52 protein-coding genes and 1 tRNA gene (2 of these 53 cut by a window edge) are annotated in these 57,671 nt (G+C 71.1%); 12 read left to right on the plus strand and 41 right to left on the minus strand.

Features of this window, described 5'->3' with window-relative positions:
• The 15 genes from pyrF to ACFO6V_RS01165 form a co-directional block, all read right to left on the minus strand.
• Positions 1 to 243: the 5' portion of an orotidine-5'-phosphate decarboxylase gene (pyrF, locus tag ACFO6V_RS01095; RefSeq protein ID WP_377131270.1), read on the minus strand. 666 nt of this gene lie to the left of the window's left edge; 243 of the gene's 909 nt are visible here — the first part of the coding sequence; the start codon lies at positions 241 to 243; its stop codon lies beyond the left edge, outside the window.
• Complete coding sequence (carB, locus tag ACFO6V_RS01100; protein ID WP_377131272.1) at positions 240 to 3,617, minus strand: carbamoyl-phosphate synthase large subunit; 3,378 nt, start codon at positions 3,615 to 3,617, stop codon at positions 240 to 242. The genes pyrF and carB overlap by 4 nt, the downstream gene beginning before the upstream one ends.
• Positions 3,617 to 4,900, minus strand: coding sequence for a glutamine-hydrolyzing carbamoyl-phosphate synthase small subunit (gene carA, locus ACFO6V_RS01105; protein WP_377132126.1), 1,284 nt, complete (start codon positions 4,898 to 4,900; stop codon positions 3,617 to 3,619). The genes carB and carA overlap by 1 nt, the downstream gene beginning before the upstream one ends.
• Positions 4,901 to 4,908: 8 nt before the next feature.
• Positions 4,909 to 5,526 (minus strand): PH-like domain-containing protein, encoded by a 618-nt coding sequence (locus tag ACFO6V_RS01110; protein WP_377131274.1) that lies wholly within the window; start codon positions 5,524 to 5,526, stop codon positions 4,909 to 4,911.
• Complete coding sequence (locus ACFO6V_RS01115; RefSeq protein ID WP_377131276.1) at positions 5,523 to 6,890, minus strand: dihydroorotase; 1,368 nt, start codon at positions 6,888 to 6,890, stop codon at positions 5,523 to 5,525. Before ACFO6V_RS01115 ends, ACFO6V_RS01110 begins: the two co-directional genes overlap by 4 nt.
• Positions 6,887 to 7,927, minus strand: coding sequence for an aspartate carbamoyltransferase catalytic subunit (locus ACFO6V_RS01120; protein WP_377131278.1), 1,041 nt, complete (start codon positions 7,925 to 7,927; stop codon positions 6,887 to 6,889). The genes ACFO6V_RS01115 and ACFO6V_RS01120 overlap by 4 nt, the downstream gene beginning before the upstream one ends.
• Positions 7,924 to 8,565, minus strand: a complete 642-nt coding sequence (gene pyrR, locus ACFO6V_RS01125) for a bifunctional pyr operon transcriptional regulator/uracil phosphoribosyltransferase PyrR (RefSeq protein ID WP_377131280.1) — start codon at positions 8,563 to 8,565, stop codon at positions 7,924 to 7,926. Before pyrR ends, ACFO6V_RS01120 begins: the two co-directional genes overlap by 4 nt.
• A 142-nt stretch (positions 8,566 to 8,707) precedes the next feature.
• Positions 8,708 to 9,946, minus strand: coding sequence for an MFS transporter (locus tag ACFO6V_RS01130; RefSeq protein ID WP_377131282.1), 1,239 nt, complete (start codon positions 9,944 to 9,946; stop codon positions 8,708 to 8,710).
• Positions 9,947 to 9,983: 37 nt separating this feature from the next.
• Positions 9,984 to 10,400 (minus strand): transcription antitermination factor NusB, encoded by a 417-nt coding sequence (gene nusB / locus ACFO6V_RS01135; RefSeq protein ID WP_377131284.1) that lies wholly within the window; start codon positions 10,398 to 10,400, stop codon positions 9,984 to 9,986.
• A gap of 91 nt (positions 10,401 to 10,491) precedes the next feature.
• Complete coding sequence (efp, locus tag ACFO6V_RS01140) at positions 10,492 to 11,055, minus strand: elongation factor P (RefSeq protein WP_377131286.1); 564 nt, start codon at positions 11,053 to 11,055, stop codon at positions 10,492 to 10,494.
• Positions 11,056 to 11,195: 140 nt separating this feature from the next.
• Positions 11,196 to 11,735, minus strand: a complete 540-nt coding sequence (locus ACFO6V_RS01145; protein WP_377131288.1) for a Pycsar system effector family protein — start codon at positions 11,733 to 11,735, stop codon at positions 11,196 to 11,198.
• A gap of 50 nt (positions 11,736 to 11,785) precedes the next feature.
• A complete protein-coding gene (locus ACFO6V_RS01150; protein WP_377131290.1) occupies positions 11,786 to 12,346 on the minus strand; it encodes a hypothetical protein in 561 nt (186 codons plus the stop codon).
• 3 nt (positions 12,347 to 12,349) lie between these two features.
• Positions 12,350 to 13,345 carry an SPFH domain-containing protein gene (locus ACFO6V_RS01155; protein WP_377131292.1) on the minus strand — a complete coding sequence of 332 codons (996 nt, stop codon included), beginning with the start codon at positions 13,343 to 13,345 and terminating at the stop codon, positions 12,350 to 12,352.
• 70 nt (positions 13,346 to 13,415) lie between these two features.
• Complete coding sequence (locus ACFO6V_RS01160) at positions 13,416 to 15,623, minus strand: hypothetical protein (RefSeq protein WP_377131294.1); 2,208 nt, start codon at positions 15,621 to 15,623, stop codon at positions 13,416 to 13,418.
• Positions 15,620 to 16,381 (minus strand): hypothetical protein, encoded by a 762-nt coding sequence (locus ACFO6V_RS01165; protein ID WP_377131296.1) that lies wholly within the window; start codon positions 16,379 to 16,381, stop codon positions 15,620 to 15,622. The genes ACFO6V_RS01160 and ACFO6V_RS01165 overlap by 4 nt, the downstream gene beginning before the upstream one ends.
• Before the next feature lie 339 nt (positions 16,382 to 16,720).
• On the opposite strand from ACFO6V_RS01165, the gene ACFO6V_RS01170 reads away from it, so the two are divergent.
• Entirely contained in the window at positions 16,721 to 17,320 is a 600-nt protein-coding gene (locus tag ACFO6V_RS01170) for a SatD family protein (RefSeq protein WP_377131298.1), read from the plus strand.
• Between the two features lie 7 nt (positions 17,321 to 17,327).
• A complete protein-coding gene (locus tag ACFO6V_RS01175) occupies positions 17,328 to 18,149 on the plus strand; it encodes a hypothetical protein (RefSeq protein WP_377131300.1) in 822 nt (273 codons plus the stop codon).
• A 41-nt stretch (positions 18,150 to 18,190) separates the two neighbouring features.
• Here ACFO6V_RS01175 and ACFO6V_RS01180 read toward each other — a convergent pair whose 3' ends face one another.
• The 3 genes from ACFO6V_RS01180 to soxR all read right to left on the minus strand — a co-directional run bounded on the left by ACFO6V_RS01180 (position 18,191) and on the right by soxR (position 19,863).
• Entirely contained in the window at positions 18,191 to 18,643 is a 453-nt protein-coding gene (locus tag ACFO6V_RS01180) for a type II 3-dehydroquinate dehydratase (protein WP_377131302.1), read from the minus strand.
• 36 nt (positions 18,644 to 18,679) lie between these two features.
• On the minus strand, positions 18,680 to 19,276 hold the full coding sequence (locus ACFO6V_RS01185) for an immunoglobulin domain-containing family protein (RefSeq protein WP_377131304.1): 597 nt from the start codon (positions 19,274 to 19,276) through the stop codon (positions 18,680 to 18,682).
• 98 nt (positions 19,277 to 19,374) lie between these two features.
• Positions 19,375 to 19,863, minus strand: coding sequence for a redox-sensitive transcriptional activator SoxR (gene soxR / locus ACFO6V_RS01190; RefSeq protein WP_377131306.1), 489 nt, complete (start codon positions 19,861 to 19,863; stop codon positions 19,375 to 19,377).
• Positions 19,864 to 19,988: 125 nt separating this feature from the next.
• Here soxR and ACFO6V_RS01195 point away from each other — a divergent pair, with 125 nt between their 5' ends.
• Together ACFO6V_RS01195 and ACFO6V_RS01200 are read left to right on the plus strand one after the other, a co-directional pair.
• Complete coding sequence (locus tag ACFO6V_RS01195; RefSeq protein WP_377131308.1) at positions 19,989 to 21,038, plus strand: alcohol dehydrogenase catalytic domain-containing protein; 1,050 nt, start codon at positions 19,989 to 19,991, stop codon at positions 21,036 to 21,038.
• Positions 21,035 to 22,546, plus strand: a complete 1,512-nt coding sequence (locus tag ACFO6V_RS01200) for an MFS transporter (protein WP_377131310.1) — start codon at positions 21,035 to 21,037, stop codon at positions 22,544 to 22,546. The genes ACFO6V_RS01195 and ACFO6V_RS01200 overlap by 4 nt, the downstream gene beginning before the upstream one ends.
• A 245-nt stretch (positions 22,547 to 22,791) precedes the next feature.
• Here ACFO6V_RS01200 and ACFO6V_RS01205 read toward each other — a convergent pair whose 3' ends face one another.
• Positions 22,792 to 24,645 (minus strand): HNH endonuclease signature motif containing protein, encoded by a 1,854-nt coding sequence (locus tag ACFO6V_RS01205; RefSeq protein ID WP_377131312.1) that lies wholly within the window; start codon positions 24,643 to 24,645, stop codon positions 22,792 to 22,794.
• A 219-nt stretch (positions 24,646 to 24,864) separates the two neighbouring features.
• On the opposite strand from ACFO6V_RS01205, the gene ACFO6V_RS01210 reads away from it, so the two are divergent.
• Positions 24,865 to 25,230, plus strand: coding sequence for an iron chaperone (locus tag ACFO6V_RS01210; RefSeq protein WP_377131314.1), 366 nt, complete (start codon positions 24,865 to 24,867; stop codon positions 25,228 to 25,230).
• Positions 25,231 to 25,313: 83 nt separating this feature from the next.
• Here the strand turns inward: ACFO6V_RS01210 and ACFO6V_RS01215 are convergent, their stop codons facing one another.
• A complete protein-coding gene (locus ACFO6V_RS01215; protein ID WP_377131316.1) occupies positions 25,314 to 25,676 on the minus strand; it encodes a YrdB family protein in 363 nt (120 codons plus the stop codon).
• Between the two features lie 164 nt (positions 25,677 to 25,840).
• Between ACFO6V_RS01215 and ACFO6V_RS01220 the strand changes: the two genes are divergently transcribed.
• Positions 25,841 to 26,962 carry a sigma-70 family RNA polymerase sigma factor gene (locus tag ACFO6V_RS01220; protein WP_377131318.1) on the plus strand — a complete coding sequence of 374 codons (1,122 nt, stop codon included), beginning with the start codon at positions 25,841 to 25,843 and terminating at the stop codon, positions 26,960 to 26,962.
• Between the two features lie 57 nt (positions 26,963 to 27,019).
• Here ACFO6V_RS01220 and ACFO6V_RS01225 read toward each other — a convergent pair whose 3' ends face one another.
• Together ACFO6V_RS01225 and ACFO6V_RS01230 are read right to left on the minus strand one after the other, a co-directional pair.
• Entirely contained in the window at positions 27,020 to 28,462 is a 1,443-nt protein-coding gene (locus tag ACFO6V_RS01225; RefSeq protein ID WP_377131320.1) for an MFS transporter, read from the minus strand.
• A gap of 82 nt (positions 28,463 to 28,544) precedes the next feature.
• Complete coding sequence (locus ACFO6V_RS01230) at positions 28,545 to 29,930, minus strand: alpha-hydroxy-acid oxidizing protein (protein ID WP_377131322.1); 1,386 nt, start codon at positions 29,928 to 29,930, stop codon at positions 28,545 to 28,547.
• Positions 29,931 to 30,060: 130 nt separating this feature from the next.
• Here ACFO6V_RS01230 and ACFO6V_RS01235 point away from each other — a divergent pair, with 130 nt between their 5' ends.
• A complete protein-coding gene (locus ACFO6V_RS01235; protein WP_377131324.1) occupies positions 30,061 to 31,071 on the plus strand; it encodes an alpha/beta hydrolase in 1,011 nt (336 codons plus the stop codon).
• Between the two features lie 118 nt (positions 31,072 to 31,189).
• Positions 31,190 to 31,963, plus strand: a complete 774-nt coding sequence (locus ACFO6V_RS01240; RefSeq protein WP_377131326.1) for a glycerophosphodiester phosphodiesterase — start codon at positions 31,190 to 31,192, stop codon at positions 31,961 to 31,963.
• A gap of 62 nt (positions 31,964 to 32,025) precedes the next feature.
• Here ACFO6V_RS01240 and ACFO6V_RS01245 read toward each other — a convergent pair whose 3' ends face one another.
• Positions 32,026 to 32,790 (minus strand): excalibur calcium-binding domain-containing protein, encoded by a 765-nt coding sequence (locus ACFO6V_RS01245; RefSeq protein WP_377131328.1) that lies wholly within the window; start codon positions 32,788 to 32,790, stop codon positions 32,026 to 32,028.
• 182 nt (positions 32,791 to 32,972) lie between these two features.
• Here ACFO6V_RS01245 and ACFO6V_RS01250 point away from each other — a divergent pair, with 182 nt between their 5' ends.
• Positions 32,973 to 33,683, plus strand: coding sequence for a hypothetical protein (locus ACFO6V_RS01250; RefSeq protein WP_377131331.1), 711 nt, complete (start codon positions 32,973 to 32,975; stop codon positions 33,681 to 33,683).
• A 159-nt stretch (positions 33,684 to 33,842) separates the two neighbouring features.
• Here ACFO6V_RS01250 and aroB read toward each other — a convergent pair whose 3' ends face one another.
• From aroB to ACFO6V_RS01325, 15 genes are all read right to left on the minus strand, one after another.
• A complete protein-coding gene (gene aroB / locus ACFO6V_RS01255) occupies positions 33,843 to 35,000 on the minus strand; it encodes a 3-dehydroquinate synthase (protein WP_377131333.1) in 1,158 nt (385 codons plus the stop codon).
• A complete protein-coding gene (locus ACFO6V_RS01260) occupies positions 34,997 to 35,551 on the minus strand; it encodes a shikimate kinase (protein ID WP_377132128.1) in 555 nt (184 codons plus the stop codon). Before ACFO6V_RS01260 ends, aroB begins: the two co-directional genes overlap by 4 nt.
• Before the next feature lie 17 nt (positions 35,552 to 35,568).
• Positions 35,569 to 36,810 (minus strand): chorismate synthase, encoded by a 1,242-nt coding sequence (aroC, locus tag ACFO6V_RS01265; protein ID WP_377131335.1) that lies wholly within the window; start codon positions 36,808 to 36,810, stop codon positions 35,569 to 35,571.
• A 53-nt stretch (positions 36,811 to 36,863) separates the two neighbouring features.
• Positions 36,864 to 37,745: a shikimate dehydrogenase gene (locus tag ACFO6V_RS01270; protein WP_377131337.1), complete on the minus strand. Its 882-nt coding sequence runs from the start codon at positions 37,743 to 37,745 to the stop codon at positions 36,864 to 36,866.
• A 2-nt stretch (positions 37,746 to 37,747) separates the two neighbouring features.
• A complete protein-coding gene (locus ACFO6V_RS01275; protein WP_377131339.1) occupies positions 37,748 to 38,857 on the minus strand; it encodes an endolytic transglycosylase MltG in 1,110 nt (369 codons plus the stop codon).
• Between the two features lie 278 nt (positions 38,858 to 39,135).
• The gene (gene mltG, locus ACFO6V_RS01280) at positions 39,136 to 40,152 is read right to left on the minus strand and encodes an endolytic transglycosylase MltG (RefSeq protein WP_377131341.1); all 1,017 of its coding nucleotides are present in this window, start codon (positions 40,150 to 40,152) and stop codon (positions 39,136 to 39,138) included.
• A 170-nt stretch (positions 40,153 to 40,322) separates the two neighbouring features.
• The gene (gene ruvX / locus ACFO6V_RS01285; protein ID WP_377132130.1) at positions 40,323 to 40,832 is read right to left on the minus strand and encodes a Holliday junction resolvase RuvX; all 510 of its coding nucleotides are present in this window, start codon (positions 40,830 to 40,832) and stop codon (positions 40,323 to 40,325) included.
• A 104-nt stretch (positions 40,833 to 40,936) separates the two neighbouring features.
• Complete coding sequence (alaS, locus tag ACFO6V_RS01290) at positions 40,937 to 43,633, minus strand: alanine--tRNA ligase (protein ID WP_377131343.1); 2,697 nt, start codon at positions 43,631 to 43,633, stop codon at positions 40,937 to 40,939.
• 189 nt (positions 43,634 to 43,822) lie between these two features.
• The gene (locus ACFO6V_RS01295; protein ID WP_377131345.1) at positions 43,823 to 44,077 is read right to left on the minus strand and encodes a hypothetical protein; all 255 of its coding nucleotides are present in this window, start codon (positions 44,075 to 44,077) and stop codon (positions 43,823 to 43,825) included.
• A complete protein-coding gene (locus ACFO6V_RS01300; RefSeq protein WP_116675090.1) occupies positions 44,074 to 44,463 on the minus strand; it encodes a DUF948 domain-containing protein in 390 nt (129 codons plus the stop codon). Before ACFO6V_RS01300 ends, ACFO6V_RS01295 begins: the two co-directional genes overlap by 4 nt.
• Before the next feature lie 292 nt (positions 44,464 to 44,755).
• The gene (gene rpsD / locus ACFO6V_RS01305) at positions 44,756 to 45,382 is read right to left on the minus strand and encodes a 30S ribosomal protein S4 (protein ID WP_377131348.1); all 627 of its coding nucleotides are present in this window, start codon (positions 45,380 to 45,382) and stop codon (positions 44,756 to 44,758) included.
• 238 nt (positions 45,383 to 45,620) lie between these two features.
• A complete protein-coding gene (locus ACFO6V_RS01310; RefSeq protein WP_377131351.1) occupies positions 45,621 to 47,003 on the minus strand; it encodes a replication-associated recombination protein A in 1,383 nt (460 codons plus the stop codon).
• A gap of 79 nt (positions 47,004 to 47,082) precedes the next feature.
• Positions 47,083 to 48,249: an AI-2E family transporter gene (locus ACFO6V_RS01315; RefSeq protein ID WP_377131353.1), complete on the minus strand. Its 1,167-nt coding sequence runs from the start codon at positions 48,247 to 48,249 to the stop codon at positions 47,083 to 47,085.
• 4 nt (positions 48,250 to 48,253) lie between these two features.
• Positions 48,254 to 49,456, minus strand: a complete 1,203-nt coding sequence (locus ACFO6V_RS01320; RefSeq protein ID WP_377131355.1) for an AI-2E family transporter — start codon at positions 49,454 to 49,456, stop codon at positions 48,254 to 48,256.
• Positions 49,457 to 49,594: 138 nt separating this feature from the next.
• Positions 49,595 to 50,176 (minus strand): GNAT family N-acetyltransferase, encoded by a 582-nt coding sequence (locus tag ACFO6V_RS01325; protein WP_377131358.1) that lies wholly within the window; start codon positions 50,174 to 50,176, stop codon positions 49,595 to 49,597.
• Between the two features lie 155 nt (positions 50,177 to 50,331).
• Between ACFO6V_RS01325 and ACFO6V_RS01330 the strand changes: the two genes are divergently transcribed.
• Positions 50,332 to 50,416, plus strand: a tRNA-Leu gene (locus ACFO6V_RS01330).
• An 80-nt stretch (positions 50,417 to 50,496) separates the two neighbouring features.
• Here ACFO6V_RS01330 and ACFO6V_RS01335 read toward each other — a convergent pair.
• From ACFO6V_RS01335 to ACFO6V_RS01345, 3 genes are all read right to left on the minus strand, one after another.
• The gene (locus ACFO6V_RS01335) at positions 50,497 to 50,991 is read right to left on the minus strand and encodes a hypothetical protein (protein ID WP_377131360.1); all 495 of its coding nucleotides are present in this window, start codon (positions 50,989 to 50,991) and stop codon (positions 50,497 to 50,499) included.
• A gap of 509 nt (positions 50,992 to 51,500) precedes the next feature.
• Positions 51,501 to 53,204, minus strand: coding sequence for a glycoside hydrolase family 27 protein (locus ACFO6V_RS01340; protein ID WP_377131362.1), 1,704 nt, complete (start codon positions 53,202 to 53,204; stop codon positions 51,501 to 51,503).
• A gap of 43 nt (positions 53,205 to 53,247) precedes the next feature.
• Positions 53,248 to 55,308, minus strand: coding sequence for a family 43 glycosylhydrolase (locus tag ACFO6V_RS01345; RefSeq protein ID WP_377131364.1), 2,061 nt, complete (start codon positions 55,306 to 55,308; stop codon positions 53,248 to 53,250).
• A gap of 192 nt (positions 55,309 to 55,500) precedes the next feature.
• Between ACFO6V_RS01345 and ACFO6V_RS01350 the strand changes: the two genes are divergently transcribed.
• On the plus strand, positions 55,501 to 56,667 hold the full coding sequence (locus ACFO6V_RS01350; protein WP_377131366.1) for an aminotransferase class I/II-fold pyridoxal phosphate-dependent enzyme: 1,167 nt from the start codon (positions 55,501 to 55,503) through the stop codon (positions 56,665 to 56,667).
• A 115-nt stretch (positions 56,668 to 56,782) separates the two neighbouring features.
• Positions 56,783 to 57,671: the 5' portion of an NlpC/P60 family protein gene (locus ACFO6V_RS01355; RefSeq protein ID WP_377131368.1), read on the plus strand. It continues 89 nt past the right edge of the window; only the first 889 of its 978 coding nucleotides appear in the window; its start codon is at positions 56,783 to 56,785; its stop codon lies beyond the right edge, outside the window.

A 57,671-nucleotide genomic window follows, 5' to 3' on the forward strand; every position in this document is an offset into this window, starting at 1 on the left:
CTCCAGCACCGCCAGGCCACGCGAGCCGTGCCGTTCGAAGAAGGCCGCCTGCGGCTTGAACGCCGCGACCCTGCCGCCGAGCGCGTCCACCACCCGCAGCGAGAACTCGCGCAGCCCGTCGACGTCGTCCCGGAGGCCCCAGGCCTGCAGGAGCGAGGCGTGCGGGTCGATGCCGACGCACAGCGGACCGTGCTCGTCCATCGCCGCGGCGAGCCGGGCGCCGAAGGGCACGACGCCGCTCACGCGCTCGCCCCCGCCAGCTTCGCCGCCGCCAGGCGGGCCGCCGTCGCGGCCTGGTGCTCCTGGAGGCTCGCCACCTCGAACGGGCCCGCGAGCACCGCCTCGATGCCCTGCACCGCGGCCGCGAGCTGGTCCACGGTGGTCGCGATCGGCTTGTCGGCGGCCGTCGTGGCCGCGCGGATCTCGTAGCCGTCCGCGCGGGCACCCTGGCCAGAGGGTGAGTTCACCACGAGGTCGATCTGCCCCTCGGTGATGAGCCCCACGACCGTGAGCTCGCCGTCCGGCCCGCGGCCCTCGGTGTGCTTGCGCACCACCGTCGCCTCGATGCCGTTGCGGCGCAGCACCGTGGCGGTGCCCTCGGTCGCCAGGACCTTGAAGCCGAGCTCCACGAGCCGCTTCACGGGGAAGACCACGTGCCGCTTGTCGCTGTCGGCCACGGAGACGAACACCGTGCCCGACGTCGGCAGCCCGCCGAACGCCGCCGCCTGCGACTTCGCGAACGCGTGCGGGAAGTCCTTGTCGAAGCCCATGACCTCGCCGGTCGAGCGCATCTCCGGGCCGAGCACCGAGTCCACGACCAGGCCCTCGCGGGTACGGAACCGCTTGAACGGCAGCACCGCCTCCTTGACGGCCAGCGGGGCGCCCAGGTCGAGCGTCGCGCCGTCGTGCTCCGGGAGCAGACCCTCGGCCCGCAGGTCGGCGATCGAGTCGCCGACCATGACGCGAGCCGCAGCCTTCGCGAGCGGCGTGCCCGTCGCCTTGGAGACGAACGGCACGGTGCGCGACGCGCGGGGGTTGGCCTCCAGGACGTACAGGACGTCGCTCACGAGCGCGTACTGGACGTTCAGCAGGCCCCGCACCCCGACGCCCCGGGCGATGGCCTCGGTGGAGCGGCGGATGCGCGCGATCTCGGTCTCGCTCAGCGACACCGGGGGCAGCACGCAGGCCGAGTCGCCCGAGTGGATGCCCGCCTCCTCGATGTGCTCCATGACGCCGCCGAGGAACATCTCCTCGCCGTCGAACAGGGCGTCGACGTCGATCTCCATCGCGTCGTCGAGGAAGCGGTCGATCAGCAGGGGCGCGGCGAGCGTGCCGTGTGCGCCGGAGTCGGCGTGGGAGACGGCGGCCGCCTCGAGCGCACGCTCCACGTACCCGGTGAGCTGGTCCTCGCTGTAGACGATCTCCATGCCGCGGCCGCCCAGCACGTACGACGGGCGCACGAGCACGGGGTAGCCGATCCGGTCGGCGATCTCGCGGGCCTGCGGGAGCGACCGGGCGGTGCCGAAGGCCGGGGCGGGCAGACCGGCGTCGAGCAGGACCTGCCCGAAGATGCCGCGGTCCTCCGCGGCGTCGATCGCCTCGGGGCTGGTGCCGAGGATCGGCAGGCCGGCCTCGGCGAGGCGCCGCGCGAGGCTCAGCGGCGTCTGCCCGCCGAGCTGCACGATGATGCCCTTGACCGGTCCGGCCGCGAGCTCGGCCTGGTAGACCTCGAGGACGTCCTCGAAGGTCAGGGGCTCGAAGTACAGGCGGTCGGCCGTGTCGTAGTCCGTCGAGACGGTCTCCGGGTTGCAGTTGACCATGACGGTCTCGTACTTGTCCTTGAGCGCCAGGGTGGCGTGCACGCACGAGTAGTCGAACTCGATGCCCTGCCCGATGCGGTTGGGCCCGGAGCCGAGGATGATCACGGCCTCGCGCTCGCGGGGCGCCACCTCGGTCTCGGAGTCGTAGCTCGAGTAGTGGTACGGGGTCTTGGCCGCGAACTCGGCGGCGCAGGTGTCCACGGTCTTGTAGACCGGGCGGACGCCGAGCGCGTGCCGGATCTCGCGGACCGTCACCTCGCCCGAGGAGCCCATGCCGCGCAGCCGCGCGACCTGGGCGTCGGACAGCCCGTGCCGCTTGGCGTGCCGCAGCACGTCCTCCGTGATGGTGGGCGACGCCGCGACCTCGGCGGCCACCTCGTTGACGAGCTGGATCTGGTCCAGGAACCAGGGGTCGATCTTGGTGGCGTCGAAGACCTGCTCGAGCGTTGTCTCGCCGGTGGCGACCGCCCGCAGCGCCTGCTGGACGGCGACCATGCGACCCTCGGTGGGCCGCTCGATCTCCTTGAGCAGCGTGGCCAGCTCCTCGCCCGACGGGGCTGCGCCGTCCCAGTGGAACTGGACGCCGCCCTTGTCGATGGACCGCAGGGCCTTGCCGAGCGCCTCGGTGAAGTTGCGGCCGAGGGCCATGGCCTCGCCCACCGACTTCATGGTGGTGGTCAGCGTGTCGTCGGCGGCGGGGAACTTCTCGAACGCGAACCGCGGGACCTTGACCACGACGTAGTCGAGCGTGGGCTCGAAGCTCGCGGGAGTCACCTTGGTGATGTCGTTCGGGATCTCGTCCAGCGTGTAGCCGACGGCGAGCTTGGCGGCGATCTTCGCGATCGGGAAGCCGGTCGCCTTGGAGGCCAGGGCCGAGGAGCGGGACACGCGCGGGTTCATCTCGATGACGATGATCCGCCCGTTGGCCGGGTCGATGGCGAACTGGATGTTGCAGCCACCGGTGTCGACGCCGACCTCGCGGATCACGGCGATGCCGATGTCGCGCAGCTTCTGGTACTCGCGGTCCGTCAGCGTCATCGCGGGGGCGACCGTGACGGAGTCGCCGGTGTGCACACCCACGGGGTCGACGTTCTCGATGGAGCAGACGACCACCACGTTGTCGTTGCGGTCGCGCATGAGTTCCAGCTCGTACTCCTTCCACCCCAGGATGGACTCCTCCAGGAGCACCTCCGTGGTGGGCGAGTAGTGCAGGCCCTGCCCGACGATGCGGTGCAGGTCCGCCTCGTCGTAGGCCAGGCCGGAGCCCAGGCCGCCCATGGTGAAGGACGGGCGCACGACCATCGGGTAGCCGAGGATCTCGGCCGCCTTCAGGGCCTCGTCGATGGAGTGCACGATCTCGGAGCGGGCCGACTCGCCGCCGCACTTGGCGACGACGTCCTTGAACTGCTGGCGGTCCTCGCCCTTCTGGATGGCGGGGATGTTGGCGCCGATCAGCTCGACGCCGTACTTCTCGAGCACCCCTGCCTCGTCCAGCGCGATAGCGGCGTTGAGCGCCGTCTGGCCGCCGAGGGTGGGCAGCAGCGCGTCGGGGCGCTCCTTGGCGATGATCGTGGTGAGGACCTCGGTCGTGATGGGCTCCACGTACGTGGCGTCCGCGAACTCGGGGTCGGTCATGATCGTGGCCGGGTTCGAGTTCACGAGGATGACCCGCAGGCCCTCCTCGCGGAGCACCCGGCAGGCCTGGGTGCCGGAGTAGTCGAACTCGCAGGCCTGGCCGATGACGATCGGGCCGGACCCGATGACGAGGACCGAGGAGATGTCGGAACGGCGAGGCATCAGTGGTTCTCCTCGGTGTTGATCTGGGCAGCTGACTGCGGGGACTTGAGTGCGGGCGGCCAGGCCGCCGGGTTCGTCAGCAGGCCGACGAACCGGTCGAACAGGTAGGCGGCGTCGTGCGGGCCCGCCGCCGCCTCCGGGTGGTACTGCACCGAGAAGGCGGGCAGGTCCAGGCAGGTCAGGCCCTCGACCACCTGGTCGTTGAGCCCGATGTGGGAGACGACGACGCGGCCGTAGCGGCCGCCGTCGTGCGGGGCCGTCGAGCCCTGCTCGTCGAGCGGGGCGTCGACCGCGAAGCCGTGGTTGTGCGCGGTGACCTCCACCTTGGCGGTGGTGCGGTCGAGCACCGGCTGGTTGATGCCGCGGTGCCCGTAGTCGAGCTTGTAGGTGCCGTAGCCGAGCGCGCGGCCCAGGAGCTGGTTGCCGAAGCAGATGCCGAAGAACGGGATCCTGCGGTCCAGGACGGCGCGCAGCAGCTCGACCTCGTGGCTCGACGCGGCCGGGTCACCGGGACCGTTGGAGAAGAAGACGCCGCGCGGGGCGTCGTCGGGCAGCGCGGCGAACACGCCCTCGATGTCGGCGACGGTGGAGGCCTGCGGCACGACGACGACGCGGACGCCGCGCTCGGCGAGGCGGACCGGCGTCATGGTCTTGATGCCGAGGTCGACGGCGACCACCGTGGCGACGGGGGCCTTGCCCGGGTTGTTCTCCAGCCACTCGCCCTGCGGCTCCACGGTGTAGGCCTCCTTGGTGGAGACCTCGCGGGCCAGGTCGGCGCCGGCCATCTGCGGGGAGGCCTGCACCTGGGCCACGAGCTCCTCGACGGAGCGCGGGTAGCCGTCGCGGACCAGGTCCGCGCCCGAGAAGATGCCGGCGCGCATCACGCCCTCCTCGCGCAGCCGGCGGGTCAGCGCGCGCGTGTCGACGTCGGAGATGCCGACGATGCCCTGCTCGGCGAGCTCCTCGCCGAGCGAGTGCTGCGCGCGCCAGCTCGACACACGGCGCGCGGGGTCGCGGACCACGTAGCCGGAGACCCAGATCTGGCCGGACTCGGGGTCCTCGTCGTTCACGCCGGTGTTGCCGATGTGCGGCGCCGTCATGACGACGATCTGCCGGTGGTAGGACGGGTCCGTCAGCGTCTCCTGGTAGCCGGTCATGCCGGTGGAGAAGACGATCTCGCCGAACGTGGTGCCGGTGGCGCCGTACGCGCGGCCACGGTAGGTCGTGCCGTCCTCGAGGACGAGCGCTGCGGACTCCGCGGCGGTCTGTGCTGCGGGTGTCATCGGGATGGTCACCGGGCCTCCTGCTGGTGCGGGTCTTGCTGGTGCGGGTACTGCTGAACGTTTTGCTGAAGCTGCTGGGTGTGCTGGGGCTGCCGGCTGGCCAGCAGGTGCCGGACGGCATCGACGAGCGCGCCGCGGTCCTCGGCGCGCCGGGTACGCAGGCCGGTGTCGACCAGGGCGGCGGCGACGTCGTCGGCCTCCGGGACCGCCCAGGTCAGGACGACGAGCCCGTCGGCGCCGACGTACTTGCCGGCCATGCCCGGCGCGAGGCTCGTGCTGCGGATGGCGTGCACGGGCACCCAGAGGTCGTCGGCGCCCTCGCGCTCGATCAGGACGCCGCCGTCATGCACGGAGACGAGCGAGTTGGACCGGTCGCCGAGCCCATGTGCGCCGACGCGGGCGAGCCAGTCGCCGTGCAGCGTGGTGGAGACGTAGACGGCCTCCAGCGGGCCGAACCGTTCGGGGCCCATCTCGTCCGTGCCCGTCTGGTCCGCGCCGGGAACCTCTGGCGGCCGCGGCACGAGGGTGGTGGTGCGCTGCGCGAGCCGACGTCGGCCGATGAGCGTCACGTACAGCACCAGGAAGATCGCCAGGAGAACCAGCAGGGCGATGGCCAGGATCTTCATCGGACGGCTCCTTCGAAGGGCTTGCTCTCGACGGCTCGGTCAACAACTGTGCCGTCGAGCACCGTCGCGCGGCCGCGCAGGAACGTCGCGACCACGCGGCCCGGCAGCTCCATGCCCGTGAACGGCGTGTTGTCGCTGGCGGTGACCTGGGTGCGGCCGTCGATCGCCCGAGTCGCGGACGGGTCGACGAGGGTCAGGTTGGCGGGCTCGCCGACGGCGACCGGACGGCCCTGGCCCCGTCCGTGCTCACCGTCGATCCGGCCGATGCGGGCGGGGTTCTCCGAGAGCACGCGGGCGACGTCGGCCCAGGTCATGCGACCCGTGTCGACCATGGTCTGCTGCACGACCGACAGGGCCGTCTCCAGACCGGTCATGCCGAACGCGGCCGACGCCCACTCGCAGTCCTTGTCCTCGACCGGGTGCGGGGCGTGGTCGGTGGCGACGATGTCTATGGTGCCGTCGGCCAGGCCCTCGCGGACCGCCTCGACGTCCTTCGCGGTGCGCAGCGGCGGGTTGACCTTGAACACCGGGTCGTAGTCGCGGGCGAGCTCGTCGGTCAGCACCAGGTGGTGCGGCGTCACCTCGGCGGTGACGTCGATCCCCCGGCCCTTGGCCCAGCGGATGATCTCCACCGACCCGGCCGTCGACAGGTGGCACACGTGCAGCCGCGAGCCGACGTGCTCGGCGAGCAGCACGTCGCGCGCAATGATCGACTCCTCGGCCACGGCGGGCCAGCCCGTCAGGCCGATCTGCGCGGACACGATGCCCTCGTTCATCTGGGCGCCCTCGGTCAGGCGCGGCTCCTGCGCGTGCTGGGCCACGACGCCGTCGAACGCCTTGACGTACTCCAGCGCGCGGCGCATCAGGACCGGGTCGTGCACGCACTTGCCGTCGTCCGAGAAGACCCGGACGCGGGCCGCGGAATCGGCCATGGCGCCCAGCTCGGCGAGCTTCTCGCCGTCCAGGCCCACGGTCACCGCGCCGACGGGGTGCACGTCGACCCAGCCGGCCTCCTGGCCCAGTCGGTACACCTGCTCGACGACGCCCGCGGTGTCCTGCGTCGGCGTCGTGTTGGCCATGGCGTGCACGGCGGTGAACCCGCCCGCGGCGGCGGCCCGGGTGCCGGAGAACACCGTCTCGGCGTCCTCCCGGCCGGGCTCGCGCAGGTGGGTGTGCAGGTCGACGAGCCCGGGCAGGAGCACATGCCCCTCGCCACGGACCTCGTGGGCGCCCTCGGGCACCTCGACCGTGCCGGGGGCTCCGATCGCGGCGATCACTCCGTCCGCCAGGACGACGTCGACCGCGTCCGTGCCGTAGGGAAGCACCCCACGCAGCACGTAGGTCGTGGTTGAAGGGGCGCTCACAGAGTGTTCCTCTCGTCGGTGCTGGTCTTCTCGGTGCTGGTCTTCTCGGTGCTGGTGCCGGTGTCGCCGGACAGCAGCAGGTACAGCGCAGCCATCCGGACGGCGACACCGTTGGCCACCTGCTCCACGATCACGGAGCGGGGGTGGTCGGCGGCGGCCGCGGAGATCTCCAGGCCGCGGTTCATCGGTCCGGGGTGCATCACTATCGAATGGTCGGGCAGCACCGCGAGGCGGCGGGCGTCGAACCCGAACTTGCGGCTGTACTCCATGGGGCTCGGGAAGAACGACCCCGAGCCGCCCGACATCCGCTCGCGCTGCACCCGCAGCATCATGACCGCATCGGGCTGCCACTGCTCGAGCGTCTCGTCCAGGTGGTACGAGACTCGGCACGGCCACGTCTCCACGCCCACCGGGACGAGCGTGGGCGGCGCGACCAGAGTCACCTCGGCGCCGAGGGTGTGCAGCAGGTACACGTTCGAGCGGGCCACGCGGGAGTGCAGCACGTCGCCGACGATCGCGATGCGCAGCCCGGCCAGGTCCGCTCCCACGGACGTGTCCGTGCCTCGACCGTCCTCGCCGACGTTGCCCACCAGGTGCCGGCGGATCGTGAACGCGTCCAGCAGCGCCTGCGTCGGGTGCTGGTGCATGCCGTCGCCCGCGTTGAGCACACCGGCGTCGAGCCAGCCCGCGTGGGCCAGCTGGTGCGCGGCGCCCGAGGCCGAGTGGCGCACCACCACGGCGTCGGCGCCCATGGCGTGCAGGGTCAGCGCCGTGTCCTTCAGGGACTCGCCCTTGGACACGCTCGAACCCTTGGCGGAGAAGTTGATGACGTCCGCGGACAGGCGCTTGGCCGCCGTCTCGAACGAGATCCGGGTGCGCGTGGAGTCCTCGTAGAACAGGTTCACGACGGTGCGCCCGCGCAGCGTCGGCAGCTTCTTGTTCTCGCGGGACTGCGTGGCCGCCATCTGCGCGGAGGTGTCCAGCAGCAGGATCGCGTCGTCCTTGGACATGCCCTGGGTGGTCAGGAGGTGCTTCACCGTGCGCCTCCGTCCGGTGTGACCCCGCTGATGACGACGGAGTCGGCTCCCCCGTCGACGTCGGACAGCCGGACCTTCACGCGCTCGCTGCGCGACGTGGGCAGGTTCTTGCCCACGTAGTCGGCACGGATCGGGAGCTCGCGGTGGCCGCGGTCGACCAGGGCGGCGAGCTGCACCACGCGGGGGCGGCCCAGGTCGTTCAGGGCGTCGAGCGCGGCGCGGATCGTGCGGCCGGAGAACAGGACGTCGTCGACCAGGACGACCACCTTGTCGTCGATGGTGCCGTCCAGGCTGCCCGGCAGGACCGTCTGCCCGACGGCGCGGGTGGGCTGACGACGCAGGTCGTCGCGGTACATGGTGACGTCGAGGGTGCCGTACTCGCCGTTGAACGAGGGCTCGATCTGCGTCAGGCGCTCGGCGAGACGGTGCGCGAGCTGCACGCCACGCGTCGGGATGCCGAGCAGGAGGAGGTCGGCGGCGCCCTTGTTCCGCTCCACGATCTCGTGGGCGATGCGGGTCAAGGCCCGAGCGATGTCGGCCTCGCCGAGCACCGTCCGTGCGGCGGTGCCGGGGTCCGAGCCGGGCTCTGGGCCGGACTCGGCGCTCTGGGCGCTGGGGGTGGCGCTGGATTCGGGCATGCGGCTGCCAGGATTCATCTGGCGACCTCCTTCTCCGCCTCACGGGACGGGATTAAAGGGAGTCTGACAGCCACCACCCTAACCCGCCGCCCCTGCGCCGAGAGCCGAGGCCGTCGCCCGCCGGAGCGGTGTTGCTCACACCTCAGTCCCGCAGCACCGCGGCCGCCAGGCTCGCGGCGACGGCCACCAGCACGAGCACCATCCCGACGGTCCCGGGCCATCCGGCCAGCGCGAACCCGACGCCGCCGAGCCAGCCGAACACGCTCGACCCCGCGTAGTACGCCAGGTTGTAGACCGCCGCGGCCTGGGTGCGGGCCTGTGGCGCGGCGACCGGCGTCCACCCGCTGGCCACCGCGTGCGCTCCGAAGAATCCGGCGGTCAGCACGACCAGGCCCGCCAGGACGATCGGCAGCCGGCCCGACAGCGTGGCCGCCACGCCGACCGCCATCACCCCGGTGGAGGCGATCAGCACCCGGCGGCGCCCGTGCCGCATCACCAGGCGGCCCGTCCGCGCCGACGACCACGTGCCCGCCAGGTACGCGAGGAACACGAGGCTCACCACGCCGGACGACAGCCCGAACGGTTCGTCGGCCAGGCGGAAGCCGAGGTAGTTGTAGACGGCCACGAACCCGCCCATGAGCAGCAGGCCCTGCGCGTCGAGGGCGAGGAGGCGCGGGCTGAGCAGCACCCTGAGGCGGCCGGCCCGACCGCCGTCCGGCGCCTGGTCCCCTGGTGGCGCCTGGCCGTCTGTCGACAGCGCCCCCGGCCCGCCGTCGCCCCTCGTGACCCTCCGGTCCCGCGGCGCCAGCCAGACGAACACACCCGTCGCGACCAGGCACGCGACCGCGACGGCGCCCACGCCCGCACGCCAGCCGAAGAGCTCGGCGACGCCGCCCGCCACGAGCCGGCCCAGGAGCCCGCCCATCGAGGTGCCCGCCACGTACGTCCCAGCGGCGCGTGGCACCGCGGAGGCCGCCCCCGCGTCGATGAGCGTCTCGGTCAGGTACGCCATCGCGACGGCGGGAACCCCGGCGACGAGCAGCCCCTCCACCGCCCGGCCCGCGACCATCAGGCCGAACGTCGGCGCGAACGGGACCGCGAGCCCGACCGCCGTCGCGCCGAGCATCGCGAACGTCATCGCCCGTACCCGGCCGACGCGGTCGGCCACCCAGGCCCAGGGCAGCACGCCGACGGCCAGGCCGAGCGTGGCCGCGGAGACGAGCAGCGCCGTCGCGGAGGCCGACGTCGCGAGCTCGCGGGCGGCGTCGGGCAGGACGGACTGCGGCGCGTAGAGCTGCGCGAACGCAGCGGTCCCGGCGCCGAACAGGGCGACGAGCAGACGTCGCTCGTCGAACCGTTCAGCGCCGGGACCGGTGCTCACGCGTGCTGCGGACCTGTGCCCGTTCTCGCGCGGGCGCTCACGCCAGCAGGGTCGGCTTCAGGTCCTTGACCCGGCCGAGGAGACCGTTGACGAAGGCCGGCGAGTCGTCCGTCGACAGGTCGCCGGCGAGGTCGACCGCCTCGTCGACCGCTACGGCGTCGGGCACCTCGTCGTTGAACAGGACCTCCCAGGAACCGATCCGCAGCAGTGCGCGGTCGACAGCCGGCATGCGCTGGAGCGTCCAGCCCTGCGAGTACGTCTCGAGCACCTCGTCGATGCGGTCGCGGTGCTCGACCACACCCTCGACGATGTCGACCGTGTACTGCGGCACGGCCGCCTCGGTGTGCGGCACCGCCACGCGGTCGGCGAGGAGCTTCAGCGGGTCGATGCCCCGCTGCTCCGCCTCGAAGAGGATGTCGGCGGCGCGCTTACGCGCCTTGGTGCGTGCGCCCATGGTCTCTTATCTCTACTGAAGTTCGCTACTGGAGCTCTGCCACGAAACCTGCTGGTGGGCTGCCGTGCGCCGGATGCCCGTCAGCCGCACGTCACTCCGTGACGCGACCGAGGTAGTCACCGGTGCGCGTGTCGACCTTCACCTTGACGCCCTGCTCGAGGAACAGCGGGACCTGGATCTCGGCGCCCGTCTCGAGCGTCGCCGGCTTGGTGCCACCGGTGGACCGGTCGCCCTGCAGGCCCGGCTCGGTGTAGGTGATCTCGAGGACCACCGACGTCGGCAGCTCGATGTACAGCGGCGTGCCGTCGTTCGAGGCGAGCATGACGCTCATGCCCTCGAGCATGTAGTCCTTGGCGTCACCGACCGTCACCGCGGGCACGTTCACCTGGTCGTACGTGTCGTTGTCCATGAAGACGTAGTCGTCGCCGTCCATGTACAGGTACTGGAAGTCGCGACGGTCGACGTTGGCCGTCTCGACCTTGATGCCGGCGTTGAACGTCTTGTCGACGACCTTGCCGGACAGCACGTTCTTCATCTTCGTACGGACGAACGCTCCACCCTTGCCCGGCTTGACATGCTGGAACTCGATGACGGACCAGAGGTTGCCGTCGATGCGGAGCACAGTGCCGTTCTTGATGTCGTTGGAGGTAGCCACGTTCGTCTTCCTGTGTCGGTGAAGGTTTGCACCCGGGGCGCGCCGACAGGAGGCCGGCGGCTGGGGTGATCGAGCTGGGTGATCAAGCAGGTGTCAAGCAGCAGCGGTCAAGTCTAACGGACGACGACACAGACAGCGGCCTATCCACCACCGCTCCGCACGACGATGCCGATCCCCGCGGCGACGACCATCAGGACCACCGAGACCGGGTAGTACATGAGCGCACGCCGGATGTGCGCATGCTTCTGCGCGGAGATGTCGGCCAGGTTCTTGGCCTGGAGCCAGGCCTCCCGCCGGTCGTCCTCCGGTCTGGTCGCGACGAGCTCCTCGACCGAGGCGTTCGTGATGTCCGGCAAGGAGTACCGGGAGAAACCGCTCTGCTTCATGCGGGGCCGGAGCGACAGGACCAGGTGCACTCCCGCGATACCGCACAGCACCATCGCTGCGATGCCGATCACGGCGCCGGCCACTGCCGGCCCGGCGCCGGACTCCAGTGCGAGTGAGAACGGGAGCGCCGGAGTACCTACCCCGAAGGTCAGGGCGATGGCTCCTACGAGGACGCTCGTCTTGATGTCGGCGTTGGTGATCGTCAGGTGGAGCATGGACTGGACGAACTGCGCGTCAGCCGCGTTCTCGCTCGAGCGATCGGGCTGCTCTGCCGGGCCGCGTGGCCTGAACACGCCGAACAGACCACGGGAGGCCCGTTGCACACGGGCGGATCCCCACCAGCTCATTCCTCACGCTCCCCGGATTTCTTGCCGTCAGAGGGCCTCTGGGCATCGGACGAGTCTTCGACCCAGGCGCCGACCTGGTTCCACCAGCTCGTCATCGGGACGCCGCCTTCTCCCCCGGAGCCGCCGTCAGCGACCCCCGGCACGTTGATCAGGAGGATCGCCAGAGCGACGACCGCGACGGCCACGCCCACGCCGGTCTTGGCGGCGCGCGCAAGCACCCCGGACAGCAGTCTCAGTGCCCCGCCGAGCAGATCCACGGCGTCCTCGACGAACGCGCCGTAACGCCGCAGGATCACCGGGAACGGTCGGTGGAGCCGAAGGAGCACGCTCGACCACAGCAGGTCCACGTACAGGAGAACGCTGCAGATGACGTCCGTCAGAACTGGTCCCACCCCGCCCAGCACCCGGCCGACGAGCGGAACGAGCCAGCGCAGAGAGAGACGCACGGCGATCACCGCGGCGACCGCCGACACCGGAACGCGAGCCGGGTAAGGGAGCCAGGGGAACAGGCCGACCCAGAACGCGACGACCGCACTCAACACACCGATCGGTTCCACGCATCAGTCCTGCGCGTCGGGTGCGTCGCCGCCCGGGCTCGCATGGGCTTCACCTGGTTCTCCATCCGCATCCACGTCCCGATCTTCGGTGATCGCGCGAGTCCTGGAACTCGCTATCGCCTGCGGCTCCGATTCACGGGCACGGCTCCCGGCTTCGATCAACAACGCGTCCATGGCGTCCAGGAGCGGCTCGACCTCCCACTCCTCGGTGTCTGGCGACTGCACCTTGGCTCGCAGCAGGGCGAATCGCGCCTGCAGCAGTGCGCTCTCCCGGTCATGGCCCCAGACGCGGTCCTCGTCCTGCCGCTGGCGGCGATCGTCCGCGAGCTTGGTCGCGTACGACGGATCCCGCGCGATCGCCTCTTTGGTCACCCCGTCCTTGTCGTTGAGCACGTCGCCGGCAGCCTCGCGGTCAGCCTTCGCGGTCCGGTGAACCTGCTCCTTGAGCTTCCGCGTCCGGTGCTCGCCTTCCCACGCCGGGTCGAAGTCGACCTTGACGTCGACGGATCGCACCTCGACGAACTCCAGGTCGGCGGACGCGAGCGCCCCGAGATCCGACTGCAGGAACGCCTGCTCGAGCTCTGGCGCATCCTCCATCTGATACCGCCGGCTCGTCCTGCGTAGTGTCTGGAGCACGGCTCGCTCCACGAGCTGCAGGACATCGGTCTGGGCATGTTCCACCGCACCGAGCGGGTCGTTGACGCGCCACTTCGCACTGACCTCGCAGGCGAAGGCGAGACCCTTGTCCGAGCTGGCCAGCGGCGCCTCGACGAGCAGCGGATGGCTGCTCATGTCGACGATCCGGTAGGTCCCGTGGCCTTGTCGCGAGAACCAGCTCATCCCAGAGGTGGGTAGCTCCCCCGGTTGCAGCACGCTTGAGATCCCGCCGCGGTGGAAGACGACCCGTTCGTGGCTTCCCGGCCTCGCGTCCCCGTCGACGTGCCTCGGACGTTTCGGCTCGAAGGGTCCACGGACCACAACAACCCTCTCTGTACCCATCAGCTCGCTCCATTCTTGGCAGTGCTCCTGGCAGTGCTCCTGGCAGCGCTCCTTGCAGTGCGGGCAGTGCTCATGGCCGTGCGCGGGTCGGCGCCCGTTCGTCGAGCCGTTCGAGGGCGACCTGAGCAGTCGGGGACGAGGCAGTCGGGGACGGGTCGCGCGGCTTGCTCAGGAGCCCTTTCAGCGCGTGCCGCAACCGCAAGCGGTCTCGCTCGTCCACCACGACGTGAACGATCAGCTCCAGCACCGGATCTCGATACGGCGTCTCGCGATCGGCCTGTCGAACCCAGTCCAGCAGCAGGGGAAGCGCGACCGGCTGGCTCTCCGGCGCCCTGAGCGCCGCGCGCCACAGGCGGAGCACCGCCTCTCGCGCAGACCCGCCGTCGGACCCATCAGCCGGCCGGGGAGCGGGACGGGTCAGACCGGTCTCGAGCATCTCCAGCACCGCGGGCAGCGCGGAAGCTCGTCGCCCGACTCCGGAGAGCGGGCAGCTCTGCAGGAAGGCGGCGAGAATCTCCCGACGGTAGGACGCGTCCGCCGTCGACCACCACTGGTCCAGGGTTCGGACGACCAGCTCTGGATGTCCCTCGAACACATTGGACAGGCCGTCGCGCACCGCCCGAGCGACCACGCCGCCGTCGCGGTCCGACAGCAGCCGGCCCAACCCGTCGAGTGCCGGGTACGGCCAGAGCGGACTGACGGCGAGGCCCCACGACAGAGCGGCGGTGGTTCTCTGCTGACGACTGCCCGCAGTCGTCCAGGACTCCACGAGCCCGAGGGCGTGGCCGGCGACTGCCTCGTTCTGCATGGCGACGCTCAGCGCCATCGCGGCGGCGAGGCGCCTGCGCGAGCTGGTCGAGTAGGACCAGGACTGCAGCAGGTTCTCGGCCACGTCCCCGAATCCCAGCCAGGAGAGCCGGCCGACCGAGGTCGCCGCCCGCAGCCGGACGGCCACGTCTCGGTGCACGGCCAAGCCACCCAGCCAGGTCAGGAGGATCTCGGACCCGCCGAAGTCGCGCCAGGTCTGCTCTATCACCGCATCGAACATCTGTGGACGCCGGAACTCCACCACCTCCGCGGGGCTGGCCCCGTACTCGGTAGTCACGGTCCGTTGGGTGATCTCCGCGCCGATCTCGTCGAGGCGCGAGCGCCGCTCCCGGAGGAACCTGCTTCGCCTCGGGCCGTCGTCCCCCGTCACGGCGTGGACCAGTTCCGCCAGTCCTGTCTCCATCCGGTAGACGGTCGAGTACGGGAGGCCGCCGAAGAACGCGATTGCGATGGCCAGCTCGCGGGGCTTCTCCGGGGACCCGAGGATTTCTCTTACCGTTTCTCGCTGCCGCGCACCGGCGCCCTCGACACACTCCGCGGGCGGGTCACCCTTGGCGAGCCGTGCCCCTATCCTCGCCACCTCCGTGAGCGACGGAGCGTCCTGGTCCAGCCACGTGGTGATCAGGGGATCATCGAGCAGCTCCAGGCCCTCGGTGCGGCCCTCGCGCGCCGAGTGGTGGCGCAGATGGCTGCGCAGGACAGCGGCCCGGGAGAGCGAGTCGGTGATCCGGACGACCCAGGTCGTCACCTCGTCCGTGGCCAGGACGTCGTCGTCGACCACCAGCACGAGGGCGGCCTTGCGGCGCGTGAGCAGGCTGGCGAGCCGTGCGAGGACGTACTCGGCGAGCGACCGGTCCCGGGCGATCTCGGGAGATTCCAGAACGTAGCTGCAGTCTGCCTCGAAGTCCTCTGCCGCAAGGTCACGGGGATCCGTACCCGGTTCGATGAGGCGGCAGTGGCCACCCTCGCCGACAAGATCTGCCGCCGCCGTCCTCGCGATGAAGCCTCGCCCGCTTCCGCGTGGTCCCTGCAGGATGCACAGCTTGTTGGTCTGCAGCGCGGCGCGCGCGGCGCCCGCGGAAGGATGGTCGGCGTCGAGCTGCCGCATCTCGACGAGGTACTCAACGGCGATCGGCGTCGACAACGTCCGCCTGCGCTGCTCACCACCCAGGTGGATGTGCTGGCTACCGCCGATCGTCGTCGCACCACGGATGTCGACCGGCGCGTCGAACCTGATGGAGTCAGGACCCAGGAAGCGGGTCAGGTCGCGATCAAGGTCAGCAAGGTTCAGGCTCGAGTCGGTCTCCGGCTCGCCGTCCGGGTCGGCCTCACGGTCATTCTCGTCAGTGCGGCCGTCCTGGTCGGCAGGCTCATCACCGCCTGCCCTCCGACGAGGCCTGTCGGCATCGTTCTGCGGCGTCCCGCCAGCGGGCTTCTCGTCGGCCGTCACGGGTTCGGCCTGTCGCTTGTCCTGTCACTCTGGCCATCACTCTGCCCACCGATGTGCTGGACGCCCCCGATCGAGGTGGTTCCCTCGAACGTCACGGGCGCGTAGAAACCGATGCGCGGCGGTTCGGCTGACCCGTGCGCGCTGCCGGACGGTGCGTCATGGCTCGTCGGCCGGCTCGTGGCAGCCGAGTCAGGCCGGGCGGCGCTCGTACTCCGGGGAGTGACCCAGACCAGCAGCTCACCGCGCGACTTCACGTGCACGCTGCTCGCCTCGAACGCTCCGGGGTCGAGATCCCCGTGCAGAGGAAGGACCACCCCTTGCCAGATCGGTTTCGTCACTGCCAGCACCCAGTCGCCGCGCTTGCGTAGAGCTTGACGAAGCTCGGGCGAGTCCAGGATCCCGGACAGCTCTTGCACGGCGCGGCCGTTGTGATCGCCATCGGCCTCGTGCGGCACGACGTAGCCCTCATGAACGACGAACCGCAGCGCCATCCGCAGAGCCTGCGCCACCCGCCTGTTGTGCCGACGCAGCTCCGACGGCACCTGCTCCGTCACGGCCCGGATCACACGTACCGGCGAGACGTCGTGGAAGTCGAAGCGGCCTCCGTCGCCACGGTTCTGCCAGGAGTACGCGTCCGACCCGATGCCCTGGCTCTTCAAGGCCCGACGGACCAGCCTCTGCAGGTTCTCGACCAGTTCCGAGGACAGGCTCTCCTCGCGGGCCGGACCGGATGAGTCCTGCAGGTCGACGCCGAGCATCAGTCGGTGTCGGGCGTGGTTCTCTGAATATGCCAAGGCATCCCCAAGCGTCGCCACTGATACCACCAAGCACTACCGAAAAGTAGATCGCAACGCTGCTTGCCTGACCTTGCCCGGCCATACGCCTGGCCGACCAACCTAGCCGGCCAACAAGGGGAGTCCGTTCTCAGCCAGTCTGAACCAGTCTGAACCAGATGAGGCATCTTAGAGGAGAAGCCCCTAGCACGCTATGCCCGTGCTTGATGCGCATGGCCCTGTCGATGCCATCCAGGCTAAAGACTGATCAAGCACGAAAGCCAGGTACTTATTTGAACGAGAGTTCAGGTATATGCTTAATTGGTGTTCACCCTCATCGGAGACATCGTCGGCTCTCGCAAGATCGCCGACCGGGCAGCCGCACAACAAGCCATCAGTGCAGCCCTGAACCGGGTCAACGAAGCGATCGACACCGCTCAGCCCCTCGAGCCCACGCTCGGCGACGAGGTGCAGGGCGGGTTCACCACCGTGGCCGATGCGACCCTCGCAGCGCTCCTGATCAATCTTGAGCTGTCACCCGACATCGAAATGCGTTTCGGCCTCGGCAAGGGTGACGTCACCGTCCACGACAGCAGCCGCCACCCCCTCCTCCAGGACGGGCCGGGATGGTGGACGGCGCGCGAGGCGATCAGCACTCTCGAGGGCCGTCGCGGCACCTGGTACGTGGGCCCGTCCGAGGAGAACCCGCCCCCCGCCCTCGTGAACGCGTTCCTGCTTGCTCGCGACGCCCTCGTCGCTAGACTCAGCGACCGCCAGCAGCGAATGCTCCTTCTGTCCTTCCAGGGACGATCGCAGCGGGAGATCGCTGCGACTGAGAAGATCTCGCAGTCAGCAGTCAGCCAGGCGTTCGCCAAGGGCGTGCGAGCCGCGCACGACGCACAGCTCACCTTCGGAAAGGCGTGATTCACGGATGGCAGTCCTCGGAGCGTTCCTGGCAGCACTGGGGGTGGCGGACGCGTTCCGTGACACTCATCCGCACGGCATCTCGCCCGCACGGCGGTACACCGCCCTCGGCGCCGGCCTGGTCACTCTCATCGCGCTCCTGGCCGCCGGCGGAGTCGCACCGGCCACTGGACTCCGCCTCGGCGTACCGCTCGCGCTGCTTCTCGCCGTCTGGGTGCTGCTCGACCTGATCACTCGTGCCATCGGCGCGACGGCCGCGCGCAGCGCAGCGTTCCTGGCAGTCGGCTCGGGCATCATCGTTGCGCTCGTCTTCGCAGATGACGGCTCCGGGGCGTGGCCGTCCTGGGCACCAGGTCCGCTGTCCGCGCTCTCGCCCTCGGAGGTGGTGTTCGTGACCGGAATCGCACTTGCGCAGGTCACGACCGCGAACGTGCTCGTACGACTCATCCTCGACGCCGTCAAGGTTCCCACCAAGGCAGGGGCCGACCGGCTCCGGAGCGGGCGCGTGCTCGGCCCGATGGAGCGGCTCTTCATCGTCGGGCTGGGCCTGGCGGGCAACCTGACCGCCGCAGCCGTCGTCGTCGGGGCCAAGGGCCTGCTTCGCTTCCCCGAGCTGGCCGCCAGCGAGTCGAGCACCCGGGCAGCGGCGTCGCCCATCATCGTCCAGTCGTCCGGAGGCAGCGAACCGGCCAAGGGCGTCGACATCTCCCCCACCGTCCCGGCGCATCAGGGCCCGAACCCTGTCACCGAGTACTTCCTCATCGGCAGCTTCGCCAGCTGGCTCATCGCCCTCGCAGGCCTCGGACTCGCGAGCCTCGTCCTGGGTTAAGCCATTGGCTCAACTTCCGCCATGTGAAGCCGCACGCTTCATCAGAGGCGGGTCGCGATGGCCGACAGCGCCAGCCGGTAGGAGTCGAACCCGAACCCCGCGATGGTGCCCGTCGCGATCCCGGCAACCACCGAGTAGTGCCGGAACGACTCCCGCGTGGCCGGGTTGGAGAGGTGCACCTCGACGAGCAGCAGGTCCGCGGTGGTGACCTGGGCGGCGGCGTCGCGCAGCGCGTACGAGTAGTGCGTGAACGCGGCAGGGTTGAGCACGACGTGGGCGCCGGCGTCGACCGCCTCGTGGAGCCAGCCGACGATCTCCGACTCACCGTCGGTCTGCCGCACCTCGACCTCCAGCCCCAGCTCCTCGCCCCACTTCGCGGCGGCGATCTTGAGGTCCGCCATGGAGGCATGGCCGTAGATCTCGGGCTCGCGGACGCCGAGCCGGCCGAGGTTGGGACCGTTGAGCACCAGGACACGGGGCAGCGCAGAAGCCATGGCCGTGAGCCTAACGGGCACGGCGGCGAAGCGCCGTCAGATCTTGCCGCTCCCGCTGGCGACCCGGTGCCCGCCCGTCGCGTCGGCGACCCAGCGCAGCACCTCGGGACGAAGCTCGTCCCAGCTCCAGAAGACGAAGGCCAGGCAGCTGAGTGCCGCGCCACCGGCCCGCCACTCGACGACCGGCGTGGCGACGCCGCACGCCCGGCACTCCAGGTCCGCCTCGCTCCCGGCGTCCCCCTCGCTCCAGGCCTCCGCAGCGGCGTAGAACTGCCCCATGCCCTCCTCGTCCGAGCAGGTCGGACCGAACTCCTCCGGCGGCCCGAAGAACTCTCTCGTGGCCGAGCAGCGCGGGCACGTCACCGAGCCGACGTCGAACTGCCCGCCGTCCTGCACCGCACGGCCGACCCGGACCTGGACACCCCACGGCGACTCGCCCGACGCCGACGCCTCGACGGTGTCGGCCCACGCAGGCCCCGCCGGATGGCCGTCACCGCCGAGCGCCGCGTCCGGGGACAGCTCCGGAAGGATCACGCCGCGCGCGACCAGCGCCTCCACCACCCGCCGCCCGACCTCGGGCGCGTCGTGCTCGGTCACGTCCAGGTCGGCGACCCACTCGTAGTACGTACCCACAACTCTCCCTCGGTCGGCACCGTGCGACTTTCTACCAGAGCCGCCGTCGGGCCCGCCCGCAAAGTCGCCCACCACCACCTCGCCGTCACGCCCCGCCGTCACGTCTCGTCCGGCTCCAGCCCCTCCACCAGGAGCGTTCGCGGCCCTGGGCCGGCCTCGGCGAGCTCGTCGTGCGGGTTGGTCAGCGTGCAGCGACGCAGCGAGAGGCAGCCGCAGCCTATGCAGTCGGTGAGATGGTCGCGGAGCCGGGAGAGCTGCTCGATCCGCGCGTCGAGATCGTCGTGCCAGGCCTGCGAGATGCGCCGCCAGTCCTTCGCGGTCGGTGTGCGGTCTCCGGGGAGCGTGCCGAGCGCGGCGCCGATGTCGGCGAGCGGTATCCCCACGCGCTGCGACACCCTGATGAACGCCACGCGCCGCAGCGTCTCGCGCCGGTAGCGGCGCTGGTTGCCCGACGTGCGGCGGCTCGCGATCAGCCCTTTGCGCTCGTAGAAGTGCAATGCTGACACCGACACGCCGCTCCGCGCGGCGAGATCACCGACCGTGAGCTCGTCACGGTCCCACGGGACGGCAGGGTTGGGCGCTTCCACAGGTGGCCTCCTCAGGCTCTTCAACACTCCGGCGGCGACGCTCGGGCGACGCCGGCGGACGCCGCAGGGCGGCCCGTGCGGGCCGCGATTGACCTCAACTTTGGTTCAGGTTAGAGGATGACCGCATGGACGCCATCAGACACCACTCCTTCGGCCCGCCCGAGGTGCTCACGCTCGAGCAGATCCCGGACCCCGTACCCGGCCCCGGCGAGGTGCTCGTCGACGCGGTAGCGCACGGGGTACACCTCGTCGACGCGAGCATCCGCCGCGGCGAGGAAGGCCCTCCGCTCCCCCTGCCGAGCCTCCCGACCGTCCCGGGCCGGGAGATCGCGGGCACCGTTTCCGGCGTCGGCCCCGGGGTCGATCCCGCATGGACCGGACGGCGCGTCGCGGCGCACCTCGGCCGCGTGCCCGACGGCGGCGGGTACGCCCGGCGCGTCGTCGTCGGAGCCGACAAGCTGCACGTGATCCCCGACGGCCCGGACGGCACTCCCCTGGACCCCGCCGACGCGATAGCCATGATCGGCACGGGCCGGATGGCCGTCTACACCCTCGACATCGCGGCAGTGACTGCCGCCGACGTCGTTGTCGTCACCGGTGCCGCAGGCGGGCTTGGCACACTATTCGTGCAGGAGGCGCTCGGCGCCGGCGCACGCGTCGTCGCCCTGGCGAGCAGCGGGCCCCGGCTGAAGGTCCTGGAGGACCTGCTGGCGGGAACGGGCTCCGGTTCGCGGCTCGAGCTCGTCGACTACTCCGTCCCGGGCTGGACGGACGTCGCACGGGCAGCGCTGGGCGGCTCCCCCGCGACGCTCGTGCTCGACGGCGTCGGCGGCGACCTCGGCACAGATGCCACGGCTCTGCTCGGCGACGGAGGAGAGGCCGCCACGTCCGCACCCGCGCGGCTCGTGGCCTACGGCTGGGCCTCCGGCGAGCCCAACCGGTACACGTCCTGGGCGGAGGCCGACCAGATCGACTCCCAGATCGAGGTGCGCTACGCCGTCGGGCCCGACGCTCCCCCGATGCCCGACCAGCGCCCCTACCAGGAGCGCGCGCTGGCCCGGGCGGCGTCCGGCCAGTGGCGGATCGCGACGCATCGCGTGCCGTTCGCCGAGGCCGCGCGGGCCCACCGCGAGCTCGAGGAGCGTCGCACCACCGGCAAGGTGGTGCTGGTGTGACCGGGACCGTTCCCCCGTCGCCGTCGGGCTCTCCCTCGGCGACTCCGCCGGGCACTGACTCAGCCGCGCCGTCGGATCTGGCACCGCCTGCGCCGTCGGGCACGCTGAGCCGGGCGGCGCAGCGCCTCGTCCTCGCCGGGATGGTCGCGCTCTGCTCGCTCGGGGCGTTCGAGGCGCTCGCCGTGTCCACGGCGATGCCGACGGTCGCCGTCGAGCTGGACGGGCTGCGGTACTACACGCTCGCGTTCGCGGTGACCTTCGCGACCAGCGTGGTCGGGATGCTCGCGGCCGGGCGCTGGTGCGACCGCAGCGGCCCGACGCCCGCGATGTGGACCGGCGTCGCACTCTTCGTGGTCGGGCTCGTCGTCGCGGGAACTGCGACCGACATCGGCACCCTCGTCGCGGGGCGCGCGGTGCAGGGCGTCGGCAACGGGTTGTACGGGGTCGCGCTGTACGTCCTGGTCGCTCGCGTGTTCGCCGCCGAACGGCACCCCGCCGTGTTCTCGGCGTTCGCCGCGGCGTGGGTCGTACCCGCGATCGTCGGGCCGGGACTCGCCGGGCTCCTCGTGGACCACGTGGGCTGGCGCTGGGTGTTCCTGGGCGCCGCGGCGCTCACGGTGCCGGCGGCGCTCCTGATGCGGCCCGGCCTCACGGCCGCCCGAGGCGATCGGCCGGATCCCGCGGGCGGCTCGGTGTCGGATGGTGCGGTGTCGAACGGTGCGGTGTCGAACGGTGCGGCCGCGAACAGCGTCGTCATCTCCGATGACACTGCCTCGAACGGTGCGGCCTCGGAGGACTTGGCTCCAGTCGGCCCGACCCCGAAGGGGTCCAGCACGAACGGCGACCGGGGCGGCGCGGCCGCCGTCGATCAACCGGGTGCTCCCCCGCTGCACGCGCTGCGCCTCATCCTGGCCGTGCTGCGGGCCGGACGCGGGCTGCCGGCCGTCGTGTCGGTGCGGGCCCTGGTGTCGGCGGCGTTCGTCGGCGCGGAGGTGCTGCTGCCCCTGCTCCTGGTGCACGAGCGCCACCTGAGCCCTGGCGGTGCCGGCCTCATCCTGACGGTGGGAGCGCTCGGCTGGTCCGGGGCGTCCTGGGTGCGTGGCCGCAACCTGCTGCACCTCAGCCACGCCGGCTACGTGCGGCTGGGCGGCGGCCTGCTCGCCCTCGGGATGGTCGGCGCGGCCGTCCTCGTGCTCCCCGCCGTGCCGGCCGGGGTCGGGATGGCGTTCTGGGTGCTGTCCGGCAGTGGGATGGGCCTGGTCTACCCCACGCTGTCGGTCCTGACGCTCGAGCTGGCGGCGCCGCATGAGCAGGGCTCGGCCTCGTCGGCTCTCCAGGTGGCTGACGCCGTCGCCGCCGCCGTCGCGTCCACCGCGACCGGAGCGCTCCTGTGGACCCTGCATGACATCGTGGGGCTGCCCGCCTACGCAGCGGTGCTCGGGCTCACCGGCCTGCTCGCGATGATGACCGTGCTCCTGGCAGGCCGGACACGACTCGTCAGGCAATGACAGGCAATGAACGGAGCAAGGCGGCCTGACGAGTTGGAGGTCAGGCTGCCTGAGCCACGCCGACGGCGGCGGATCCGGTGAGTGGATGCCGCTCGTTGCCGAGGGGTTTTCGGTGGGGTCGATGGGGTCGCTGGTTCGGTGAGCTTGGTGGGGTTCGGCGGTCTCGCTAGGGCGCGCCAGGCCTGCTGGCGCGCTGGCCTGACCGGTCCGGCGGCTTCGGCGGGTTGCCGGGTCCGACCGGCCGCTCAGGCGACTTCGGTGGTGGGCGGGGGTGTGGCTTCGATGGCTTCAGGGAGGCGGATGCGGTGCCCACGGGCGTCCGTGAACGCCCACCCGGTCTCGAGGAGGGCACCGGCCGTGGTGTCGGCGGGCTTGCCGGTCCAGTGCATGGTGATGCCCTTGGCATCCACCAGCTGGTGATGGAACCAGCACAACAACGCACTGTTCGTCACCGAGGTGTCTCCGCCGTCGGCCCAGTGGGTCAGGGCGTGATGGACCTCGCACCGTGACGGCGGTTGATCACACCCCGGATAGACACAGTGCTGGTCTCTCGCGATGACGGCGCGGCGCATCTGCCCCGACACCGTGCGCTGCGCACGTCCGACGTCCAGGACGGCGCCGTCGGGTCCGAACACGATCCGGGTGACCGCGCTGTGGCACGCCAGGCGGCGCACCAGCGCGCGTGGGGCACGACCGCCGGTCTCGGTGAACACCGGACCACCGGAGGACAAGAACCCGGACAGTGCCGTATCCGTTGCACTCCAGGTACCCGGACCTGCGGTCGGACTTCCGTTCGGGCTTCCGGTCGGGCTTTCGGCCGTTGGGCCGGTGTGCAACGCGCCTGCACCTGCACCTGCACCTGCACCGACATCCGCATCCGCATCCGCGTCCGCACCCGCACCCGTGCTGGTGGTGCTGGTGCTGGTGCTGGTGCCAGCGCCAGCGCCACAGCCGGTGCCAGTGGTGCTGGTGGTGGTGCTGGGGATGCTCGGCCCCACGCCGAAGCGGGTGCCGCGCCCTGGTGTGGTCTGCCCGCAGGTCAGGCAGAGGCCGTCCCGGGTCCTCGTGACCTGGGTGACGAACTCGTCCCAGGACACCGTGACGTTCAGGTGCGGCGCGATCGCAGCGCCCGGGGAGGCCTGGTTGGTGTCCAGCACCACCCGCGCCACATCCGCCAGACCCTGCGCCCGACGCTGGGTCGTCGTGCGGGTGTCCTCCGCCGCCGGGGCGCCCAGGACCGCGTTGATCGCGGTCGTCAGCTGCAGGCCGTGCTCGTCGGTGAGGAACCCGGCCACGTGATACCCGCCGAACGTCTTGGCCAGATCGAAGAACTCACCCTGCGCGGCCTTGTCATCGTCCACATCGTCGGTATCGGGATCGGTCACAGTCGCGAACCGGCGCGCCACCTTCCGGAACTGATCCGCGTTCAACACACCAGCCTCACGCAGCACCAGGGCTTCACCGGTGACCAGGGTCCCCTCCGTGATCGCACCCTCCAGGACCTGCGTGACCAGCTCACGGGTCCGGGTCCCGTCGGGGTCGTCCACCGGGTCGGGGAAGTCGACCGGCACCGACTGGACGAACTGTTCCGGCGTGGTGGTGTGCCCGGTGCGGGCGTCGATCAGCCAGGCCAGTGCGTCGGTACGGGTCTCGCTGGTGGGCGCGACCTCCGTCATCACCCTCGCGTGGTCGACACCCAGGGTTCCCGCGACCAGCCGCTCCCGCGTCACGGGCAGCGCGGTCGCCAGACGGCGGGCGATGGTCATGTCCTTACCCGCCGTCGAGGCGGAGATGCCTTCGCGTAGGCGCAGCCAGGTCGTGAACGCCCGGGCCGTTCCACCGGAGCGCCAGGACCCCTCGTTCTCGATCCGGGGCAGCAGGGTGTACCGCACCCCGTCCAGGCGACCGGTCACCCGGCGGATCCGGGTGTGCGCATCAGCCAGGCGAGTGACCGTCGGCGCATCCCAACCGGTCAACGTCTCGGGGTCGGTCAGAGCAGTCAGCTCCGCGGTCGCCGCCTCGATCCGGGCCAGCACATCCTCGATCGACGCCGCAGCAGGCAGACCAGCAGCGGAACCACCGTTCGTCGTCCGATCCACCCTGCCCACCCCCGCCTACCTCGATTGCTCGCCTCTAGTTCTCACTCCCTTGCTGTATCTATTCTCTCGAACACGCGTGCGATCTGCTTGCCGGATTCGAAATCTGTGGATAACTCTTTGAAAGGCCACCGCGCACCCCGACCGCCCTACCGGAGGCCCCGCAGACACCCACTCAAAAGTGCCCGCGCGCCCCGCTGTCCTTCGGGCGAGGCTGTGCTCATGGACGAGTTCACCGACTACATCGCGAGCCTCGACGGCTCTGTCCGGGATGCCGTCGAGCGTGTGCGGGCGAGGGCGCTGGAGCTCGTGCCCGACGCCGAGGAAGGCGTGAGCTACGGCATGGCCGCGCTGCGCTATCGGGGCAGCCCGCTCGTGTCGGCCCGGGCCACGGCGAAGCACATCGGGCTGTACCCGTTCAGCCCTCCCGCGATCGAGGCGCTCGAGGCGCTCGAGACTGACCTCACCGGCTTCTCGACGTCGAAGGGGACCATCCGCTTCACGTCCGACCGCCCGTTGCCGGACGACGTCCTGGACCGGCTGATCCTGTTCCGCCGCGACGAGATAGACGCGATGCACAGGCGCTGACGATCGATCCTGCCGCGTGACCGACGGAGCGCCTCGCACCCCGCCAGTCACCATGCCAGTCACCCAGCCAGTCACCCAGCCGATCAGCGCGGCGTCCCGCCCGTCTCCAGGATGCTCGGCGTGCCCGCGGTCAGCGCCAGCACCACGCGGTGGAGCACCCATACGACCGCGAGCGCCGTCCCGATCGTCGGTACCCCTGCCTGCCAGAGCAGGTAGCCGATGCCGCCGAAGAGGAGTGCTTCGAGGGTGATGCGGGCCGACGGCGGGATGGTGACGCGGGCCTTGGGCGAGAGGAATGTCCCCCAGATCGCGATGACGGTGGCCGGGGCGAGGATGACGAAGAGGATCCGCCATCCGCCGTCGGACAGGGTCCAGCCCGCGTAGGCGGCGCCGGCGAAGAGGGCGAGCTCGAGGAGAAGGCGGACGAGGAGCGCGGTTGTTCTCACGGCCGCAGAGTAGGGGGCTCGGTGAGTGCGGGCCTAGCGCATACTGCGCGGCGCGCGATCAGTCCGTGAGGCCCGGTCAGGCCCCGAGAGACACCGTGCGCCGGCGCTGTCACATCTGGCACCCGTCCCTCGTCAGAGGGGGTATGACGCGAGAGCATGTGCTCATGACGGACCCGGAGACCTCCCAGGACGGCCACACACAGGACAGCCAGGACAGCCACACACAGGACGCGCCCCAGCCGCCCGGTACGCGGCTCGACGGCGCCGCCCTGGACCGGTTGCGCCCCCTGGCGTTCAGCGTGGCGTACCGGATGCTCGGCAGCGTGGCCGAGGCGGAGGACGTCGTCCAGGAGGCGTTGCTGCGCCTGTCGCAGACCGAAGGGGTGCGTAACCCGGACGCGTTCGTGACCACGGTGACGACGCGGATCGCCATCGACGTGCTCCGTTCGGCCCGGGTGCGGCGCGAGTCCTATGTGGGCGAGTGGCTGCCGGAACCTCTGGTGGGGCCTGTGCAGGCGAACCTGCCGGTCGCCATGGCGTCCGCGCCGCCGGACGCCGCAGCGCACGCCGAGCTGGCCGACGACCTCTCGACGGCGTTCCTGGTGCTGCTGGAGCGGCTTACCCCTACGGAGCGCGCGGCCTTCCTGCTGCACGACGTGCTGGGCTACTCCCACACGGAGGCGGCGGGCGTCATCGGCACGAGCGAGGTGTCCGCGCGTCAGCTGGCGTCTCGCGCCCGACGGCGGATCGCGCGGGAGCGCGACGACGCCGCGCGTTCAGCACCCGCCCGCTCAGGACCCGCCCGCTCAGCACCCACCCGCTCAGGACCAGGTCGAGCCGACCGGGTACGCGCGGAGGAGCTCGTCACGCGGTTCCTGGCCGCGTGCGAGGAGGGTGCGGTGGACCCGTTCCTGGCGCTGCTCGCCGAGGACGTCGTGTTCACCGGCGACGGCGGCGGGAAGGTGCCGCCGGGCTTCTCGATCGCCCGGCCGGTCTCGGGGCGGGACACGGTGGCGCGTCTGCTGGCGGTCTTCATGCGCCGTGGTGCGCCCATCCACTTCGAGCGTGCTCTGGTGGGTGGGGAGCCTGGTCTGCTCATCATGGCGGACGACGTCATCGGCGGTGGCCTGATCGGTACCTGGTCGTTCGAGGTGGTCGACGGGCAGGTCGCGGGTATCCGGGGTGTGATCAACCCGGAGAAGCTCCGGCACCTGGGGCCGCAGGCGGACCTGGAGCGGCTCCGGGAATGGCTGACGATCGACCGGCAGCGCCGGGGCGCTCGCTAGGCCTCCCGGGTACGTCTCACAGGTGCGTGCGCGTCACTCGCGCACGCACCCGCACCGTCACGCGCCGGTGTGCGTCTCGGGTACCGCTTCGGACCGGCTCTCGGCGGCCGGCGCACCCGGCACGAACCACATGAGCACGAGGCCGACGAGCACGACGGCGACGATCCCGAGGGTCCCCCAGATGGTCGCGCCGGTGACGGCGATGGTGATCGTCCACAGGGCGCTGGACATCCAGGACGCGGCGCGGCCGGTGGTGGCGTAGAGCCCGAAGATCTCCGACTCCCTGCCCACCGGAGTCACCCGGGCGAGGTAGGACCGTGACGCGGCCTGTGCCGGGCCGACGCAGGCCGACAGGACGAGCCCGCCCGCCCAGTAGACGCTGGGGCCGAGGTCGCGCAGGAGCACGACGGAGACGCCGGCCACCACGATGATGCTGAGCGTGGTGAGGATGACGGAGCGTGGGCCGAAGCGGTCGTCAGCGAAGCCGACGAGCACGGTGCTGATCCCGGCCACGAGGTTGGCCGCGATCCCGAAGATGATCACCTCCTGGGAGGAGAACCCGAAGCTGACGCTGCCGATGATCGCGCCGAACGCGAAGACGCCGCTCAGTCCGTCCCGGAACACCGCGCTGGCCAGCAGGAACCAGAACGTGCGGCGCGAGGTGCGCCACAGGCCCTGCACGTCGCGCACCAGGACGGCGTAGCCGACGAAGAAGCCGACCTTCGGACGGCCCTTGGTGGCCGGCTGCTCCGGCACGAAGGCCAGGATCGGCCAGGCGAAGGCGATCGTCCAGAGGGCGCAGCCGACGGCGATCACGCGGAAGGCGAGACCGTTGTCGGTGGGCATGCCCCACCAGTTCGCGGCGTCGGCGATGACCACGAACAGGAGCGCGAGGATGCCGCCGACGTAGCCGAGGCCCCAGCCGAGACCGGACACCTTGCCGACGGTCCGCGGCGTGGCGACGGAGACCATCATGGCGTTGTAGTTCACACCCGCGATCTCGTTGAGCACGCTGCCCAGGCCGATCAGGGCGGCACCGAGCACGAAGTACATCGGGTCGGCCTCGACGAACCACAGCGCGAGCATGCACAGGACCATGCCCGCGGTGCCGCCGGCCAGCCAGACCTTGCGCCGGCCGGTGGCGTCGGCACGCTGCCCCACCACGGGGGCGAACACGAGGATGAGCAGACCGGCGAGGGTGTTCCACAGGCCCACGCCGCTGGTCAGCTCCGCGAGGCCACGCTGGTAGGCGGGGTCGCTCTCGCCCAGCGCGACGACGGCGGGGTCCAGGAAGGCCTCGGAGGTCAGGTACACCGCCGTGAACACGAACGTCAGGATCACGGTGTTGAACGGCTGGGTACCCCAGTCCCACAGCGCCCACGACACCACCTGGCGACGCGGGACCCGCACACCCTCCTGCAGCTCCAGACCCGTTCTCGGGGGCGGAGGGGTAGCAGAGGTGGGATCCGGTGTCTCGGGTCCGCGAGCGGCGTCGGTCATGGCGGCAGTCTGCCCGGATCCGGTGAACGGCGGGTGCCGAAGGCGGTCACGATCTGATACCGACGCCCGCCGGAGCCGCAGGTCACAGCGCCAGGTTGTGCCGCCCGACCTGTTCCGTGGCGGACACACCCGCGAGCGCCATGGTGAGGTCGAGCTCGGCCAGGACGTGCTCGGTGACGGCGCGGACGCCGTCGGCTCCGGCGAGGGCCAGGCCGTAGACCCAGGGCCGGCCCAGGAGGACGGCGTCGGCGCCGAGGGCGAGTGCGGTGAAGACGTCGGCGCCGGTACGGATCCCGGAGTCGAACAGGACGGGGACCCCTGCCGTGCCGGCATCCGGGCCTGTGCCCGTACCCCCGTGGGCGCGCACGGCGTCGGCCACCGGCGCCAGGGCGTCGAGCGAGGCGATGGCGTTGTCGATCTGCCGGCCGCCGTGGTTGGACACGATGATGCCGTTCGCGCCGTGGTCGAGGGCCGCGCGGGCGTCGTCGGGGTGCTGGATGCCCTTGACGAGGATCGGGAGCGTGGTGCGTTCGCGGAGCCAGGCGAGGTCGGTCCAGGTCAGGGTGGAGCGGGAGAACACGTCGAGGAAGGTCTCGACGGCGGCGCGCGCGTACGGCTGGGTGAGGTTGCGCCAGGTGGGTCCGGGGTGGTGGCGGGCCATGGACAGCAGGGAGCGGACGGCGGCCACGGTGGGCCGGGACGACGTCGTCTCCGAGCCTGCCGTGCCCGAGCCACCGGTACCCGAGCCGGCAGAGCCCGCAGCGCGGACGCGGGCCTCGACCAGCTGCTGGAACACGGGGTCGCTCAGGTACTGGGCGATGCCCTCGGCCCGGGCGAACGGGAGGTAGCCGAGGTCGAGGTCGCGCGTGCGCCAGCCCAGCACGTGGGTGTCGAGCGTGACGACGATCGCCTCGCAGCCGCTGGCCTCGGCGCGGCTGACGAACGACTCGACCAGGGCGTCGTCGGACGACCAGTAGAGCTGGAACCAGCGCGGGCTGTCGCCGAGCGCCGCGGCGGTGTCCTCCATGGGCGTCGACGCCTGCGTGGAGATGACCACGGGCAGGCCGAGGTCGCGGGCGGCCCGGGCGAGCGCGGGCTCGGCGTTGCGGGGTGCGGCCTGCCTGCCTCCCCGGCCGAGCTGGTGCTGCACGGCGAGCTCCAGGGCACCCACGGGCGCGAACAGCACGGGTGCGGGCAGGTCGCGCCCGAGCAGGGTGGTGGCCAGCGACCGCTCGCCGACGTCGACCATCTGGCGGGGCACGATCCGGTACCTGCCGAACGCCTCCCGGTTCGCGTCCACGGTGCGCTGCGCGCCGGCTCCCCCGGCGACGTAGGACCAGCCGGTGCGGGTCATCCGGCGTCGTGCGCTCTCGGCGAGCGCGTCTGGGTCGGTGGGGACCACCGGCCGGCGGCCGAACACCCCGTCGCGGTAGATCGACGACTGCACCGTCCGGCCGATATTGCGCATGCCGGACATCCTGTCACCCCGGTGCCCGCGCGGTCAGTACGCGGTGACCGCGTGGTGACCGCGGAGCAAACAGGCAGAGCAGCAGGCAGTATGAACCGACGGCGGCGTCCCGCCGGGCTAGGATCCGTTCGTGCCCGTACCGCCCCTGCCCGACCCGCAGCAGGTAGAACTCGGCTGGCAGACCGACCACCTGCTCGGCGAACCGTTCCAGGAGGCCCCGCTCGGGCCGGCCACGCTGGTGCGCTACCCGCACCCGGACGACGCTCCGGCACCCCACGCCGCCGTCATCCACGTGCACGGCTACAACGACTACTTCTTCCAGGAGCACCTGGCTCGTGCCTTCGCGGCGGCGGGGTACGCGTTCTACGCCCTCGACCTGCGCGCGGCCGGGCGGTCCCTGCAGCCCGACCAGATCCCGCACTTCGTGATGGACCTGCGCGAGCAGGCCACCGATATCGCGGCGGCCGCCCGGACAGTGCGCGCGCTGGAGCCGGGATTGCCGCTCGTGCTGCACGCCCACTCCACCGGCGGGCTCACCGGGGCGCTGTGGGCCCACGCGCACCGCAACGCCGTGGGCGCCGACGCCGGACCCGACGTGCTCGTGCTCGACTCCCCGTTCCTCGACCTCTGGGCGTCCGAGTTCCACCGCGGCGTCGGCACGCGGCTGCTGGACACCGTCGGCCGGCTCGCCGCCACCGCGGTCGTGAAGGACAGCCCCTCGAGGTACGCGGAGCACCTGCTGGCCGCCAACGGCGGGCGCTGGGAGTTCGACACGACGCTGAAGCGGCCCGAGGGCTTGCCCAGCCGGGTCGGGTGGTTCGTCGCGGTCCGGCGCGGCCAGGCACGCGTCGCCGCGGGGCTGGAGATCGCATGCCCGGTGCTGCTGGCGCGGTCGGACTCCTCCGGCCCGGACGCCCTCGACAACCCGCTCCTCGACGCGCAGGACACGGTGCTCGACGTCGACCAGATGGCCGCGCTCGTCCCGTCCCTGGGGCACGACGTCACGGAGCTCGTCGTACCCGGCGCGGTGCACGACCTGACGCTGTCGGCCAGCGGGCCGCGCGAGGCATACCTCGACGGCATGTTGCAATGGACGAACAGCCGGTTGGGCGCCGTCGTCGGCGCCCGGGACGCGACCTGACGCCGGCACGCACTGTCGCACGTACGACCACCCGCAGAACCATCCGCACGACCACCCGCACGACCACCCGCACGACCACCCGCACGACCACTCAGTATCGAGACCCGAGGGACAGCCAGTGACCTATTTCGAGGGGCCGTTCCAAGCCCTCGCGCATCGCGGATTCGCCCACGCCTCGGTCGGTACCGAGGGCCTGGAGAACTCGCTGGCGGCATTCGGCGCCGCCGTCGACCTCGGCTTCCGGTACGTGGAGACGGACGCGCACGGCACCGCCGACGGCGTAGCGGTCGCGCTGCACGACGAGTCCCTCGACCGCACCACCGACGGCGCCGGCCTCGTGGCCGAGCTGCCGTGGTCCGACGTCAGCGAGGCCCGCATCGGCGGCGTCGAGCCAGTGCCGCTGCTCGAGGACGTCCTGGGCGGCTGGCCGGAGCTGCGCGTGAACATCGACGTCAAGCACGCTTCCGGCGTCGGCCCCGTGGCCCGCGCCGTCGAGAAGACGTCGTCCTGGGACCGCGTCTGCGTCACCTCTTTCGACGCCGCGCGGCGCCGGGCCACGCTCGCCAAGCTGTCCCGCCCGGTGGCCACGTCCGCCGGGCGGAACGAGATCAGGGGCTTCCTCACCGGAGTGCGCCTGCGCACCCGCCCGCTGGCCCGCCGCTCCCTGCGTGACGTCGACGCGCTGCAGGTCCCCGTGCGCGAGAAGTCCGTCACGGTGGTCGACGCCGCATCGCTCGAGGTGGCGCACGCGCTCGGCAAGAAGGTGCATGTCTGGACCATCAACGACCCTGCCGAGATGGGCCAGCTCATCGACCTGGGCGTCGACGGCCTGGTGACGGACCGAGCGGACCTGCTCAAGGACCTCCTGATCGAGCGGGGACTCTGGGAGTGACCCGAGTTGTCAGACGCTCAGGTCACTCCAGTGAACCCAGCGTCTGACACGGGGCTTCCGGGTCACTCGCAACCGACGCCGTCGCCGTCTCGGTCCAGGTGCGAGGCGTAACCAGGGTCACCGGCGTACACAGGCGCGGCACCGTCGGCTCGCGCGGCGTCACAGTTCTCGTAGTAGACCGTGCCCCCGGTGTCCGCGGAGCCCTCGTCCACGGACTCACCAGTCCCTGCGCCCGCGAGCGCCACGGCCTCCGCCTCCTCGACTGCCGCCTCCCGCGCGGCGACGTCGGACTCCCGTCCCTCCAGCTCCGCCTCGGCGGTCTCGACCGCTGCCTCGCGGTCCTTCACCTTCTCCGAGTCCTGCGTGACGCCGGTCATCATGGCCTTCAGGCTCTTCTTGTCGGATGCCAGCTTCGCCGCGTCCGTCTCAAGCGCCTGCTGCGCCTCCGCGAGCGCTTCGGTCTCCGCCTGCAGCGCCGCGCGGTCGGCCTCCGCTGCGACCACCGCTGCGGAGGCGGAAGCCTCAGCAGCCTCGACAGCGCCCTGGTTCCCTCCGCTCGCGCCGAGTCCGACGAGGAAGACGACGACCGCCGCCACCACCGCGCCGACGATCAGCAGCGGGCGGCGACGGGACCGCTGGCCGCCCTCACCGTCCGGCACGTCCACGACGACGGCGCCGTCACCGATCATGGCTGTGTCCGGCACATCGACCCAGAGCTGCCAGCCGGCGGGCATCGACCACTGCCGGTTCGGCTCCCATCGCAGATCAGGCGTCCAGTCCGGGTCCGGCGCCGGCCAGCCTGGAGGGAGGTTATAGACCTTGCGCATGGTGGCACCTCTCGGTCAGCACGCCGCCATTGCCGCGCGCGGGTTCCCCTTGTGCGACGGACGGTAGGCCCGTTCACCGCGAGCTGCGTGGCTGATCCGCCAAGATCACCCGTTTCGTCACCCCTTGAGTCCGAGGGCGTCAGGTGCTTGCGCTGGTGCCGCGCGCTGTCGAGAATGAAGCGGTGAGCAGGCCAGACGGCAGCTTCGGCGAATCGGCGCCGCCCACGTCGCGGCGTGGGCGGCGTACCGTGCTCCTCACGGCCGCCGCCGTCGGCGTCATCGGTATGGCCACGGCAGGAGCCGTGTTCGCGGCCACGGCGAACAGCCCGGCGCCGCCGCTGCAACCCCTCGCGACGCTGTCACTGTCCCCGGTGGAGCCGGAGCCTCTTCCCGTCCCGTCCGAGCGGGTCCTGGTCGACCCGGCTCCGGAGGAGCTCGGTCACGCCAGCATGGATGCTGCGACCATCGACTGGATCGAGAGCCTCGACACCACGGTGCGGGACGACCCGGACTTCGGTTCCGTCGCGATCTCCGAGGATCACACCACCGTCACCATCACATGGTTCGGTGAGCCGAGCGCGGCCCTACGGGCACAGATCCGCTCGGCCCCCGAGCACCTGCGGGTCGTCGTCCAGGCCGCCGCGTTCCGTCCCGCTGAGCTGCAGGAGCTCGTTCTGGAAGCGATGCGCCCCGGCCTGGTGCCCGGCGTGCACGTCACGAGCGGCGGCCCCGAGAACGACGGCTCCGGTCTCCAGCTCGGCATCGCCGAACTTCCCGCCGGGCAGACTCTCGGCGACGTCGCCGAGGACCTCGCCACCGCCGTCGATCGCACCGACGTGCCGTTCTCCATCGAGGTCACCGGGCCGGTGACTGCGATCGCCGGCAGCGGCTGACGACCGAGTCCGGCGCCGTCAGGGGCCACCGTCCCCGGCCAGACCGATTCGCCGGCCCGTTGTCAGACAGTGACCCCTGCACCCTCCCCGCACCCGAAGTGCGCAGATCAACGGCACCGACCAACCGTACGGACCAACCGCACGGGTCAACGAGGTATCTCAGCCCAGCGTCAGCGTGACCGGGGTGCCCGGGCCCTGGGTCGGCGGCTCCTTCGAGACCTCCGCGTAGGCGGCGGCCAGCAGCGTCGGGTCGGGGCCCTCCAGGCGGACCGGCTTGGCGACGTCGTCCAGCACCACGAACCGCAGCAGGTCGCCGCGCGTCTTCTTGTCGCGCCGCATCGCAGCCAGCAGCTGGTCCCAGCGGTCGCCCCGGTAGTGCACGGGGAGCCCGAGCGAGGACAGGATGGCGCGGTGCCGGTCGGCGACGTCGTCGGGCAGCTTGCCGGCCATGCGCGCGAGCTCGGCGGCGAAGACCATGCCGACGCTCACCGCGGCGCCGTGGCGCCACTGGTACCGCTCGGCCAGCTCGATCGCGTGCGCCAGGGTGTGCCCGTAGTTCAGGATCTCCCGCAGGCCCGCCTCCTTGAGGTCCTCGCCGACGACCTCCGCCTTGACCCGGACCGACCGCTCGACCAGCTCGGCGATGACGGCCCAGGTCTCGTCGGTCGCTTCGGTGCCCGCCCAGTTCCGCAGCTCGTCGACGTGCGCCTCGACCAGCTCGAGGATGACGGGGTCGGCGATGAAGCCGGTCTTGACGACCTCCGCCAGGCCCGCGACGAGGTCCCACTTGTCGAGCGAGCCGAGGGCCGCCAGGTCGCACAGCACGCCCGCCGGCGGGTGGAACGCGCCGACGAGGTTCTTGCCCTCCGACGTGTTGATGCCGGTCTTGCCGCCCACCGCGGCGTCGACCATCGCGAGCAGCGTGGTCGGCACGTGCACCACGCGGATCCCGCGCAGCCAGGTCGCCGCCACGAAGCCCGCGAGGTCGGTGGTGGCTCCGCCGCCGACCCCGATGATCGCGTCCGACCGCGTGAAGTCCAGCTGGCCCAGCAGCCCCCACAGGAACGCCGCGACCTGGGGCGTCTTGGCCTCCTCGGCGTCGGGCACCTCCGCCACGAACGCCTCGTACCCGCCGGCCTTCAGGTCCTCCGCTATCGCGTCGGCGGTCGCGGACAGCGCGGCCGGATGGACCACCATCACCTTGCGGGCCGGGCCGACCAGCGAGGGCAGCTCACCCAGCAGGTGGCGGCCGATGACGACGTCATAGGGGGCGTCTCCCCGCACGGTGACCCGCGTGGGGACGCTCTCGGTGCTCACGTGGTGCTCTCCTCGTTCTTCTTGGGGTCCATCAGCTCGCCTGCCGTGGCCTCCAGGCCCAGCGCCTCGATGATCTCGGCCGCCACCTGCTCGCCGGGCCGCTCGCTCGAGACGACGGTCAGGGTCGCGAGCCGCTCGTACGTGGGGCGCCGCTCGGTCATCAGCTTCTGCCACTGCGCACGCGGGTTGCCCAGCAGCAGCGGCCGGGCCTGGTTCATGCCCACGCGCTGGGCGGCGATCGCCAGCGGCACGTCGAGAAAGATGACCTGCCCGCCGTCGGCCGTGTACTTCTCGAGCGCGTCCTGGGTGGCGGGGTTCATGACCGCGCCGCCGCCGAGGGACAGGACGCCGTCGTGCTCGGCGAGGGCGGTGAGCACCGCCGCGCGCTCCAGCTCGCGGAAGCGGGGCTCGCCGTCGTCCACGAAGATCTCGCTGACGGGCTTGCCCGCGCTCTCCTCGATGTCCGCGTCGGTGTCCCGGACCGTGACGCCCAGGCCGGCGGCGAGGATGCGGCCGACCTTGGACTTGCCGGAGCCGGGCGGGCCGATCATCACGGCGACCGGGCCGCTCACTGCAGCAGCTCCGGGATGGCCGCGACGTACGACTCCATGTTGCGGCGCACCTCGGCCACGGAGTCGCCGCCGAACTTCTCGACCGCGGCCTCGGCCAGGGTGAGCGCGACCATCGCCTCGGCGACGACGGCGGCGGGCGGCACCGCGCACACGTCGGACCGCTGGTGGTGCGCCGTGACAGGCTCGCCGGTGGCGGTGTCGACGGTCGGCAGCGCGCGCGGCACCGTCGAGATGGGCTTCATCGCCGCACGGACGCGCACGACCTCGCCGTTCGACATGCCACCCTCGATGCCGCCGGCGCGGTTGGTCGTGCGGCGGATCCGCCCGGGTGTGGCCCCGTCCGACCCGGCCACGGACTCGCGCACGATCTCGTCGTGGGCCGCGGTGCCGCGGCGGCGTGCGGTGCGGAAGCCGTCGCCGACCTCGACGCCCTTGATCGCCTGGATCCCCATGAGGGCCGCGGCGAGGCGCGCGTCGAGCCGGCGGTCGCCCTGTACGTAGGTGCCCAGGCCGGACGGCACGCCGTAGGCGAGCACCTCGACGACGCCGCCGAGCGTGTCGCCGTCCTTCTTGGCCAGGTCGATCTCCTCGACCATGAGCTTCGAGGAGGACGCGTCGAGGCAGCGCACCGGATCGGCGTCGAGCGCGGCGAGGTCGTCGGGGGTCGGGAGCGCGGAGTCGTCGGGCACCGCGGCGCCGCCGATGGCGACCACGTGCGAGACGAGGCGGATGCCGAGAGCCTGCTCCAGGAACTTCGCGGCGGCGACGCCGAGCGCCACGCGGGCCGCCGTCTCGCGGGCCGAGGCGCGCTCCAGCACCGGCCGCGCGTCCTCGAAGCCGTACTTGCGCATGCCGATGAGGTCGGCGTGGCCCGGGCGCGGGCGCGTCAGCGGCCGGTTGCGGGCCACCTCGCGCTCGTCGCCGGTGCCGGCGTCGACCATGAGCGCCTCCGGCGGCACCGGGTCGGCCGACATGACGTCGGTCCACTTGGGCCACTCGGTGTTGGCGATCTCGATGGCGAGCGGACCGCCCTGCGTGATCCCGTGGCGCAGCCCGCCGAGCACCCGCACCTCGTCCTGCTCGAACTTCATGCGCGCGCCCCGGCCATAACCGAGGCGGCGGCGCGCGAGCGCACCCTGGATGTCCTCCGTGGTCAGCTCCACCCCAGCGGGCAGACCCTCCATCACGCCCACGAGGGCAGGACCGTGCGACTCACCCGATGTCAACCAACGCAGCATGGCGCGATTGTTTCACGCGCGTGACGCAGGCCGCGCCCGCTGTCCACAGGCCGTCAGGCCAGCGCGCTCCGCAGGGCCTCGTCCATCGCGGCGAGCGGCGCGGGACGCCCGGTCATCAGCCGCACCTGCTCGGCCGCCTGGTGCAGGAGCATGCGCTCGCCGCCCACGGTGTCGGCCCCCAGCGCGGCCCAGGCGGACTGCAGGGCCGTGGGGCGGGGGTCGTAGACGACGTCGAGGAGCACGCCGCGGGGCTTCTCCCCCGCGCCGGTCAGCAGCCCGGTCAGCAGCGGTGCCCACTGGTCGGCGGCGTACTTCGGCGTCGTCGAGACGACGACGTCCGCGACCGCCAGGGCCGACGTGGTCGCCCGCTCGTCGAACACCTCGAACGACGGGCTGACCCCCATCCGCGCGACCGCCGCGCGCAGCGGGCCGATCCGGTCCAGGGAGCGCACGAAGACCCGCGGCGAGACGCAGCCGAGCTCCGCCACCGCCGCGAGGGCCGACGCCGCCGTCGCACCGCCACCGAGGATCACCGCGTCCGCGACGCCGCGGGCACCGAGGCCCTCGCGCAGCGCCGCGACGATGCCGTGCACGTCGGTGTTCGTGCCGGTCGTGGTGACGGCGCCGCTGCCGGAGCGTCCGGCCGCGGAGAACAACACCGTGTTGACGGCGCCCACCGCCTCGGCGAGCGGGTCCACGTGATCCAGGAGCGGGATCACCACCTGCTTGAGCGGCATCGTCAGGCTCAGGCCTGCCCAGCCCGCGTCGACGTCCCGCAGGAAGCCCTCCAGGGCGCCCTCCGTGACGTCGTGCACGCCGTACTCCCAGCCGTCCAGTCCCAGGGCCCGGTAGGCCGCGCCGTGCAGCACCGGGGACAGGGAGTGCGCGACGGGGTGGCCGAGCACGGCGGCCCGGCGGATGGTCGTGGTGCTCATGCTCAGTACCCGTTCTCCGCGGCCCAGACCTGGTACTCGTCCTTGAAGGCCAGGAACTCGTTGTAGTCGTCGGTGAACTTCGTCTCCTGCGTGTCCAGGTTGACCGTCACGTACCACCGCCACGGCCCCTCGGGCGCCTTCAGGACCGCTTCGATCGACGCCTTGCTCGGCGCACCGATGGCGGTCGGGGGCAGCCCCTTGACCACGCGCGAGGCGTACGGGAACGACTTGTCCCGGAACTCCGCCGACGTGATCTCGTGCGACGGCTTCTTGCGGCCGTAGGAGTCGATGGCGTCCAGGCCGAGCGCCTCGTTCGCCGCGAGCCGGTTCTCGATCACCCGGGCGACCTCGCCCCGGTACTCGTCCGGTGCTTCCCGCTCGACCAGCGACGCCTTGATGATCAGGTCGTTGCGCTGGTCGGCCGGTACCTTCAGCTCCTCCAGCTCCTGCATCGTCAGGGCGACCATCTGCTTGAGCACGTCCGCCGCGCTCGTGCTGTCCGGCTTGACCTCGTAGGTGTTGGCCGCCAGCCAGCCCTCCAGGTGCCCGCCTGCCTCGGCGGGCAGGCCCAGGGCCGCCGGGTCGGCCAGAGCTGCCTTGACGTCCGCCTCGGGCCACCCCGTCTCGATCATCATCTGCTCGATCTGCGCGACCGTGCTGCCCTCGACGACGGTCAGGCCGGTCCGGTCCACGTTGTTCTGCGCCAGCAGCGCCACGGCCGATGCCGCGCTCATCCGCAGCTTCATCTCACGGGTGCCGGGCTGGATCGAGGAGGCGTCCGGGTTCGCGTTGAACGCCCGCACGAACGCCTCGGCGCTGGCGACCACGTCCTGCTCCGCGAGCTCCGCGCCGATCGTGTAGCCGTTGCCCTGGGGCACCTCGACCACTACCGCCTCGCCGCCCGTGCCCTCGTAGTCCGGGGCGGCCAGCGGGGTGCGGATGCCGAACAGGTAGCCGTCGTTGACCACCGTCCACGCGCCCAGGGCGCCGACGACCAGCAGGACGGCGACCACGGCGAGGACCAGCGGCCGCCTGGACCGCTTCTGCCGCCTGTCCCGCCTGCCGCCGCGCCGGTCGCTCCCGGTGGCCCTGTCGCGCCGGCTTCCGGACATGTCTCGATCTCCTCGTCGGCCGCGAGAGCCGCTGGCGTGCCGCGGTGGCCCCTGATAACTCACTCCGGGAAGGGCCTCGGTCACGCTCGCTCCATCCTCTGCGCTGCCTGGATCGTGGTTGATCCATGCCTGGTCATACCCGGGCGCGCGACATCGCGATCGCATGTCACGATCGCATCACAGGCCGGGTGCCGCGAACGCTACCCCGATCGGCACGTTCGCGGCCAACTCCCGAATTCACGGCACCGGACCGTCAAGAACGCCCGCTACCTGGGAATTCACCCGTTCGCGGCCTGCCAGTCGCGCAGTTCCTGGACGTTCCGCTGGTGCTCCTCGAAGTCCTCGGCGAACTTCGTCTCGCCGGTGTCGAGGTTGACCGTCACCCAGAACTTCCAGTCCCCCGGGGTGGGGTTGAGGACCGCGTCGACGGACACCTCGCCCGGGCTGGCGATCGGGCCCGGCGGCAGGCCCGCGTGCCGATAGGTGTTGTACCGGTTCTTCGTGTTGTCGCGGTCCGCGTTCGTCAGCTCGGTACCCGACTTCTTCGCCCCGTACGCGACGGCCGCGTCGATCTCGAGCCGCATGTCGTCGTCCAGGCGGTTCTCGATGGCGCGCGCGATCTTCGGCTTGTCGTCGCTGTGCATACCCTCCCGCTCGACGAGGGACGCCTTGGTGAGCACCGTCTGCCACTGCTTGGAGGAGACGCCCTTCTCCTCCAGCTCGCTCTTGGTGCGCTCGACCATCTGCGAGAGCAGCCCCGCGGCGGTGTCGTCCGGCTCCAGCGTGTAGGTGTCCGGGTACAGCCAGCCCTCGACCTTGCCGTCGGCCTGCTCGGGCAGCCCGATCTCCGCCGGGTCCTCCAGTGCTGCCTGGAAGTCCTCCGCGGGCAGCCCGCTGACCTGCACGGCGCGCTCCACCACCTGGTCGGCCGTGTAGCCCTCCGGGATCGTGAGCTGCAGGTCGACCGTGTCGTTCTTGACGAGCAGCGCCACCGCGTCGCTCGCGGGCATCTCCTCGAGCATGGTGTGGGTGCCCGGGCGGATCATCACGGAGTCCGGGTTCGCCTCGAACGCGGCGGTGAACGCGGCGACGCTCGCCACGACACCGGCGTCGTAGAGCGCCTCGCCCATGGCGGTGCCGGAGGCACCCTCGGGGATCTTGACATCGACCTGGTCGCCGCCGGGTCCGGGGAAGTCCTTGGACGCGAGCGGGTTCGACAGGCCGGTCAGTGACCCGAGGTTCAGCCAGACGGCGTAGCCGGACCCGCCGACCAGGACGAGGGCGATCAGGAGCACGACGAGGGAACGGCCGTGCCGGTTCCGCCGTCGGCGGCGCTGTGCTCTTCTGCTCGACCTGGGTTCAGGGAACGCGGGGTCTTCCTGGTTACGCGGGGGCGCTGTGAAGAGGTCCGTCACCGGAGGCTCACTGTCCTTCGTTGGGGGGCGACTGGGTCATTCGTGCGGGGTCATTCGTGCGTGTCTGGCACGGTCCGCGGCTCGACGAGCTCGCCGGCGCGCTCCCCCTTCGCCCGCTCCGCGTCGAGTGCAGATTGCAGAATGATAACGGCAGCGGCCTGGTCGATCACAGACCTGTGCCGTTTGGTCTTGCGACCGGCCGCGTGGAGCGCCTGGTGCGCCGACACGGTGGTCATCCGCTCGTCCACGAGACGGACCTCCGCGGCCTCTCCGGCCGCGGCGAGCGCGACGACCAGGCGGGCCGCGAAGGCCCGCGCGTCGGCCGTCGCGGCGCCCTCCTTGCCGGACAGGTGCCTGGGCAGCCCCACGTAGACGACGGCGGCGAAACGCTCCTCCGCCTCGGCGACGATCCGGGCGACGTCGGCGGTGGTGCCGCGGGCGCTCTCGCTGCCCTTGCCGCTGCCGCCCTTACCCCCGGGCGCCAGCACCCGCGGCACCGTCTCCACCGGGGTGGCGACGAGGCCGTCGGGGTCGCTCGCGGCGAGCCCGATCCGCGCCATGCCGACGTCGACCCCGAGCCGGGCCCCGCGAGGGAGGCCGGGCTCGGGGGTCTCGACAGGCTCGGCCACCGAGGGCACGGGCTCGAACGACGAAGGCACAGGCGTCAGGCGCCGACGGCGGCCAGGCGGACGCTCTCGGCGATACCCGCCAGCGCCTCGCCCAGCTTGGCCGGGTCGGTGCCGCCGCCCTGGGCCATGTCCGGCTTGCCGCCGCCACCGCCGCCGAGCGTCTGGGCCGCGGTGCGGACCAGGTCGCCGGCCTTGTAGCCGGCCTCGCGGGCGGCGGCGTTGGTCACGACCACCACGACCGGCCGGCCGCCCGAGACGCCGCCGGCGGCGGCCACGACGGGCTCGGCCTCGCCGAGGCGCCCGCGCACGTCGAGCACGAGGGCGCGCAGGTCGTCGGCCTGGGCCTCGCCGGCGTCGTGCGCGATGACGCGGACGTCACCCACGCGAGGAGCCTCGGCGGCGAGCTTGCCCGCCGTGGCCAGGAGCTGGCCCTGCCGCAGCGCGGCGAGCTCCTTCTCGGTCTCCTTGAGGCGGGAGACCAGCGAGCCCACACGCTCGTGGAGCTCGTCGGGGCGAGCGTTGAGCAGCCCGGTGAGCTGGCCTACCAGGGCGTGCTCCTTGGCCTGGAACCCGTACGCGCCGTCGCCGACGAGGGCGTCGACCCGGCGTACGCCCGAGCCGATGGACGACTCGCCCAGCAGCGCCACGCGGCCCAGCTGGCCCGTCTGCTTGACGTGCGTACCGGCGCACAGCTCGCGCGACCAGTCGTCGCCGATGGAGACCACGCGCACGACGTCGCCGTACTTCTCGCCGAAGAGCGCCATGGCGCCGGCCTCGCGGGCCTGGGCGATCGGCATGAGCTCGTCGGTCACCTCGAGGTTGTCGGCGAGGCGCACGTTGACGCGCTCCTCGATCTCCGACAGCGCCGAGGCCGGCACGGCCGACGGCGAGCGGAAGTCGAACCGGATGCGGCTCGGGGCGTTCTCGGAACCGGCCTGCGTGCGGTCCTGGCCGACCAGCTCGTGCAGCGCCTTGTGGATCATGTGCGTGGCCGAGTGGGCACGGCTGATGGCCTTGCGCCGCTCCGTGTCGATCTGCGCGGTGCCGGGGTCGCCCAGCGCCACGGTGCCCTCGATGAGGCGGCCGCGGTGCACGCTCAGGCCCTTGATGGGGCGCTGCACGTCGTCGACCTCGATGGTGGCGCCGGCGTCGAGCACGATGGTGCCGTGGTCGGCGAGCTGGCCACCGGCCTCGGCGTAGAACGGGGTGCGGTCCAGGATGACCTCGACCTCGGCCGGGGCGGTGACGGCAGGGGCGGGCACGCCGCCGGACAGCAGGCCCGTCACGCGTACGGAGGCGTCCGTCTGCGTGTAGCCGAGGAACTCGACGGGGGCGGACAGCTCCTTCTCCAGGGCCTCGTACGCGGCGACGTCGGCCCCGCCCGTGCGCTTGGCCAGCGCGTCGGCGCGGGCGCGGGTGCGCTGCTCCTGCATGAGGGAGCGGAAGGCCTGCTCGTCGACCTGGACGCCCTGCTCGGCGGCCATCTCGAGGGTGAGGTCGATCGGGAAGCCGTAGGTGTCGTGCAGCTGGAAGGCCGCCTCGCCCGGCAGCACGCCGCCCTCGCCGCCCGAGGCCTTCTTCAGGTTCGCGACGGCCGTGTCGAGGATCGTGGTGCCCGAGGCCAGCGTGCGCCGGAAGGCCTCCTCCTCGGCGTAGGCGACGGCGGAGATCTGCTCGAAGTTCTCGGCGAGCTCCGGGTAGGAGGCAGCCATCGCGTCCTTGGAGACAGGCAGCAGCGACGGCAGGGCGAGGCCGTCGACACCGAGCAGGCGCATGGCCCGCACGGAGCGGCGCAGCAGACGGCGCAGCACGTAGCCGCGGCCCTCGTTGGAGGGGCGCACGCCGTCGCCGATGATCATCAGGGCGGAGCGGACGTGGTCGGCGACGACGCGCATGCGGACGTCGTCGTCACGGTTCTCGCCGTAGACCTTGCCGCTGAGCTTCTGGGCGGCCTCGATGACGGGGAAGACCTCGTCGATCTCGTACATGTTGTCCTTGCCCTGCAGCAGGAAGGCAACACGCTCGAGACCCATGCCGGTGTCGATGTTCTTGTTGGCGAGCTCCCCGAGGATGCGGAACTCCTCCTTGGACTTCACCTCGTCGATCTCGTACTGCATGAAGACGAGGTTCCAGATCTCGACGAAGCGGTCACCGCCCTCGTCGATCAGCGGACCACCGTCGGGGCCGTAGGCGGCGCCGCGGTCGTAGAAGATCTCCGAGCACGGGCCGGCCGGGCCGGGCTGGCCGGTGGACCAGTAGTTGTCCTTCTTGCCGAGGCCCTGGATGCGCTCGTCGGGCAGGCCGACGATGTCCTTCCAGAGCTGGCGGGCCTCGTCGTCCTCGTAGTAGACGGTGACCCACAGCTTGTCGGGGTCGATGCCCAGCTTGCCGTCGTCCAGCGAGCCGGTCAGGAAGTCCCAGGCCATGCGGATGGCGTCGGCCTTGAAGTAGTCGCCGAACGAGAAGTTGCCGTTCATCTGGAAGAACGTGCCGTGGCGCGTCGTCTTGCCGACGTCGTCGATGTCGAGCGTGCGCACGCACTTCTGCACGCTCGTGGCGCGCTTCCACGGCGGCGTCTGCTGCGCCGTCATGTACGGGATGAACGGCACCATGCCCGCGATCGTGAACAGCGTCGACGGGTCGGGCGAGATCAACGACGCAGACGGCACCACCGCGTGACCCTGAGCTTCGAAGTAGTCGAGCCAACGCTTGCGGATCTCGGCGGTGCGCATGAGGTCAGTGATCCTTCTTCTCGGTCGTGCAGAAAGTTGATGGTGCGAGATATTGGTCGTGCCAAAGCTGGTGAATCGCGGGTGGGACGCGCGAGTCGCGTCCGGATCCGGACGCGACTCTATTCTGCCGCTGGTGGTGCCGCGGACGGAAACTGAATGACGCTGTACGGCTGACGAGCTGGGGACGGGCTAGCGCCCGTGGCCCGGCAGCTCGCCCCGGAGGGAAGCCATGAGCTCCGCCTCGCGCTCAGCACGCGCCGTGGCGAAGTCCGACCGGAAGCTGTGCGCCATCCGGTTCAGCCGAACGCCTGCCTCGTCCACGGCGGCCGCGGCACGCTCGCTCACTGCTTCGGGCGTGTAGCGCGCCACCACCTGGCGGCCCTTGCGGATGACGACGACCGTGACGGCCACCCCGACACCCACCCAGAACAGCCGGCGGATCATGCTTCGGTCCCGGTGTGCTTGCCGGACCGGCCCTTGGCCTGGCCGAACGCCTGGCGCACGCCGTAGGAGAACGCGGCGACCTTGACGAGCGGCTTGCCCAGCGTCGCCGCGTACAGCCCGGTCAGCGCGGACACGTTCTCGCTGACCGACGCCGCCGATGTCGTGATCGTGTCGACCTTGACGAGCTGGGTGTTCGCGGACGCGACGGTCGCAGCGGCCTCGTCGAGGATCGGCACCGAGTGCTCCGTGACGTCACGGACGCTCGAGCGCGCCTCGTCGAGGAGCTTGCCCAGCTTCCACAGGGGAACGGCGAGAAAGCCCACGAGGAGCACGAACGCGATGGCCGCGATCAGTCCCGCCACGTCTCCGAGGTCGCCGAAGGTCATGCGCAAACTCCTACCTGAAGGTCCGCTGGTGGTCAGCCGGTGCCCGGCCTGACGCTCTGCCTGAGCTGTCCGCCGGAACCGTTTGTCACCCTATCCCGGACGCCGCCGCCCGCGCCCCGCGACGTCAGCGCGCCGCGAGAACGGGGTTGTGTTCGTGCGGGAACCCGATGCGCACACAACCCCGTTCTCGCCTGGCTTGCCGAACGGTCGTCGGGACCGGCGCACGACAGCAGAACGCCCCGTCTGCGCCGAAGCGCGGACGGGGCGTCCTTGTACTACCGGGCAGGCCGGATCAGCGAGCGTAGAACTCGACGACCATCTGCACGTCGCAGGTCACGGGGACCTCGGCGCGCTTCGGCTTGCGGGTCATCGTGGCCGACAGCTTCTCGAGCTGCACGTCCAGGTAGCCCGGCAGGGCCGGCAGCACGTCGCGGTGCGCGCCGGCGGCGGCGACCTGGAACGGCACGGTGGCCTGGCTCTTCGGCTTGACCTGGATGGTCTGGCCCGGCTTCACGCGGAACGAGGGGCGGTCCACGATCTTGCCGTCGACCAGGATGTGACGGTGGGTCACGTGCTGGCGGGCCTGCAGGATGGTGCGGCCGAAACCGGCACGCAGCACCAGCGAGTCGAGACGCGTCTCGAGGTCCTCGACCATGACCTCACCGGTCAGGCCGGCCTGCTTGCGGGCGTTCTCGTACACCTTGAGCAGCTGCTTCTCGCGAAGCATGTACTGCGCACGCAGACGCTGCTTCTCGCGAAGACGCACCGCGTAGTCCGACTCGGTGCGGCGACGGGCACGGCCGTGTTCACCGGGCGGGTAGGGGCGCTTCTCGAAGTGCTTGACGGCCTTGGGCGTGAGCGCGAGGCCCAGCTTGCGGCTCAGGCGCACCTGACGGCGCGCACGGGTCACAGAAGTCACTGTGAATTCCTGTCCTGTAGTGAATGAAGGTCACACCCGCGCACAGCTCTCCCGCGAAGGGGAACCACACCGGGTGCGGGACCAGCCGATGGAACGGGCGGGTGGATCAGTGATCCGACCATCCCGTTCGCGGGGCCGAGGTCCCAGGGAGTCGCCATAGGCAACCTGTACATCTTAGCGCACGTCAGGCGATCGGCCTGCCGTGGGGCCGGTCACTCGTGCTGGTCACCCGTGCTCGTCACTTCCCCTCGCTGCCGAGGATCCCCCTGATGCGCTCCAGCCGCTCCGAGACCTGCCGCTCGTAGCCGCGGTCGCTCGGGTCGTAGTAGCGCGAGCCGGCCAGGACGTCGGGCAGGTACTGCTGCGGCGCGACGCCGTGCGGCCAGTCGTGCGCGTAGCGGTAGCCGTCGCCGTGCCCCATCTGCTTCGCGCCCGAGTAGTGCGCGTCGCGCAGGTGCGGCGGTACGGTGCCGATCCGCCCGGCGCGTACGTCCGCGAGCGCCGCGTTGATGCCCAGGTAGGCGGCGTTCGACTTGGGTGCGGTGGCCAGGTGCACGACGGCCTCGGCCAGCACGAGCTGACCCTCGGGCATCCCGATGAGCTGTACCGCCTGTGCGGCGGCGACGGCGGTCTGCAGGGCGGAGGGGTCGGCCATGCCGACGTCCTCGGCCGCGGAGATGACGAGGCGCCGGGCGATGAAGCGTGGGTCCTCCCCCGCGGCGACCATGCGGGCGAGGTAGTGCAGGGCGGCGTCGACGTCGGACCCGCGGATGGACTTGATGAAGGCGGAGATGACGTCGTAGTGCTGGTCGCCGTCGCGGTCGTAGCGGACGGCGGCGACGTCGACGGCGCGCTCGACGTCGGCCAGGCGGATACGGGGCACCGTGTCGCCGTCGTCCGCCGCGACGTCGTCGGACAGCACGGCGCCCGCCGCGGCCTCGAGGATGGTGAGCGCCTTGCGCGCGTCGCCGCCGGAGAGCCGCAGGAGGTGCTCGGTCGCTTCCTCGTCGAGCGCTACCGACCCGCCGAGGCCGCGTTCGTCGGTGACCGCGCGCAGGATCAGCTCGCGGACGTGCTCGGTCTCCAGGGGACGCAGCGTGAGCAGCAGCGAGCGGGACAGCAGGGGCGAGTTCACGGAGAAGCTGGGGTTCTCGGTGGTCGCGGCGACGAGCGTGACCCACCGGTTCTCGACGCTGGGCAGCAGGGCGTCCTGCTGGGACTTGGAGAAGCGGTGGACCTCGTCGACGAACAGCACGGTCTCGTCGCCGCCGGTGGCGAGGCGGCGCCGGGCGTCCTCGACCACCTGGCGTACGTCCTTGACGCCCGCGGTGACGGCGCTCAGCTCGACGAAGCGGCGCCCGGACACGGTGGCGACGAGGTAGGCGAGCGTGGTCTTGCCGGTACCGGGCGGACCCCACAGGATCACCGACGACGGCGCCGCACGGCCGCCCGCCCCGGGTTCGATGAGCCGGCGCAGCGGGGACCCGGGCTCCAGCAGGTGCTGCTGCCCGGCGATCTCGTCGACGGTGGCCGGGCGCATGCGCACGGCGAGGGGTGACGACGCCCGAGCGGCCGGGGTGCCGGCCGTGTCGGTAGTCGCGGCATCGAAGAGATCGACCATGCCCCCAGCCTACGGACGCTCACTGACATGCCCGGCCACGCCCGGCCACGCCCCCACGCCCGGCACAGCCGGTGCGGTCCTACGTCGCCGGCTTCTCGTGGGGCGGATCGACGTCGCCGGGCGGGTCGGCGTCGCCGTCGGGCAGGACGCCGTCCGGATCCTTCCGCAGCGTGCTGTACACGGACCAGGCGACGGCGATGAGCGGGACGGCGACGATCGCGCCGAGGATGCCACCCACCACCGTCCCGCAGGTCACGCCCAGCGCGACCACCAGCGGGTGCAGCGAGACCTGCTTGCCCATGATGAGCGGCTGCAGCACGTGCCCCTCGAGCTGGCCGATGCCCGCGATCCCGAGGGTGACGATGAGCGCCGTCAGGAGCCCGTCGGCCGCGAGCGCCACGACCGCCGCGATGATCATGGCCAGCGGCGCGCCGATCAGCGGGATGAAGGTGCCGATGAAGACCAGCACGGCCAGCGGAGCCGCGAGCGGCACGCCGAGGATGGACAGGAAGACCCCGGCCAGGATGCCGTTGGTGATCGCGACGAGGACTATGCCGCGGGTGTAGCCGGAGAACGTGTACCAGCCGGCACCTGCGACCTCGTGCCACCTGTCCCGGGTGCGGGCGGGCACCTGGGTCATGAACCAGCGCCACATGGCGGCGCCGGACGCGAGGAAGAAGATGGTGCAGAAGATCGCCAGCACGAGGACGGCGACGCCTTCGACGATGGAGCCGGCGCTCTCGGCGGCCGTGCCCACGAGGGTCTGGGCGTTCTCCTGGATCCAGTTGGCGGCGTCGTCGATCCACTGGTCGCGCGTGTCGACCTCGACGTCGACCGGGAACGAGTTGTTCTCGATCAGGTCGACTATCTGGTCGATGCCGGTGTTGAACTCGCCCGCAAGTCGCTCCCATTGGCCGGCGACGGACACGATGACGTAGGTGAGGAGGCCGCCGATGACCAGCACGCCGGACAGGATGGCGGCGGCCGTGGCCAGGGGGCGGGGCATCACCCGGTCGTAGAGGTCGGTCAGCGGGTTGAGCACCGCGGTGATGACCAGTGCCAGGAACACGGCGACGAAGACGATCAGGACCTGCGTGACGGCCCAGAAGACCAGGGCGATGCCCGCGACGAGCACGATGAGGCGCCACGACCAGCCGGCGGAGGTGCGCAACCAGGGTGGTGGTGCGTTCTCGGCCGGCGCCGGGTCGCTGGGCTCGCTGTGCGGTGGTGGAACGGGGTCAGGCACCGAGTCAGTCTGCCCCATCGCCGGACACTGTGCCCGGCGCCGTGCCTGACGTTGTGACCTGTGCCGGCGTCTTGCGCAGCGTGCTGATCACCGCCCACGTCACCGCGGTGAGCGGCACCGCGACGACGGCGCCGAGCAGGCCGCCTACCACCGAGCCGCCTGCGACGACGAGCGCCATCACCACGGGGTGCAGCGAGACCTGCTTGCCGGTGATCAGCGGCTGCAGGACGTTGGCGTCGATCTGTGCCACGACCACCATGCCGATGAGCACCACGAGCGCCAGCACGGGGCCCTTGGCGGCCAGGGCGACGAGCGCGGCGACGACGATAGCGGCGACCGGGCCGATCATGGGCACGAACGCCCCGAGGAACACCACCACGGACAGCGGGAGCGCGAGCGGCACGCCCACGACGGAGAGGAAGACGCCGGCCAGCGCGCCGTCGGCCAGGGCGACGAAGAACATGCCGCGCGTGAACCCGGAGAACGCCGTCCAGCCCGCGCCCGCTGCGCTCTCCCAGCGGTCGTGCCGGTCGGCGGGGACCAGCGACAGCACCCAGCGCCACATGCGGCTGCCCTGGGTCAGGAAGAACACCGTGCAGAAGATCGCAAGCACGACGGCGGTCGCACCCTCGCCGATGATCCCGGCGCTCTGCGCGGCCGTACCCGCGTACGAGCCGGCGTTCTCCTGGAGCCAGGCGCCGCCGTCCTGCAGCCACTGACCGGGCGTGCCCAGGCTCGCCACGAGCGGGATGTCGGTGACCAGCACCGCGAGGTCACTGAGGCCCGTGCCGAACTCCGCGGCCAGCTCCTCCCAGCGGCTGACCACCGAGGAGACCACGTAGGTCACGAGCCCGCCGACGGCGAGCACGGCGGTCAGCAGGGACGCGGCCATCGCCAGCCCGCGGGGCATCACGCGGTCGTACAGGTCCCCGAGCGGGAGCAGCACCGAGGTGAAGACCAGGGCGAGGAACAGCGCGACGAACACGAGCTGGACCAGGCTCACCACGTAGAACACCAGAGCCACCGCGAGCCCGATGCCGATCAGCTTCCACGCCAGGTCGCCGGTGGAGCGGATCCAGGGTGCTCCGAATCCTGTCCCCACCGGAGAGGACCCTGCCGGAGGCTGCCCTGTCAGGGGCTGCGGGGTGGTCGGCGACTCCGCCGCTGTCGTCGGCGCTACCGTCGGCGCGTCAACCGTCATCGCCATGCTCCCACTATTGTTTTTGGGCGAATTGTCCAAGCGGACGTTAGCGGCAGGGCGCGTCTCCCGACAACTGGCTCGACTGCTGCCACGACCGCCGGCACGACACCTGCACGCGAGCGGAGCATACGGCCACGAACCGGACTACGGGTCCCGGCGCGACGCAGCCGCGCCGGAGGCGTGCTCGCGCGCGAGCATCGCGTAGTTCAGCTCGGTGGCCCACGCGCCGTCGTCGGGCCGGATGTCGCTCTCCACCAGGCGGGCCTCCAGCCGCATGCCGAGGCGCTCGCACACCCTTGCCGACGGCGTGTTCTCCTCGTCGATGCGCGCGAAGACCCGGTGGAAGCCGTAGACGTCGAACGCGAGGCCGACCGCCGCGCGGACGGACTCGGTGGCATAACCGTGTCCCGCCACGTCCGGGCGGAACCCGTAGCCCACCTCCACCTGCCCGGTGCCGGGCGCCCACTTCAGGAGCACCTCGCCGATGACGTCGCGGCTCGCCCGGCGGGTCACCGCCATCACCAGCACGTCACCCGGCATGGTGAACGGGGCGCCCGACCAGTCGACGAGCTTGCGCGCGGCGAGCTCGGGCGTCCACGGGGGCTGGAACATGTAGCGCGCCACCTCCGGCAGCGAGCGCCACGCGTAGAACGCGTCGGCGTCCGCGGGGGTGACCGGGCGCAGCTCGAGCCGTTCGGTGGTCAGAGGCCAGTCGGGGGTAGTCACGTCTTGCGAGTCTGCCAGCCGGTGTCGGGTGCTCGCACGTGTGGTGACTCCCCACGCGACCCAGGTCACACGCTTTTCGATTCGGAACCCACCCGACCTGCGTGCTATGTTTTTCCACGCACCGAGAAGGCGGAAACGCCGGGAACGGTCCACCTGTCCGGGTGGCGGAATGGCAGACGCGCTAGCTTGAGGTGCTAGTGCCCTTTATCGGGCGTGGGGGTTCAAGTCCCCCTCCGGACACTCGTTGAGACAGCGACTCAGAAGGCCCCCGACCTCCACGTCGGGGGCCTTTTGTGTTGCCCGCACCGTCCTGAAGCGGTTCAGGAGGCGAGGCTGGCCACCATGTAGCGATCGTCGGGCAGCCCGACGCGCATCCGTGCCAGGTTCGCGTTGCCGTCACGCCGGTCCCAGAGGTCGTCGTTGGCGACCAGCTCGCGCAGCACCGCCTTCTGGGTCTCGTCCAGGTTCCGCGGCGGGGCGGGGCGGACGCCCGGCAGGAACTCCACTCCGGGAAACGTCCTGAGCAGGATCGGGCCCCAGGTCATGTTCGACCACAGCCCGCCCTGCGCGACCCTGATCACGGGCAGGCACGCGGGCAGGATCTCGGCGAGGCCGACGTCGCGGGCCAGGAGGTTCGCGACCAGGCCGAAGTGAACACGCATGTCGAATCTCGACGGACGGCGGGTGAACCACTCGTCCACCGCAAGCGGGTCGTGCAGTGCCTCGACGAGCACGGCGGTCGCCTCGGCGGAACCGGTGAGCGACAGGGCGGCACAGGCACGGATCGCAGGGTCGTCGTCGGACAGCCACCCCACACCGTCTCGTCGTCCGCCGCCATCGCACGGTAGAAGGCGTCGATGTCCTCGTCCGTGGGTTCGGCGGCGTCCGGTGCGCGAGTGTCCTCGTGCCAGGACGCGCTGTCCCCCACCGCGTCGATCCACTCCAGCAGCGCGGCCAGGCGCGACCGCCCGTCCTCGTCGCGACGGCGCAGTGCCTGGTGGTGCCCCTGATCACCCAGCGTCCCGGCCACGACCCGCAGGGCGGGCGCCGTCGCCGGGTAGACGGTCCCCTGGTGCAGCACGGCGCCGAACAGATGGTCGACAGCCGCACCGAACGCCGCATCGTCATCGGAGACGAGAGCGCGCAGATGCCGCGAGGTGTCCGACGCGACCCCGTACGCATGGAACATCCGCGACCAGTCCACGTCGTCAACCTGCGGTGTCTTCGTCGAGCTCATGGCCACGGACCCTACATCCGTGTGTGGTCAGGACGGGCTCCTCCCGGAGAATTCGCGGTTTCTCCGGGAGGAGGGAGCGCTACCCGGCTACCGGCGCGTCCAGAGCTGGTTCGTCGCGCCCGTGCACGTCCAGAGCAGCACCGCGGTGTTGTTGGCGGTGAGGTTGCGGTCGACGTCCAGGCACAGGCCGGACCGCACGCCGCGGATCGTGCCGTCTCCCTGGAACGTCCACTGCTGGTTGGTGCCGCCGTTGCAGTCCCAGAGCTGGACCCGGGTGCCCGCCGTGGCGTTGGTCGGGGCATCGAGGCACTTGCCCAGCGACCGCAGCGTGCCGTCCGTCGGGGTCCACGTCTGGTTCGCTCCCGAGTGGCAGTCCCAGATCGCCAGGCCGGTGCCGTTCGCCGTGGCGCTGCCCGGCACGTCGAGGCAGCGGCCCGATGCGGAGCTGACGAGCGTGCCGGTCGGCGGCTCGGACGTGCCGCCAGGGCTCACCTTGAACAGCGCGACGCCGTGCCCGGCGACCTGTGCGGTGAGCTGCCCGGTGGTCGTGCCCGTGGCGCCGGTCCACAGCTCACGGTGCGAGTGCGTGCCGGAGCCGAGCCCGACCTGGCCGAGCGTGGTCGAGATCTGCCGGCTGCCGGAGCCGCGGTTGAGCAGGGCTACCGCCACTGAGCCGTCGGCGAGCGGCTTGGCCCAGACCTCGGCGTCGCCGTCGTCACGCACCCGGTCCGCCTGTCGCACCAGCGGGTCCTGGTCGATCGCGAGGACGTCGCGGTTGGTGAGGACCGCACGCACGTCGGCGCTCATGTTCCTCAGGTCGTTGCCCGCGATGAGCGGGGCGCTGAGCATCGCCCACATGCTCTGGTGCGCGCGGTTCTCCGTGGGCGTCAGCGTGTTCCGCACGCCGACCATGAGCATGTCGGGGTCGTTGTACCGCCCGGGCCGGGTCCACTCGCGCATCGGCTCGATGATGTCGAGGGCTTCCGTGATCCCGACGAAGCAGTCGGCCGACGGCGAGCAGCCCGTGGACCAGGCGTCGTCCAGGTCCTCGGAGGTGCGCCACATGTCCGAGAACTCGCCCCAGCCGGGGTAGGTCGGGGCGGTGTTCGAGTGGGCGCTGTTCGGGTTGATCGAGTAGACGATGGGGCGGCCGGTGGCCTTCAGCGCGTCCCCGAACTTCTTGAACAGCGCGGCCTGCTCGGTCGCCGTGCCGCGCGGGTCGCACCAGTCGTGCTTGACGTAGTCGACGCCCCACGAGGCGAACAGGTTCGCGTCCCGGGTCTCGTTCCCGTTCGACGACGTCCCCGGGAGGTTCGCGAAGTACTGGTTACAGGTCTTCTCCCGCGGTGCGTGGTAGATCCCGAACTTCAGCCCACGGGCGTGGATGTAGTCGCCCAACGCCTTCATCCCCGACGGGAAGCGGTCCGTCCGGGCGCGTAGGTTGCCTGCCGCGTCGCGGGTGTCCTGCATCCAGCAGTCGTCGACGACGACGTACTGGTACCCGACGGCCGCCATGCCCGAGCTCACCATGGCGTCCGCCGTCTCGCGCACCATCTGCTCGTTGATGTTGCAGTAGAAGGTGTTCCAGCTGTTCCAGCCCAGGGGCGGCAACGGCGCCGGCTCATCGACGGTCGGGTCGGGCGCGGCAGCGACCACAGCGGTGGCCTCAGTAGTGGCTGGAGCAGTGGCCGGAGCAGCGGCACCGGCCACCGGTACGACGGCGAGCATGGACGTGGTCAGTGCGGTCGCGGCGAGCAACGAGAGCAGGCGGTGACGAGACAGGTTTTTCACGAGCACTCCTTCGTGCGGGGTGATGTGGGCGGTGAGTGGTGCTCTACGGGGCGGTCAGGTCGAACCGCCGCACGGTGACCTCGCCGCCGAGGGAGCTGGTGGCGTAGTTGAAGATCCCGAAGCGGTAGCCCATGAAGAACTGCCACGAGTTGCCGAGCGTGAAACCGGGGCCGAGCCGGGTGAACGTCACGCCGTCGGTGCTGTAGGAGAACGTGGCCTGCCGTCCGGAGCCCGGCCGGATGTCGGCGGTCGCTCGCAGCCAGATCCGGCCGCCGCTGACGGCCGCGCTCGCGGCCTCGGTGCCGGTGCCCGTTGTGTTCCAGCTGCCGTCCATCGACAGGCCGTTGGTCATCGAGACCCGGGTGACGCCGTTGTCGCGCCTGACTCCGATCCACGCCGAGGAGTCGCGCAGCATCGCGAGCCCGGCCCGGTCGCCGTCGCGCATGGTGCTGTGGTCGAGCTCGATCGTCGCGGTGGACGACGGGCCCTGGATGCGGTGGGTGAGCGTGTTGCGGGCGTTGTAGAGGTCGTTCGTGACGGTGGCGGTCCGCAGCCGCAGCCCGTTGCTCACCGTGAACCTGTTCGGGTCCGCGTTGTGGTTCCACTCCCAGCGCGGGCCGAGCGCGGGACCAGCGAACGTGTCGGGTCCGATCATCGATGCCACGGTGCGCGACGTCGTGATGTTCGGCTTGGGGTAGGTCGTACCCCAGCGGCCGTTCACGGTCTGCACGGTCGGCCAGCCGTCGGCGCTCCAGGTGATCGGGGCGAGGGCCGGCACCCGGCCGCCGGGGTACGCGTCGACGAACGCCATGTAGTGCCAGTCGCCGTTCTGGGTCTGTACGAGGCCGCCCTGGTGCGGCACGCCGCCGCCCGGGATCGGGCCGGGCAGGTCGAGCAGCACCTGGCGCATCTCGTAAGGCCCGAACGGGGAGGTGGACCGCAGCACGAACTGCCCGTTGGCCGGCCGGGTCAGCCAGATGTAGTAGTAGCCGTTCCGCTTGTAGAACCGGGCACCCTCGAGGGTGCCCACGCTCGACGGCGTGCTGAACACCTGCTGGGTGCGCACCTGGCTGAAGCCGTCCGCCGAGAGCTCGGCCACGTGGATCGTGCCGTTGCCGTAGGCGACGTACATCTTGTCGTTGTCGTCGACGAGCAGCCCGGCGTCGTAGTAGCAGCCGGGGATCTGGGCGCGCTTGGTCCAGGTGCCGTCTACCGCGGTCGCCGTGTAGACGTACGTGCGGTTGAACTCGACGCAGCCGATCCAGTAGTAGGTCTGGTTGCTGGGCCGGTACCCGAACGCGGACGCCCAGATCCCCTTGACGTAGGCCCGTCCGCCGGAGAGGTCGTACCTGCTCGACCCGAAGTCCAGGTTCGGCACCGAGTGGCCGGCGTACTCCCAGTTGACCAGGTCGTACGAGCGCAGGATCGGCGCTCCCGGGGAGTAGTGCATCGTGGAGGCGGAGTAGTAGTACGCGTCGCCCACCCGGATGATGTCGCCGTCGGCGAAGTCCTGCCAGACCACAGGATTGGTGTAGGTCCCGGTGCTCGGCCCGCCGACCTTGACCAGCTGCCACTGCTGGTTGCTGCCGTTCCAGTCGGTGTACTGGACGATGTTGCCGCCGTCGGTCGTGGATGCGCCCTGGACCTCGACGGCCTTGCCACTGTGGCGGGCGATCAGCTGGACGTGGCCGTCGACGTCCTGGAGGCTGAACTGCTGGTTGGTGGAGTTGTTGTCGGTCCACTGGACGATCGGGGCGCCGTCGGCCGTGGATCGTTCGGAGACGTCCAGGACCTTGCCGGACAGACGCGACTTGAGCCGGTAGTAGCCGTTGCCGGAGTCGACGAACTGCCACTGCTGCTGCTCGCCGTCATTCCGGGACCACTGGGTGACGCGCGCACCGTCGTTGGTGGCGCGGTTGTACACGTCCAGCGCCTTGCCGCTGTTGCGGTTGACCAGCACGTACCACGCCGTGGGATCCACCTCGGCAGCCGAAGCCGACGGCGACGGCGCGAGCGGCAGAGCCACGCCGACGAGTGCGACGGCGGCAGAAGCGACGAACGCGGCGGCGCGACGCCGGAACCGAGCTGCACTTCGGGAAGGCATCATTGACTCCCTCTCACTGTGTGAGCGCTAACATCAGGGCGATACTGGCAGGCGCTCACCCTGAGGGCAATGGTCGGGGGCGGAGTTAAACGATTTTGCTGCACCGGGCACCTGCTCCTAGCGGCACCCACCAGTTCGGGGCATCATGAGGAGCGTCGGGGGCGGCCGGTATCTCGCGAGAGGAACTGCGGCATGGAGCTGTCGAAGCGAGCCCTCGCGGCACGCGACGCGATCGAACCCGTCACGTCGTTCTTCCTCTCGCTGCGCGCCAGGGACGGCCGGCCCGGCGTCGTCGACCTGACGTTCGGCGACCCGCACGAGATGCCGCTGCCCGCGTTCGTCGACGCGCTGCGGGCGAACCTCGAGCCGCGCGCCGAGGACTGGTTCGCCTACAAGAGCAGCCAGGCGCCTGCGCAGGAGGCGGTCGCCGCCGGGCTGCGGGACGAGCTCGGGCTGCCCTTCGAGCCGGACGACATCGCCATGACGCAAGGCGCCTTCGGTGCCATCTCGGTCGCCTTCCGGCTCGTCGCCGACGTGGGCGACGAGGTGGTGATCCCGCAGCCGGGCTGGTTCTACGCCCCGATGCTCGGCGCGGCGGACCTGGTCGCCGTCAGGGCGCCGCTCGACCCGGACACCTTCGACCTGGACGTCGACGCCGTCGCCCGGGCGATCACACCCCGCACGCGCATCGTCGTGGTCAACTCGCCGGCGAACCCCACCGGCCGCGTCTACACCAGGGACCGGCTGGCCGAGCTCGCGGAGGCGCTCGAGTCGGCGTCGGTACGAGGCGGCCGCCGGATCTGGCTGCTCTCCGACGAGCCGTACCGGCGGATCCGCTTCGACGGCGTCGACTTCACGAGCCCCGCCGCCTGCTACCCGTGGACCCTCATCGACTACAGCTACGGCAAGGTGCTGCTCGCTCCGGGCCAGCGCCTGGGCTACCTCGCGCTCTCGCCCCTGATCCCCCGCACGGAGCGTGCCGAGCTGCGCGCCGCGATGCTGCCGCTCCAGATGGGTATGGGCTGGGGCTTCCCGGACGCCCTCATGCAGTACGCGGCGCCCGCCCTGGAGACGGTCTCGATCGACGTGGCGGAGCTCGAACGCCGCCGCGATCGCATGGTGGGTGCGCTCGGCGAGGCCGGGTACGCACTCACCGTCCCCGAGGGCGCGTTCTACCTGTGGGGCGCGGCGCCGGGCGGCGACGCCACCGCCTTCGTCGCCGCGCTCGCCGAACGCGGTGTGTTCGTGCTGCCGGGCACCGTGTTCAACAGCCCGGGCTACTTCCGCATCAGCCTGACGGCGACGACACCCATGCTCGAGCGGGCGCTCCCGGTCCTGCGCGCGCTCGGACCCGGCTGAGACGCCCGGGCCGGTTGACAGCGGCACGGTACGGGCAAGGTACGGGCTAGGTACGGAATCCGCGCGGACTGCGAGCCGCTCTACGTTGCTCGCATCCAAGTGGAAGGAGAGCTCGATGCTCCCAGTTTCCGAGGCCCGTGCGACCCGGTCGACGTCGTCCGCGAAGCCCGCGCGGCGACGTCCTGCCCTCGCCGGTGCCGGCAAGGCCCTCTCGACCGCCGTCGCTGCCCTGGCGATGGTCCTCGGCGCCGGTGTGGTCGGCGTGGTCGGCGCACCCGCCGCCGCGGCGGCCCCGATCAGCAACCCGAGCCTCGAGATCGAGGTGAAGTGCCCGGGCGCGGTGGCGGAGATCCAGGTCGAGTGGCTCGGCACCCGGTCGGCGAGAGTGCACTGGTCCCTGGAGGACACCGCTGCCGACCAGAAGTCGCCCGTCTTGAAGTACGCCGCACGCAACGCCCCGGGTGACGGCACCAGCTGGATCTTCCAGAACGGGCAGCCCTGGATGGCAGTCGACGGTGGCAGGGGCGACACCGCGAGCGGGGGCGGCACCACCTGGGACCCCGAGGGCATCACCCAGTTCAACCACCTCGAGGTCAAGGTGAGCAACGGCACCTCGGACCAGGATCCCACCCCGTGCTCCGAGACGAAGCGGATCTACAACTACGGCATGATCGCGTACCAGTACGCCCTGAACCAGGAGGGCGACGAGTACCAGAGTGAGAACTTGGAGGATGGCATCGGCCCCGACGAGTGGGACTGCTCAGGGCTCCTCTGGTTCACCTATCAGAACGTCCCGAACTTTCCGAGCTGGACGCGCATGTCCTCCGCCAACCAGTACACCTGGGCCGTCGAGAAGGCGGCAGACAACCACACGGACCTGAGCAACCTCACCAGCCAGGACGTCATCAAGGTCGACCCCTCCGACCGCAAGGTCGGCGACATCGTCTTCTACAACGGCCACGTGAGCTTCTACGCGGGCGACGGTCGCGCTTTCTCGGCCCTCA

Origin of the sequence: Promicromonospora alba (assembly GCF_042654905.1) — a bacterium.
GTDB classification, from domain to species: domain Bacteria; phylum Actinomycetota; class Actinomycetes; order Actinomycetales; family Cellulomonadaceae; genus Promicromonospora; species Promicromonospora alba.

Coding starts and splice junctions, on each gene's coding strand:
- carB (WP_377131272.1), bottom strand. CDS start 3,617: ATGCCTCGCCGTTCCGACATCTCCTCGGTCCTCGTCATCGGGTCCGGC.
- carA (WP_377132126.1), bottom strand. CDS start 4,900: ATGACACCCGCAGCACAGACCGCCGCGGAGTCCGCAGCGCTCGTCCTC.
- ACFO6V_RS01110 (WP_377131274.1), bottom strand. CDS start 5,526: ATGAAGATCCTGGCCATCGCCCTGCTGGTTCTCCTGGCGATCTTCCTG.
- pyrR (WP_377131280.1), bottom strand. CDS start 8,565: ATGCCCGAATCCAGCGCCACCCCCAGCGCCCAGAGCGCCGAGTCCGGC.
- nusB (WP_377131284.1), bottom strand. CDS start 10,400: ATGGGCGCACGCACCAAGGCGCGTAAGCGCGCCGCCGACATCCTCTTC.
- ACFO6V_RS01155 (WP_377131292.1), bottom strand. CDS start 13,345: ATGGGTACAGAGAGGGTTGTTGTGGTCCGTGGACCCTTCGAGCCGAAA.
- ACFO6V_RS01165 (WP_377131296.1), bottom strand. CDS start 16,381: ATGCTCGGCGTCGACCTGCAGGACTCATCCGGTCCGGCCCGCGAGGAG.
- ACFO6V_RS01175 (WP_377131300.1), top strand. CDS start 17,328: ATGGCAGTCCTCGGAGCGTTCCTGGCAGCACTGGGGGTGGCGGACGCG.
- ACFO6V_RS01180 (WP_377131302.1), bottom strand. CDS start 18,643: ATGGCTTCTGCGCTGCCCCGTGTCCTGGTGCTCAACGGTCCCAACCTC.
- ACFO6V_RS01195 (WP_377131308.1), top strand. CDS start 19,989: ATGGACGCCATCAGACACCACTCCTTCGGCCCGCCCGAGGTGCTCACG.
- ACFO6V_RS01210 (WP_377131314.1), top strand. CDS start 24,865: ATGGACGAGTTCACCGACTACATCGCGAGCCTCGACGGCTCTGTCCGG.
- ACFO6V_RS01220 (WP_377131318.1), top strand. CDS start 25,841: ATGACGGACCCGGAGACCTCCCAGGACGGCCACACACAGGACAGCCAG.
- ACFO6V_RS01225 (WP_377131320.1), bottom strand. CDS start 28,462: ATGACCGACGCCGCTCGCGGACCCGAGACACCGGATCCCACCTCTGCT.
- ACFO6V_RS01230 (WP_377131322.1), bottom strand. CDS start 29,930: ATGCGCAATATCGGCCGGACGGTGCAGTCGTCGATCTACCGCGACGGG.
- ACFO6V_RS01245 (WP_377131328.1), bottom strand. CDS start 32,790: ATGCGCAAGGTCTATAACCTCCCTCCAGGCTGGCCGGCGCCGGACCCG.
- ACFO6V_RS01260 (WP_377132128.1), bottom strand. CDS start 35,551: ATGATCGGCCCGCCCGGCTCCGGCAAGTCCAAGGTCGGCCGCATCCTC.
- aroC (WP_377131335.1), bottom strand. CDS start 36,810: ATGCTGCGTTGGTTGACATCGGGTGAGTCGCACGGTCCTGCCCTCGTG.
- ACFO6V_RS01270 (WP_377131337.1), bottom strand. CDS start 37,745: ATGAGCACCACGACCATCCGCCGGGCCGCCGTGCTCGGCCACCCCGTC.
- ACFO6V_RS01275 (WP_377131339.1), bottom strand. CDS start 38,857: ATGTCCGGAAGCCGGCGCGACAGGGCCACCGGGAGCGACCGGCGCGGC.
- ruvX (WP_377132130.1), bottom strand. CDS start 40,832: ATGGCGCGGATCGGGCTCGCCGCGAGCGACCCCGACGGCCTCGTCGCC.
- alaS (WP_377131343.1), bottom strand. CDS start 43,633: ATGCGCACCGCCGAGATCCGCAAGCGTTGGCTCGACTACTTCGAAGCT.
- ACFO6V_RS01295 (WP_377131345.1), bottom strand. CDS start 44,077: ATGATCCGCCGGCTGTTCTGGGTGGGTGTCGGGGTGGCCGTCACGGTC.
- ACFO6V_RS01300 (WP_116675090.1), bottom strand. CDS start 44,463: ATGACCTTCGGCGACCTCGGAGACGTGGCGGGACTGATCGCGGCCATC.
- ACFO6V_RS01310 (WP_377131351.1), bottom strand. CDS start 47,003: ATGGTCGATCTCTTCGATGCCGCGACTACCGACACGGCCGGCACCCCG.
- ACFO6V_RS01320 (WP_377131355.1), bottom strand. CDS start 49,456: ATGGCGATGACGGTTGACGCGCCGACGGTAGCGCCGACGACAGCGGCG.
- ACFO6V_RS01345 (WP_377131364.1), bottom strand. CDS start 55,308: ATGCCTTCCCGAAGTGCAGCTCGGTTCCGGCGTCGCGCCGCCGCGTTC.
- ACFO6V_RS01350 (WP_377131366.1), top strand. CDS start 55,501: ATGGAGCTGTCGAAGCGAGCCCTCGCGGCACGCGACGCGATCGAACCC.